Origin of the sequence: Paenibacillus sp. CFBP13512 (genome assembly GCF_005233705.1) — a bacterium.
GTDB classification, from domain to species: domain Bacteria; phylum Bacillota; class Bacilli; order Paenibacillales; family Paenibacillaceae; genus Saccharibacillus; species Saccharibacillus nuruki.
In genome coordinates this window covers 1-57,671 of the sequence record NZ_QGAD01000003.1, presented here as the reverse complement: position 1 = coordinate 57,671, position 57,671 = coordinate 1, and the positions used below count along the sequence as shown (strand labels likewise).

Sequence of the window (57,671 nt, the reverse complement as noted above, 5' to 3'; positions counted from 1 at the left end):
TGGATTACGTACTTCGATACGTGTGCTTAGACCGCGTGAAGCCGGGATACGGATCATCGGGCTACGGTTACTTGCTGACCAAGCTACATAGCAAGGTGCTTCATAACCAGGCACAAGACGTTTGTAAGAGTTAACTGTAGGATTCGTGATCGCTGCCATAGAACGAGCATGCTTCAGAATACCTGCCATGTAATAACGTGCAGTTTGGCTTAAGCCCAACTCATCACTTTCTTCATAAAAGGCATTAACATCACCTTGGAACAAGGATTGGTGACAGTGCATACCTGATCCATTCATACCAAACAAAGGCTTAGGCATAAATGTAGCATGTAGTCCATGTTGACGAGCGATCGTTTTAACAACTAATTTGAACGTTTGAATTTGATCTGCTGCTTGAAGAGCATTGGTATATTTGAAATCAATCTCATGTTGTCCTGGAGCCACTTCATGATGAGATGCTTCAACTTCAAATCCCATTTCTTCAAGAGTAATAACGATCTCACGACGGCAGTTTTCTCCTAGATCCATTGGAGCCAAGTCAAAATATCCACCTTGGTCATTCAATTCGTCTGTAGGATTACCATTCGCATCGGTACGGAACAAGAAAAATTCAGGTTCTGGTCCAACGTTCATTGCTGTAAAACCAAGTGCATCTGCTTCTTTTAGATTGCGTTTCAAAATACCACGCGGATCTCCTGCGAATGGTGTACCATCTGGCATGTATACATCACAAATCAGACGAGCTACACGATTTTCAGTCACCCAAGGGAAAATAACCCAAGTGTCTAGATCAGGATACAGATACATATCTGATTCTTCAATACGTACATAACCTTCGATTGAAGAACCATCAAACATCATTTTGTTATCCAATGCTTTTTCCAATTGACTCACTGGAATTTCCACGTTTTTGATTGTGCCCATCAAATCGGTGAATTGCAGACGGATAAATCGTACATTTTCCTCTTTCGCTATGCGCGAAATGTCTTCTCTTGTATAACTTTTGTAACTCACGCTACCCTCTCCTCTTTACGCTATTTATTTTTTGTTAAAGAATCGGGATAATTCCCCTTGGATAAGCGATACTTGTCCCGGGCGTTTGCCTGTGACAAGCTGCTGCTTAAGCATACGATGAAGTTGGGAATCTGACAATTCCCTACGACGTTCTTCTGTATCGGCTGTGATCACAGTTGCTTCTTCCGATTCTTTCGATACCGGATTCATCACTTGCTTGATCCCAGCGATATTCACGCCTTTTTCAATTAAAGCTTTAATTTCAAGTAACCGTTCTACATCGTTAAAAGAAAATAAACGCTGATTACCCGAAGTACGTGCAGGTACGATCAAATTATGCTGTTCATAATAGCGAATCTGTCTTGCCGACAAATCCGTCAATTTCATAACAATCCCTATAGGGAACAGCGCCATATTTCTCCGAATTTCATCACCCATATATTCATCAACCTTCCACTAATCTATTCACTATTCTGTTACCTATTGTACATATCCTGATATAAAGCGTCAATAACATGTTAACTTAACTTACAATAATTTTATAAAACACTAACATCTCCATGATAATAGCACTTTGCAGACACTATATTTTACAAACTTCTTGAATAACATGTCTCTTTTTTACACGGTATCAATATAAGTTATTTTATAATAATCCACGCTCATGCATTGTCTGTAACGCCATAAGTACCCCTAGCTTCACATGAGAAAAGGTCAGTCCACCTTGCATATATCCGATATAAGGAGCACGAATTGGAGCATCTGCTGACAATTCTAAGCTACCCCCTTGAATAAAGGTTCCTGCCGCCATAATAACGGGATGATCATATCCTGGCATATCCCACGGTTCAGGCACGACATGACTATCTACAGCTGCTGCACGTTGAATCCCTTGTACAAAAGCAATCAATTGATGTTTGTCTTTAAAAGAAACGGCTTGAATAAGATCGGTACGTTTCTCTTGCCATGCAGGTTTGCTATTAAAGCCAGCCAATTCAAACATCGCTGCGGCATAGATACTCCCTTTAACGGCTTGTCCTACAATCGTAGGCGCCATATACAATCCCTGATATATACTGCGAGTCGTACCCAGCATTGCGCCTACTTCGCCGCCAATACCGGGTGCAGTCAGACGATAAGCTGCCAGATCAACATACTTTTGCTTGCCACAGATATAACCACCTGTTTCAGCTAAGCCACCACCTGGATTTTTGATCAACGAACCTGCCATGAGATCGACTCCAACATCAGTCGGTTCACGAGTCTCTGTAAATTCACCATAACAGTTATCTACAAAAATAACGGCTTGCGGACAAATCTTACGAATCTGAACAACCATATCTGCAATCTCTTCTATAGTAAAAGAAGCACGCCAATCGTAGCCACGTGAGCGCTGAATCCCAATCATTTTGGTTTTATTATGCACCAGTGATTGAACGGTGTTCCAATCCACTTGTCCTGATTCATCCAATGCTGCTTCTTGATAAGTAATTCCAAAATCAGCTAAAGACCCTGTACCATCTCCCGGCTTGCCAATGACTTTATGTAACGTATCATAAGGTCTACCTGTAATGTAAAGTAGTTCATCGCCCGGACGTAAAATACCGAACATTGCTGTAGCTATCGTATGCGTTCCAGAAGCAAAATGAGGTCTAACTAAAGCAGCTTCACTACCAAATACTTCAGCATACACACTTTCTAGAACTTCCCTACCTCTATCATTGTACGCATAGCCTGTCGAACCTGCAAAGTGATAATCACTAACCCGATATTTTTGAAAAGCTTCTATAACTTTCCATTGGTTGGCATCTACGATATGATCCACCGCTTGGATCGCCGATCCAATCATTTGTTGTGCTTGTTCTGACCACGCTTGAATCTGTGTATCAAAAACTGCCATACGTTGTCTCTCCCCATAGTGATAGCCCGCCGTATTAAGCGCTGGCGGGCTTCCACAAATTCATATCTAATTATTCATAATGATATCAAAGCTCACTTTATATTCAATATCAACAATATTAGTGTTTAAAATATAAACTTTCGCGCTTCATATTTTACACGTAACGGTAGGATGAAGGGAAGTCTATTATACAATTGTCGTAATTTTGTCACTTTATTTCATATTCTTGTAAGCGATAACCGTACTTTTCATAATCAGCAGCATTGATTTCTACTTTGATGATGGCTTCATTTTCTTCATACTCTTGTTCCAATACACTACTGAATTGGTAGAGCTGTGAAATAAGATCACCACGATCTGCCGGAATACGATACGTTTTGATACCACCAGCTAATTGATCTTGGATGATATTCAAAATACGCTCCAAATCACTTTCTTTATAAGCACTAATCCGCATATGGGTTTCATCGTCTGGTAACATTTCTAACTGTTCCGGTGTACACAGATCCGTTTTATTATATAAAACAACTTGCTGCTTATCACTTGAACCTAATTCTTGTAGCAGATCATCGACTACTTTCATCTGCTCATCTCGCATATCAGAAGAAGCATCAACCACATGTAAGATGAGGTCTGCTTCATTCACCTCTTCTAACGTTGCTCGGAAAGCTGCTATAAGATTATGAGGCAAGTTTTGAATAAAACCGACGGTGTCTGTTAACACTACTGTTTTACCGCCTGGAAGATCTAGATTGCGTGATGTTGGATCGAGTGTAGCAAATAACTGATCTTGAACATATATATCTGCACCGGTTAACTGCTTGAGTAGTGTAGACTTCCCTGTATTGGTATAACCTACTAATGCAACTTGTACAGCACCCGCTTTTTTACGACGTTCACGATACAATGTACGATGACGTGTTACTTCTTCAAGTTGATGCTTCAAGTCGGTAATGCGTGTACGAATATGACGCCGATCTGTCTCTAGTTTGGTCTCACCTGGACCTCTTGCCCCGATACCCCCACCTAGACGGGATAAGTTACTACCCTGTCCAGACAAACGAGGTAATAAGTAACTATGCTGGGCAAGTTCCACTTGAATAATTCCTTCACGTGTTTTGGCACGTTGCGCAAAAATATCCAAAATCAGTTGCGTACGATCAATAATTTTGGCATCAAGTGCGGCTTCTAAATTACGTACTTGAGCACCTGATAATTCCTGATCAAAAATAACACTATTTCCGCCTAAAGAATCCATCAAAATACGAATTTCTTCTACTTTACCTTTACCGATAAACCATCTAAAATCAGGTTTCTCTTTATTCTGAATCACTTGTTCTAGCACTTCGACTCCTGCTGTCTTAGCAAGGCTAACTAGCTCTTGCATAGAACCATCTGCATTAACACCTGCACGCTTATCATTCTGTGTCACTAAGCTTACGAGAACAGCTCTCGGTTGAATCTCTATTTCTACACCATGGGTTTCATTTTTCATTTGTATATCCCGCTCCTTGTAATCTTACCTACTTCTTGCTTGTATCGTGAAGTCTTATACTTGTCATGTTAACATACTTCTCACACTTTTTGATATTGAATCATGAATTACTATCTTTACCAAATAAACTTTGGCGGTGTTTAATCGATAATGTGAATAATGGAAAAGCATGAGCATCAATTTGTACCAGTAACTTTTGCGCGGTATGCTGTGCTAATTCATAATCTTGGTCTGTAATGATCTGTCTACGCAGAGCATCATCTAACTCATCTTCATCGAGCAAAAAGACTTGTCCATCTTTCATAACGACGATATCTAGATAAAGATCATCAAACCATGGTACGCCTTGATCGGTTAATCCTTGTGTTTTACAAATATCAATATACCACTCTATAATTTCACGTTTATCATCAAACATTGCAGTGACTACATAGTTCGCATGTTCTGGATAATACTGCATCCACGAATAACCTGCTGCTGCAATACAGAACCGCCGTCCTCCATATATTTTATATAAAGGTTCACGTAAACGATTCATACGGTAGAGAGTGACATACCCTGTAAATAAACTATTGTTTACATAGCGTCTTGAATAATTACGTTGAATTACTCTACGCCAGTTCGCTCGATCCGCAAATTTACGTTTCATGGAAGTATCCCTTTCCCAACAAAGTAACTTCAGAATAGCATATTTGCGCCATGCACTCAAAAAAAAGCCTCCAATGAATCACTGGAGGCTTTTTTGAGCGCCTATTTACGGTGTAGTAGGTGGTGTTGTTGTCTGTGGTGCAGTTGTTGTACCTTCGGTTGTTCCTGCTGCTGGATCTGTTGTTGTTCCCGGTGTTGTTGGTTCAGGAGTGGTTGGCGTTGTTGCTCCATTTTGTCCACTATTTGTACCACTATCTGGTGGTGTTGTTCCCGTATCAGGTGGAACGGTGCCTTGATCTGTATTCGGATCTGTAAGTGTTGTTCCTGTTCCTTGGTCAGTTCCTGTATCGGTACCCGGTACTTCTTCCCCTGTTGGTGGAGTTGTCGGTTCACCTTCTGGTGGAACCACACCATCCTCAGGATTTTCTTCCGGCTCTACAGGAGTCTCTGTAGCTTCATCGACTGTAATCTGAACCGTATCTGAAGCATCAGATTGCGATCCATCTTTCATCGTTGCTGTTACATAATACTCGTAAGTCTGTCCAGGTGCTGCTGCGCTATCTTGTGCAGAAGTGTCGCTTAATCCACTAGATATCGCAGTAAATTGACCATCTGTACTGCCTTTACGATAAACCGTATATGAACTTGCATTTGCTAAAGCTTTCCAGGATAAAGCGACCACTTGATTGTCTTTATCGTAAGAAGCAGACATGCCTGTTACCGCAGATACTTCCGGTTCCGGTTCTTCCTCTACCGGCTGTTCTACAGAAGCACTTGGTGTAGGAGCTTCAAACTGTTGTACAGGATATCCTTCAAGCGAAGGTCCCATTACAGCTGCAAACATAGCTGCTGCCATACCACTACTTTGATTCAACAAATGCGTACGGTCTGGCTTGTCATAACCCATCCATACCGCAGCTGTCCATTCTTTGGTGTATCCTACAAACCAAGCATCGCGGTTCGCACTGCTTCTGAACCCATCAATACCATGCTGAGTTGTACCGGTTTTACCTGCTACAGGACGGTTAATTTGAGCACGTTTACCTGTACCGTCATTAACAACATCTTGCAACATTTGAGTCATTTCATTCGCTGTCTGCTTGCTCATCACTTGAGAAGAATCAGCTTTGTTTTTATAAATTTCATCGCCGCCACTATCGACTATACTTTTCACAGCGTACGCAGGAGTGTATGTTCCTCCGTCTGCAAATGTACGATAAGCTTGAGCCATTTCTAACGTATTCGTTCCTGTACTTAGTCCACCTAATGCCAGTGCTAAGTTACGATCCTGATCGGTCAACGAGAATCCAACCGATTTGGCAAAAGAGAGCCCTTTATCGATACCGATCTGATTCAGTGTCCATACCGCAGGGATATTAATCGAATCTTGAATCGCTTCATCCATCGTTACTGTAGATGTGTATCCATGTAAGTTGGTTGGGCAATAATTTCCAAAACACTGCTTTTCATTACTAAGCAATGAATTCGGTGTAAATGTACCCGATTCTAGCGCAGGAGCATACGAAATAATCGGTTTGAATGCCGAACCCGGCTGTCTACGGCTAGTAACACGACTGAAGTTACCTGTATTGTAGTTACGTCCACCTAATAAAGCGACAATACCTGCGGTATCGTTATTGACGATAACCATCGATCCTTGTACAGGTACATCATCTGCACTTTTTTCGAAGAGCTCGTTATTTTTGAAAGAGGTCTCCAAATTCTGTTGAGCTTTAGCATCCATCGTTGTGTAGATTTTATATCCACCACGGTTCAGATCATCCGATGTTAAGCCTGTTACATCTTCTGCTTCTTGCATCGCATATTCAATAAATGCTTCATAGTTTTTGTCTTTATCTTTGTTTTGAGAATTGTACGCATAATCTACTGCTGCGGCTTCTTTGGCTTCAGCTTGCGTAATATACCCTTGATCTGCCATCAATTGAAGTACCACTCCACGACGTTCCTTGGATAGATCAGGATTCGATTGTGGGTTGTAACGTGATGGAGCTTTAGGTAAACCTGCCAGCGTAGCAATCTGCCACACTTTTAATTTATTCAGATCGGTCACACCAAAATAAGTCTCTGATGCTTCTTTGATCCCATATGCACCTTTACCAAAGAATATACGATTAAGATACGTTGTAATAATTTCTTCTTTAGTCATTTTGCGCTCAATCGCTAAAGCAATCGATAATTCAGTTGCTTTACGGAAAAACGTTTTGTCATCATTCAAAAATACGTTTTTAGCTAATTGCTGTGTAATCGTACTTCCGCCTTCTACAGCAGAGCGTGCCACGATATCACGAACAGCTGCACGACCAATTGACCAGATGTCTACACCCTGATGTTCAAAAAAGCGACGATCTTCTGTTGCTACAAAAGCATCCACAAGCAACTTCGGAATTTCATCGTATTTTACAGGGTCACCTGTCCTTACAGAGCGTTCTTGAATCAATGTGCCGTTACGATCAAAGATTTGTGTAGGGCCGTTTATAGCCAATTTATTGATGTTTTGTTGATAGATTTTTTCGCCACTCACCATAATAAACATATAACCGGCTAGTGCACAAAATACGCCTAAAGCAGCGACAATAAACAATGTCCAAAAGACACGTTTACCTGTTATTTTCTTCTTTTTCTTTTTGGGTGTTGGCTTGGACTGTCCCGGTCTTGTTCTTGTTTCCGGCTTACTTTTGTCACTGCGGGATAGCTGCTGTCTTGGCATTTTTCGTTCTGACTCCCTTTCAGTAAAACAATTTGCATCATTTATCAATCAAATGATTTGAAATACAGATAGCTTGCTGTGGTGTCTAACCTTAGAAAGAAAAGAACAACCTATAGAACAGGTTGTCCGATTCTTTGTCCTATAGTTAGACGATGTTTGAGCATAAAAAGTTTCATTTAAATGTTAGTTATCGCTTTGATTATCCGGCATTAGGGATACGTTACGTGATGGTGTAAATGTAGATACAGCATGTTTATAAATCATTTGCTGACGTCCATCGCTATCCACCATAATGGTAAAGTTATCAAAAGCTTTGATCGTACCACGAATTTGAAAACCATTGACCAGATAAACAGTCACTGGAATATTTTCCTTACGCAATTGATTTAGAAACGTATCTTGAATATTAATAGACTTATTCATTAGCCGTACCCCCAAGTGATTATTAATTCAGCATTGATAAATGCTCAATTCATGTAAGAATGTAATCTCAGTGTAATCAATGATATTAGGTTGTTGATGTATATTCCATATCCGCAGGGAATGTTCCTGCTATGATATTCTGAACTTCACGGGTGTGTTCGTCGCTTCTGTCCACATCGCTAACATCAACCCAATGAATATTATTCATATGACGGAACCAGGAAAGCTGTCTTTTTGCAAAACGGCGTGTATCCCGTTTGAGCAGTACCACTGCTTCTTGAAGCGATACATGACCTGCAAGATGAGCAGCAATCTCTTTGTATCCTAGCCCCTGCATTGCGACCATTCCGGGGGTATACCCTTGATTCAAAAGGTTTCTTACCTCTTCAACCAGCCCTTCTTCTAGCATCTGGTCTATACGGGCTTCAATACGTTTATATAGCATTTCCCTATCCATTGTCAAACCTACAAAGCATAACTCATAAGGAGATTGCTTATTTTGTCCCGATAATTGATCGGAAAGTTTGACTCCTGTCATATGATACACTTCCAGAGCGCGAATAACACGTCTTTGGTCGTTGGGATGCAATCGTTTGGCAGAGGGAGGATCAATCTCTGCTAGACGGTCATGGAGCGCTTGAGCACCATGTTCTTCAGCATACGCCGCTTGTTCTTGACGGAATGCTTCATCTGCGCCATTTTCACTAAATTCAAATTCAAAACACACAGACTCGATATACAATCCTGTTCCGCCCACGATAAAAGGAAGATTTCCGCGGGCTGTAATTTCTGGAATCAATTTTCGGCAACGTTGCTGAAATTCTGCTACTGAAAATGATTCTTGTGGATCATGAATATTAATTAAATGGTGAGGAATACCTTGCATTTCTTCCGGTTTGATTTTGGCTGTCCCAATATCCATACCACGGTAGACCTGCATGGAATCACCTGAAATAATTTCACAGCCAAATAATTTGGCAATTTCTATACTGATTCCAGTTTTGCCAACAGCTGTTGGACCCATTAGGACCAGTAACCTTGGCTTTTTAACCGCTTGGGTCATGGATAAATCACTCCGTATTCAATTTTTGATGTTTTGCGTTGTATTCGTTTAAATCCAAGTCGTTCATATTCCGGACTATCCCATTTTTCTTTAAGCAAAACCGATTTACGAGCAACACGAATCGCTTGTTGAACGGCTTCTTCACTCAGCGCATTATTGTTGGAAAATCCTCTTAAAGGTGCAATCGCAGCTGACTGCTGAACTGCTTCACGAAACATAGGATCAAAATAGATCACATCTACACTTTTGTCAGGTTGCTCTCTCAGATACGTTAGATGCTCTTGCGGAATCACTTCGATTCTACGCATGGCTTCATTCACAGGTTCTAACGCTGTGACATGACTACGCAATCCTTCGGTTAACAATGCTGCAAGAGGTAACGAGCTTTCTAATGATACTACTTTGCCTTTCTCACCTGCATACATGGAAAAGACAAGTGAATCGGAACCCAATCCAGCCGTACAATCGATCACCTGATCTCCAGGCTCAATCAGCGAGTGAGTGATCATAGGATCTGCTTCCCCTTTAAGCAATCGTTTGGCTCTGACATAAGCCATACTGGGGTGAAACTGCATAATAGGTTCCCCTGGACGCATAATTCTCACTTCTTGCTCGACCAGTACAATAAATTCAGTCTCCTTGTACTTAGCCGCAAGCTTGGGAATAGAATGTCCAGCTCGTTCAATATAAGGAACAGCGAATTCTGCTGCCAGCTGTTTGGCACGCTGGATCGTATAGTTTGCAGCATCATCGCCAGTTGTAATCATCATTCGGTTATTCTCCATTCTATTGCTTCCCTGTAAAGCGCGACTTCTTCTAGATAAATAGAAGAATGATTTTGCCAAGCAAAATATCTTACACTAACATACATACTCTATCTATTATTTGGATAAAGGTATTTCTAGTTATTGTATGCCATAATACCATAACTCTGTGTTACATCACACGTTTGAACATTTTTTCCAGGTCATACGATGAAAAAGAAACAACGATAGGACGCCCGTGTGGACAGGTATACGGCTGACGACATGTAGCCAGACGATCCAATAACGATTGTGCTTCTGCTTCCGTTAATTTTTGATTGGCTTTGATCGAAGCTTTGCATGAACAGAGGGTAGAAGCTTGCTCTCGTAACTTCGCTAGATCAATCGCTCGTTCACTAAGCACCCATTCTGCCATTTCTTCAATCACTTGTTGCTCTTCGCCTTTTGGTAACCAATAAGGATACGCAGTTACACGAAAAGTCTGACCCCCAAAATGCTCTAAATAGACACCTACCCGTTCAAACCAGTGCAACCGATCTTTAAGCTTGTTCGCTTCTGCTAACGTAAATTCAAGTGTAATCGGTAATAGTAATTCTTGCGATACTTCTTCAGGACGACCGAATTTCTCATAATAAAATTCATAATTAATCCGTTCATGTGCCGCATGCTGATCAATTAGAAATAATCCTTCATCATTTTGTGCAACCAGATAAGTACCATGATGCTGACCAATCAAGTTCATATCTGGAAATTGAGGAATCTCTGGTTCTTCAGCAGTGCCATACAGCATTTCAGCATTAAATGGACGTTGGTTAGTATTGTTATAGTTGCTTCGTTGCTGTGGCGATCTTGCAGACGAACCAGAAGTATTTTTAGATGGTGCCGCAGTACTTTTAGCATATTGAGCAGTCTGAATTTGTTCCTGAATTTGTGGAGCCGATTCAGCATGTACCGGAGCTGTATAAGCAGGTAATGGATGAGACGGCTGAACAGGATCAGACTGAACATCTTTAGGCTGCGTTGTAGAGTCATTAGGACTCGCTGGTACTTTTTGCGCTTCTGTTACAGGTGATGTGATAGGTTGTTCCTTTTTCTTATACGTTATCTGTTGTTCATTTGAAACAGCAGGTAAATGAGTTGTCGATTCTGGTGGCAAATCTGCATCTGTAAATGGCGGAATATACGGTGCATCCAGATCGCCTAATTCACTTGAAAGTTGATTGGTTTTTTCCGGTTCAAGATATTCTACAGGTGCTTTGCTGAAATTAAATTGCTCTTGAATAATCGATTCACTATTACCACGCTTAATCGTCTGCTTGGTCGCATGTGGAATCAATATTTCTTTACGCAACGTCTGCCGAATCGCTTCTTCGACAAACAACATTAATTCCGCTTCTTTACTAAAACGCACTTCCATTTTGGAAGGATGCACATTCACATCTACTAATGAAGGATGCATCGTCAATTGTAACACTGCTAACGGATAACGATTGATAGGTAGCAATGTATGATAAGCACGCAAAATAGCTTGATTGACAGCATAATTACGAATATAACGACCATTTACTACAATCGACATTGCATTACGACTTGATTTAGCAATTTCAGGTCGCCCAATATATCCGCCAATCTGATAATCTAGATTTTCACCTTCTAATGGCAAAACCATTTTGGCGGCTGAAGTCCCATAGACTGCCGCAATCACCTGAAGCATATCGCCTGTTCCGGGCGTCTGAAGCAACAGATTGCCATTGTGCCGAAACGTAAACGCAATCTCTGGATGAGCTAAAGACATCCGGTACATTACATCTGAGATATGTCCAAGTTCCGTCTGAACAGTTTTCATATATTTTAATCGTGCTGGCGTATTATAAAATAACGAATTCACACGAAAATCAGTTCCACGTGGCGCAGCTTCGTCTTCGTTGACTTTAAGTGTCCCACCTTCAATCAATAGACGTCTGCCTGCACCATCATCTGTAGCGCTTGATAACAATTCGACTTTGGATACAGCAGCAATACTCGGTAAAGCTTCACCACGGAAGCCTAGACTTGTGATTTGATAGAGATCACGATCATCAACAAGTTTACTTGTAGCATGGCGGTAAAAAGCCGTCTCACAGTCGTCTGCGGCGATCCCTTGCCCGTTATCTTGTACACGAATATATTCAAGTCCACCTTCACCAATATGCACATCGATCCGACTAGACTGAGCATCTATTGCATTTTCAACCAACTCTTTAACCACTGAAGCTGGACGTTCGACCACTTCACCTGCGGCAATCTGGTTAGCGATATGTTCATCCAATACACGAATTTGACCCATGTTTATTTCCTCCTTCCATATTCCATTTCTTATCCATTATCGTTACTCCATTACATTAATAGGTTGCTTTCACTTTGAGATCATTTAGCAATTGCATCGCTTGTAAAGGAGTCATATTCATAATGTCTGTATTTTGAATCAACTCAACGATTTGTTTGGCTACAGGGTCTTCTTTGATTATCGTCTGAGTCGTTTCTTCTTCATCTCCAAAAATAGACATCTGTACAACATCTTGTGCTTTATTTTTAGAGGTAGGCTTAGTATATTGATCTTCCATTTGTTGCGTATCTATTGCAGTAAATGAAGTATCTGGCGAAAGCGCAGCACTCTTTTCAGCAATAGGAGAAGATGACTCTTTATAGTTAGACGAGTAATGAGACGTCGTCTGATGCTGTTCCGTATGTGCAGGTCTAGTTGCTGATGATATAGTCGATTGATCGGCTACAACTGTGCTACTTGCTTGTTCCATCCGACTCAGTATGCCATTGGCGCGATCAATAATACTTTCTGGCAAACCTGCTAATTGCGCACAATAAATACCATAACTGGTACTTGCTGCACCTGGAACAAGTTTACGTAGAAAATGAACTTTATCTCCGCTTTCTTTCACTGCCATCGAGAAGTTTTGTAAATGTTCTAACGTTTCTTCCAGATGCGCTAATTCATGAAAATGAGTAGATACCAGCGCTTTACATCCAATCTCATGATGTACATATTCAATCACCGCTTGTGCAATCGACATGCCTTCACTGGTCGATGTTCCTCGACCTAATTCATCAATAATAATCAGACTTCGTGGTGTTGCTCGTTCTGTCATCACTTGAATATCAGCCATTTCGACCATAAATGTACTTTGTCCACCGATCAGGTCATCTGCGGCTCCAATACGGGTGAAAATACGATCGATCATCGGAATCTCAGCATGTTGCGCCGGTACAAAACATCCAATTTGTGCCATAATCGATACCAAAGCCACTTGACGCATATAAGTACTTTTGCCCGCCATATTAGGACCTGTTATCAGTAAAATGTTCGCTTTGTCTTCGGTAATTTCGGTGCTATTTGATATAAAAGAAGTATTGTTCATCACTGCTTCTACAACAGGATGGCGACCTTCTTTCACAATCAGATCATATCGATCTGTTAATACAGGTTTGACAAAAGCACGTTCTGCACTTATCGCTGCAAACGACTGATAAACGTCGATTTCTGCTACTTTTTCAGCTAACTGTTTTAACCGTGGAATCTCGTTAGCTACTTGAGTTCGCAGATCCGCAAATAATTCATATTCAATATCAACCATTTTTTCTTGAGCTTCCAGAATCAATGCTTCTTTGGCTTTTAATTCAGGGGTAACATAACGTTCTGCATTGGCTAATGTCTGTTTGCGCTCGTATCTGCCTTCTGGTAAAGCATTTAAGTTAGAGCGTGTCACTTCTATATAATAGCCGAAAATTTTGTTATACCCGATTTTGAGCGATTTGATACCTGTTGCTAATCGTTCTGCTGCTTCAAGCTCAGCGATCCAACGCTTGCCATTTACACTAGCTTCGCGCAATTCATCCAGATGAGCATGATACCCTTCTCGAATCAAGCCTCCATCTTTAACTGATACAGGAGGATCATCTACGATCGCTGTACTGATTGCATCTGTTAAGTCTGTACATTCATCCATCAATTGCGAGATTTGTTGAAGCGTCGAAGAAGAAGAATCGGTACATTGACGACGCAATTCAGGAATTTGAGCCAGTGAATCACGTAACGCTAACATATCGCGTCCATTGGCTGTTCCAAAAGCGATTCGTCCTACTAACCGTTCCAAATCATAAATACCTTTAAGCTGAGATCGCAAGTCTTCACGCAAAATTAATCCATGATGAAGCTTCTCTACTGCTTCTAAGCGCTCTTCGACTAATTTCCGGGATAACAGTGGCTTATCGATCCAACGACGAAGCAGTCGCCCACCCATCGGTGTCTCTGTACGATCAAGTAACCAGAGCAAAGAACCTTTACGAGAACGCTCACGAACCGTCTCGATCAACTCTAAATTACGACGTGTAAATGGATCAAGAATCATATAATGTTCAGGTTCATAGGCACTGATATGTGTTAGCTGTCCTAATGAACGTTTTTGCGTTTCACTCAAGTACCCAATCAGAATCGAAATACATAATTGGCGCTCTTCATCCAACCTTGCCCATGCTGCTTCTCCAAATTGACGACGTGCTAATTCCTCACGTGCTTTGTCCCAAGGCGTATAGAGTACTTTACGTCCTAACTGAAGTGCTTGGCGATATGGCTCATCTATAAGATCAATTTGTCCAATAATTTCAGATGGTTCATACAGACCTAATTCATCACGTAGCCATTGCTGCGAGGACAATGCTGAAGTCACATGCAGTTCGCCTGTAGACAAATCGCAAGCCGCTAACGCCATTTTGCCTTCGCGCTCTGTCAGACAGATCATATAGTTGTTCGCTTTATCGGTTAATCCTTTACTTTCCATCATCGTACCCGGTGTCACGACACGAATAATTTCACGTTTCACAATGCCTTTGCTTGCTCCTGCTTCTTCTACTTGTTCACAGATCGCGACTTTGTATCCTTTTTCGATTAAGCGATGAATATAATTTTCTGCGGAATGATAAGGAACACCGCACATGGGAATGCGTTCAGGTGCACCTGCGACTTTGCCAGTAAGTGTAATTTCTAATTCTTTAGATGCTAAAATTGCATCATCAAAAAACAGTTCGTAAAAATCCCCCAATCGGAAAAATAAAAAAGCATCTTGTGCTTGTTCTTTTATTTTGAGATACTGCATCATCATCGGTGTATACGTAGTCATGTTTCCCCTCCAAAAAAGCATTCCAGAATATCGTTAAGCATAGATGTAACATGCTTGTTTTTTATCGAAATATTATCGTACTCATACTTGTTGTCATATGCAATCCCTTTTCGAAATGCAAATACGTGTTCGTCTCTTTATTATAACGAAAGAGCTTAAAAAGTGCTATGGATCAAAAAAGAAGTGCGAACCCCATATTAACGGTTCGCACTTCTTTTATTCTACTTTACAGTCATTTCTTATTGTTGTACTTCAGGTTTATCCGAAGTCAATTCAATTTCAGCTAGTGAATCATAGCTACCACCATAAGAAATATCATAATTTTTGATACGTTTGTTTACAGCTTGAACTTCATAACGGTAAAGACTTGGAATGACAGGTGCTTGGTCGATCATCAACTGCTGCCATTGATTGTAAATATCTTTACGATACGCCATATCAAATGATTTAGCAGATGCACCTTCTGTTAATAACTTGTCATTCTCTGCACTTACGAAGCGAGAGTAGTTAAATGAAGCTTTACTACCATACAATCCAGCAGGGTTAATATCTGTACCTGTTCCCCATGCTGCGCCATACACATCGATGTCTGGATCATCTTTTTCAATACGATCGTAGAAAGAGTTAAATTCTTGTAGACGGCCATCTAGCAATTGAACATTCAGACCTACATCTTTCCAATTTTGCAAATAGAACTGAGCACGAGCTTCTGAGATAGTGTCTCCACTCATAGCTGCATAGTTAATTGTTAATTTATTTCCTTTAGGATCTTCACGCAATCCGTCGCCATCTTTATCTACATAACCTGCTTGATCCAGCAATTGTTTTGCTTTTTCAGGATCATAGTTATATCCTTTGATGCTATCATCATGATATTGCGCAAATGCAGGAATAATCAATGAAGTAGCAGGTGTACGAAGTCCGTGATACAACTGTGTACCTACTTGTTCATTATTCAAAGCATAACCCATCGCTTGACGCAATTCTTTATTCGCCATCTTAGCATCTGGATTCATAATGCTTTCGCCTTTAGCTTTATCAAATTTACCTAGTTTGAAACCAATATAATCATAAGACAATTCTTGTCTACCTAAGAACTCAACATTCGTCGGAACATTTTTACCATCGTACAGACTGTTCGGGAATGAAGCTAAATCAATATCGCCTTTTTTCAACGATTCAATCACTACATTAGGGTTCACTACTTTTAGATTAACACCGGCTAATTTAGGTGCACCGTGGAAGTAATCTTTATTTGCTTCAAATTGTACAGACTCACCTGTAACCATCGCTTTGATTTTGTACGGGCCATAACCGATAGGGTTTTTACGTACAGGATCAGAAGAAGACATATCTGCTACAGGAATATCTCCAAATACTTTTTTCTCTAAAGGATAAGACCATAAACCTGATTTTACAGAAGGATCTGCTTCTTTAAAGTCAATTTGTACTTCTTTATCATTTACGATTTTGATACCTGAGATTGTTTTTGCTTTACCTGCATGGTAATCTTCCATACCAACAATATTCATAAAGCTTGTATCATAACGTACACCATCATAGTCTTTGTTACCAATCACTTCAAAAGCAAAAGCATAATCTTCTGCTGTTACAGGATTGCCATCAGACCAGTTTAATTTGTCATCAATTTTGACATTAACTGTTTTGTTGTCGTTAGAGAAGCTAATGTTAGCAGCTCCGCCATCTTTTACATCAAAGTTCTCATCAGTAGCAAAGAAAGACGGATAGAAGAATTGAATAACTTCAAAATCCGGGTTACCACTGTAGAAAATAGGATTCAAAATACCTTCAAACGGAGTATCGGAAATCAAACCATAATTCATTGTTCCACCTTCAATTGCAGCAGCTGTGTTCGTTGCTGCTTTTGGAAACTTACCAGACTCTTTAACACTTTCATTGGTTGCTGGTGCATCTTGAGCCGTTGGTGTTGACTTTCCACTTGTACAAGCAGATAACACCAATACAAATGCAATGAACAAAATAGATACGATTTTTTTCTTTGTATTTCCCAACATAAATTTTCCTCCTTTTGATGATCGTACTGTAAATTTATTATCCTAATCGCTGTCTAGCATCTGTCGCACGCTTGAGGGCTTGACCGACAAAGTTAATCGCTAGAATAAGAACCAAAATCAGCAGCGATGCTGGTAACCACATCCACCAATAGTTTTGCAAAATATCAGGGTCTGTTGCATTACTTACAATCGTCCCTAGACTTGGTGTACTTTGAGGTAATCCAAATCCGAGGAAAGATAGCCCTGTCTCAATCCCGATATTACCAGCAAGATTCAATGTCATATTTACGATAACGATTGAACTCAGGTTAGGAAGTATACCAAAAGCGATAATCTTCCAGTTTGGCGTACCTAATGTTTTGGAGGCTTGTACATAATCCAATTCTCGTTCAGCAAGTACTTTGGCTCGAATCAAACGAGCTTTACCTACCCAGAGAAAGGCAGTCATAATGAAAATAAATGACCATATATTATATTTAGGTACAATAGTTACAAATACGATAACTAACATTAAAAAAGGAAGAACAAGAATAAAATCGATAAAACGCATAATAATATTATCTACGATTCCACCAAAGAAACCTGCGATTAATCCTATGCTTAGACCAATAACAGCAGCAAAAATGGTAATTGCAAACGCAATCGTAATCGAATTACGTGCTCCGATCATCACTTGACCGAAAATATCACTACCTGCTCGATCTGTCCCTAACCAATGATCTGCACTAGGTGGAGCCTTGATGGAGGTCAAATCAACTTTGGTCACAGCTTCTTGATCAATAAAGAATATAGACCCATAAATAACAATCAAAAATAATGCTAAAAAGACTAAGGAAATCATCGCCATTTTATCTTTGATTAATTCTTTACCTAAAATCGACCAACTTGAAGGTGATTTTTGAATCGTTTCTTCAGGTGCAAATGTTTGAGCTCTCATTCCCATTACAGGCTTCCTCCGTTCTTATGTCTGATGGTACGTGCCAGATTGTATAATGTGCTTCAGCTTAGCCAATCCGAATACGTGGATCAACCCAACTTAAAATGATATCCGACAATAATGTACCGATAAGAGCAAGTAAGCCGGAAAGCATAACCAGTATGGTAACTACAGAATAATCACGTTGTGTAATGGATTGTAAAAATAACTGTCCTAGTCCTGGATATCCAAAAATAGATTCAATAAACAGATTACCTGCCAATACGCCTGTTAAGTCATAACCAAGAAAAGCAGCGATAGGAAGTAAAGAGTTACGCAAAATGTGTTTTGAATATACTTTAGACTCAGGAACCCCTTTAGAACGAGCTGTTTTCACAAAATCTTTCAATCTTGTATCAATCACTTCATTACGAAGGTATTGAATCGTTGCTGTTGTACTTACTAATGCCCCTGCTATTGCGGGCAAGATCAAATGATAAAACTTATTCGCATAGTACGAACCGGAGCCTGGATCTATCCCTACATCTACACTACCACTTGTTGGGAACCATCCTAGTTGGAATCCAAACACAAATAGTATTAATAGTGCAAATATAAATAGCGGTGTAGCAAAACTGAGATACGTATAACCTGTGATCGTTTTGTCTAATAATGAATTCTGATAGCGACCACTCAAAATCCCCAGTGGAATCGAAATCAAATACGTTAAGACCAGAATTGCAACACCAAGGTAAAAGGTATTCGCCAGACGACTGCCGATCAGATCAGCAACGCCAATTTTATGTACATATGACTTTCCCAGATCCCCTTGTACTAAATTTCCTACCCAACGTCCATATTGCTGCCATGCTGGATCATTTAGACCTAATTTTTCCCGTTGTTCTGCTAAGACTTGTGGACTCACATTCGGATTGGCTTGCATAGCACCCGTTAACGCATCGCCCGGCATTGCTTTAGCTAAGAGGAAGATCAGCACGCTCAGTACGAACAATTGGGGAATCATGATCAGAATGCGGCGAAGCGTAAATTTCCACATAATTTAATTTCCCCCCTATGGTAATGCGACTTGATGTGACGAGCTGATCGACTTCAATGCCAATGGCTTGCCCTCTGGGTCTAAGAGATTATTAAGATCTTGTTGATATGAAGATAAAATATGTTGACGTGCCTGTGTACTCGCTTGGCGCTGACCTGGATCAATATTCGGAATCGCTGAAATCAATCGCTTGGTATACACATGTTGTGGATTTTCATAAATATCTTCTGTATTCCCCTGTTCTACCAGACGACCACGATACATAATCCCGATCTCATCACACATATGACGCACAATCCCTAGATCATGACTGATAAATAAGTAGGTTAGATTAAATTCTTTCTGAATTTCTTTCATAAAGTTAAGCACTTGTGCTTGCACCGATACATCCAGAGCAGATACCGGTTCATCTGCAATAATCAGCTTCGGATTCAACGTCAATGCTCTGGCGATACCGATCCGCTGACGCTGTCCACCTGAAAATTCATGCGGATATTTAAAAGCCGCTTCTGGATTCAAACCTACTTTTTCAAGCAAATCTTGCACACGTCTACGTTCTTCTTCTTTGGTTAAATTTTCAAAATTACGTAGTGGTTCTGCAATAATATCCAGTACACGCTTTCTACCATTTAGCGAAGAATACGGATCTTGAAAAATCATTTGAATATCCCGGCGTAAAGAATGCTGATTTTTGTGAGCAATTTTGGTTAAATCTTGCCCTTCAAAGGTTACATTTCCTTCTGTTATTTTATTGAGTCCGATAATTGCGCGTCCTGTTGTTGTTTTGCCACATCCGGATTCACCGACAAGCCCGTAAGTTTTACCTGCTTCGATCTGAATCGATAAGCCATCTACTGCTTTGACATGACTGACAACACGCTGGAAAAAGCCACCACGAATCGGATAATGTACTTTTAGGTTATTGAGTTCCAGCAATGCCATTCAATACAATCTCCTTTCCATCTCCCACTTCATCTTCAAAATGAAAATTCTGATAGCATGTACAACGCACCCAATGTTGCGGAGCCACTTCATTCAGCTCAGGATGCTCTGCATGATGCGTCTGTGGAATCCAAGGAATACGTTCTGAGAAGCGACAGGAACCGCGAGGGATATTCTGTAATGAAGGTACACGACCTTCAATCACATGTAAACTCTCCTGCCCTACATTTGCTCCTGGCATTGAAGCCAATAGTGAGCGGGTATACGGATGTTTGGGATTGTTGAATAACTCGTTTACATCAGCAATTTCTACAATTTCGCCTGCATACATCACAACGACACGGTCTGCCATTTCAGCCACAACACCAAGATCATGCGTGATAAGAACAATACCGGCGTCATTTTCAGCTTGCAATTGCTTCAGTAAGTCCAAAATTTGAGATTGAATCGTTACATCTAGAGCTGTTGTTGGTTCATCAGCGATAATTAATGAAGGGCGACATGCAATGGCAATCGCTATCATAATCCGCTGTCTCATCCCACCAGATAACTCATGTGGATATTGGGCATACACCCTTTTTGGATCAACAATATTTACATTTTCCAATAATTCGATAACACGCTTTGTTTTTTCTTTTCGAGATAGCGACGTATGATAATCGAGATTTTCCTCGATTTGTTTGCCGATCGTCATCAAAGGATTCAACGCTGTTAATGGGTCCTGAAAAATCATTCCAATTTCGGAACCACGAATTTTGTTCATCTGTCCAGGTGACAATGTGTTCAAATCCTGCCCTTTAAAAAGCAGTTCACCTTCAATACGTGTGTTTTTGCTATCATGAAGTCGTGTCAGAGAAAGTGCCAAGGCACTTTTACCGCAACCCGATTCACCTACAATAGCCAAAACTTCGTTTTTGTTGATCGTTAAGTTCAGTTGATCGACAGCAGGGTAATACTCGTCTTTGATACGAAAAGCTACTGTCAGGTCTCTGATTTCCAATACCGATTCTGTGTTCAAATTTGGATTGCCTCCTCGCCTTCAATCTTTAACGCAATGTAAACATTTCTTATTAATTGTTATCATTTTATATTTATAATCTTCCAAAGGTCAATAAAATTTAACTTTTTTCCAAATTGGTGAAAAGAAATTAGCATAAAAGCTATCATAACGTGTGACGATATAGATAGCTTCTATGATTAAACTTATATTCTATTTTACCTTATTATCCATACCTAGCAAGGGGTTACGCAATTTATCACGTTTGGATATTTTTAGGTACTGACCCAATTCTCTGCATAATTGTAAGATAGCGGAACGCATTTCAAATTCTTCGCGTGTTGTCGGTAAATCCATATTTCGAAATTCTTCTTCCAATGCTAAAAGCAAATGTTCGGTTTTTCCAGTATAATATGGCGTTTTGACATCTCTAGATAATTGTTCGAACATTTCAGCAGCGGCATCGGCTTGAGGCATTTTACGATACACTTGAGCTACCAATTGCATCATATTCTGAATCGAATCCAAATGCTGTTTTCGCATATAAAAATAGACTGTCCATGACTCATCGGTATGCAACATCTGATTTTCCAATTCACGCTTCGATTCGGTCAGTCCTTGCTCTACTTTGGTATAGGCTTCGATCACTTCTTTTCCGTCCCAAGCAAAAGAAGGACTACGAAGCGTTTTGGCGATCTGCTCACACATTTGAGACAATAGCTCATTGACTTCGCTACGAATTGCATCTAAACGCTGATGAGGATTAGGCATATAGATCAGATTGACAATAGCCGCTGATCCTAGACCGATCAATAACAGTTCAATTTCTACTAACATCGTATGTGCTGTTAAAGTCGCTCCATTAAAAATATGCACGACTACCACAGAACTGGTAACAATACCTGCACTAAACCCAGCCCGTGTAATCAAAGGAAACGCCACTAAAATATATAAGGCAAATACCCAGTGATGAAATCCAAATAATGAAAATAAAACAAAAGCACAAATCATTCCGATCAACGAAGCAAAAAATCGCGCTGAAATCGTTTTGAGACTTCGTTTACGTGTAACATCGACTCCCAGTATAGCTAATAACGCCGCCGACATAGCACTTGGAACTCCTAAAGTGCTGGCTGCAACTACTGCTAATAATGCCGCAATAGCCGTTTTGATCACGCGAAAACCCATGCGTCTTTCTCTCCCTACTCCACTTCTTTTTCTCTATCTGTATTTTGTAATCTCATTTACTCTTTTGAGTATAGCTTTTATCCTACTTGATTTACCGGTATTCGACAATATCATATTCGTCTGTTATTAGATAAAAGAATAGCAAAACAAAAAGCTTTCATCGGCTTAGACTACTCGCAGATGAAAGCTTCTTGCTACATTAATTTGAAGTTTGTAAATGATAAATCTCGTTATATTTTTCTTCTAAATAGTCTGCAAGATAATCCGGGTTCAAGTCTTCACCTGTAATCTGCTGAATCAATTCGGAAGGAGTACGGCTTTTACCATATTTATAAATTTTATCTGTTAGCCATTCTTTGATCGGCAATAGATTACCTTCAGCAATCCACTTTTCAAAGTCAGGCAGTTCTTTGCGCATCGTATGCGTCATTTGCGCTGCATACATATTACCGAGAGAATAGGAAGCGAAATATCCGAAGTCTCCACCTGACCAGTGTACATCTTGCAATACGCCTAGTGCATCATTAGGTGGCGTAATACCGAGATACTCCTGATATTTACTGTTCCATACTTTAGGCAAATCTTTCACATCTAGACCTTCGTTAAATAACATTTTTTCAATTTCATAACGAATAATGATATGAAGGTTGTATGTTAACTCGTCAGCTTCGATACGAATCAATGTATTTTCTACACGGTTTGCTGCACGATAGAACGTATCAAGTGATACTTCTTTAAGCTGTTCAGGGAACAACTGTTGCAGATCACTATAATAACGATCCCAGAATGAACGACTACGTCCTACTACATTTTCCCAGAAACGGGATTGAGATTCATGAATCCCCATCGATGTTCCTGTTGCTAATGGAGTGCCTGCTAGATCGTGTGAAATGTTTTGCTCGTACAGTGCATGTCCGCCTTCATGAAGAGAACTGAAAATCGCACTCATCACATCTTCAGGCATATAATTTGTTGTAATCCGTACATCTCCTGGATTAAGACCTGTAGCAAAAGGATGCACACTTTCGTCTAAGCGTCCTGCATCAAAATCAAAACCCATTTCTTTAAGCAACAAATGTCCTATCTTTTCTTGTTGACCAATATCATACTGTTGCTTCAAAAAATCATTGTCGGGTTGATGTGCAGATTGCTTGATTTTTTCCAATAAAGGAACAAGACGTGCTTTTAATCGATCAAATACCACATCTAACTTGGCGACTGTCAAATCAGGCTCATACATATCGAGCAATGTATCATAACGTGTTTCTTTCACACCCCAGTAATCAATAAAATCACGTTTCATTGCTACAATCTCACTAAGTAATGGCTCAAAGCCTTTAAAATCATCATTATGTTTGGCTTCTTCCCATACCGTTTGTGCATGAGTCGTTAAGCTAGAATATTTTTGAATTTTTTCAGGTGGAATCTTCTCATTTAGTTCATACTCTTTACGAACATCTTGTACAATGCGTTTGTCATTGTCTTCTAATTGTTCAAATACATCTGGACGTGACAAGATTTCAATATACCCGCCCATTTCTTTCGATACAGACAGTTTGAAATGTTCTGTTGCTAGTACACCAATCGTATCTGCACGTAGCTCTGCACCTTTACGTGGGGCTCCTGTACGCAAGTCCCATCCCATCAATGCGAGCGCTTCACCATAACTGCTAATTTTGCGAACCAATTGCCGGAATTGCGTCAACGTATCTTGTACATATTGTTCCATAATAGGGTTCACCTCTCTGCTTACATACACAACACTTGGGCTATGACATGTAATATTGTTATTTTTGTAAAAAGACACCTCTTGATGATACGTTCTTCTAGACGTATAATCAATGGTACACAATTAAATATTATAGACATCATTCATCAGATTGTGCTATACACTTTGATTTATGAGTCTATAAGAATACATTTAACCATTTTTGCTCATATCATAATACCTGTAACTTCTAAGGAGTGAATCGTAATGGTAAAAGTAAATGTAACCCCTCAAGCAGAACAGTATTTAGCACGCAAAATAGGAGATAACAAAGCTGTTATTCGAATTTTCGTAGATAATGAAGATTGCGGATGTACAGGTGGTATCCCGGCACTTCGTTTAATTGATGAGCCTGGCAAACGAGATACCGTTATCGAAAGCAATGTACTAACACTCACCATGCATCAAAGTGGTGAATCGTATTATGATGATGATGAATTGACATTATCAACCGATGATGCAGGTTCTTCACTCAGACTCAGTAGTGCTTCTCAGTACTATAGTAGAAGTATTCGCGTTCTTGATGGACGCAAAGCATTAGCCTAATTTTTTATTATGAATCCGTAAGATGAGCAGGAGGATAATCAATGAATTCGATTACAACTATTATGCAACACAATCAGGAGTTCGTGACAAGTAAAGAGTATGAAGCGTATCTTTCCAGTCCTTTTCCTGAGAAAAAGTTGGTCATTTTGACGTGCATGGATACCCGTTTGACTGAATTATTGCCTAAAGCAATGAATATTCGTAACGGTGATGCCAAAATTCTAAAAAACGCAGGTGCTATTATTTCACAACCATTTGGTAGTGTAATGCGTAGTATTCTTGTCGCTATTTACGAATTAAAAGCAGAAGAAGTGATCGTAGTTGGTCATCATGGATGTGGTATGGCTTCACTGAACTCAGATCATATGATTGAGAAAATCCATGAACGCGGAATTGCGCCAGAAGTACTGACTACACTCGAAAATTCAGGGATTAAACTTAAAAGATGGCTGCAAGGTTTTGATAACGAAAAAGAAGGCGTTATGCGTAGCGTAGACATTATCAAAAACCATCCTTTACTTCCTGCTAGCGTTCCTGTACACGGCATGATTATTGATCCAGCAACAGGACAATTAGAGCTACTTGTCAATGGTTATGATCAGGTTGAAGTCCCTTCTAACTCTTAATTTTTAACCGATTATTCGCTTCAAAATACAGCATAAAAGGCTGTAGATATATCAGACGTGGAGGTCACTGATCCACGTCTTTTTGCTATTTATTTTTATTGAAATGAGCAAAATATCGCTTCATTTCAAAATTTGAACATTCTTTGTCTATCTTTTTTATATTTCAATAACTTTATATAAAATCGCTATGAGCTTCCTTGCGAAAGCATACAGTTGTAGTGTACACTTTATCTTAAATCGGCCAAATGGCTGTTTTAAAAGATAGGAGAGAATGCCCTATGAACACGCTATCTTATGGTTTACTTGCCTTGCTTGCACGCAATAATTCGTCAGGTTACGACTTGATGCTCAAGATTCAACCGTTTTGGCAAGCAAAACATAGTCAAATTTATCCATTGTTATCACGCATGGAAGAACAACATCTGTTATCCGCAGAATGGATTCAACAAACAGACAAGCCAGACAAAAAGATTTACGCAATTACCCCTCTAGGAGAGCAACGTCTCAAAGAATGGATGCAACTTCCTGCGGGTGAACCTGTTAGTCGTGATGAATTGGTTCTCAAAGCATTTTGCTTATGGACAACCGATCGCGAAAACGCTATCTCTTTGTTTAGTACACGATCTATTTATTACCAAGAACGTATTCATTACTTTGAGCAAGCGATTCACAAAATGCCTGAAGAAGTACGTCAATTCGGTACACGCGATTTTGGATTGTATATTTTGCGTCAAAAAGCATTGGCAACAGCTAAAGCGAATTTGGAATGGACAACATGGGTGATCGACATGCTCAAAAATTCCACAACAACAGAAAGTTCCTCACAACCTCAACACCAATGAACAGTTTATACGAAGCCAATGGTTCAAAATAAAGAGAATCAATATTAAAACATTTTGAAACCTAATAATAAGTGCTTCGTATAATAATTATACTGTCATTGAAGACAACTACTAGGAGGATCATGAACACAATGAAAAAAATGCTGATGGTTTTTGTAGCATTCACATTATTCTTCACCTTATTTAGCGGATTTGCTAATGATGCAGATGCAAGACGTGGTGGTGGATTCAAATCTTCACCGAAGTCTTACACAACAACACCTAAAAAATCAACAGATAGCAATAGCAGTACAATGAACAGCACGAACCGTAGTAAAAATACTACAGCCGGTTCAACAGCTAATCGTGGATTTTTCAGCGGTGGTAGCTTTTTCAAAGGATTAATGATTGGTGGTCTTGCCGGTATGTTATTCGGCGGAATGTTCGGTAATATGGGAATGTTCGGAGACTTGTTAGGATTAGTTATCAACTTATTTGCTATTTATATTCTATTTATAGCGGCTCGTGGTATTTACCGTATGATTCGTCAACGTAAAAAATCCGCTGATCCGTACAACAGACGTTAATGCCTATGCGACTCAGTATGGATGAAATCATTAACGCAGTGTGCTTGAATATCGCTGAACGCAAAGGACTCAAACCTACGGATGTAACGGTTCAACTTTCCTGGGAAGAAGACACGGGTTACACCGCAGAAGTGTGGACAGAAGGACGAAGCCAATATTTAGTCGAAAGTAATCTGAACGAAGCGATCTTACGTTATATGTTCAGTGAGTATAATGCACGTGTATTTAAAGAACAGGTAGAATTAGTTATCAACGATGACGAAGAAGAAATTCAAGCGATTATTCGCGATAACTAATCTCTACTCTATTCATTTAATGAAGAATACTTTCCAAAAGCTTGCGATATAGACTATCATTTAGTCGACGATCGCAAGCTTTTTTTGTATCCAATCATACGCATATCGTCCACTAATCTCATGGCTACCTTCAAATAAATCATATGCAAATTGTTCTTCTGCATGATGCTGTAGATAGATCTGTTGTAACTGTGTTATCGCCTGCTCCACACCTTGTAAAGGAAAAATCGGGTCACCCTTTCCCCCTTCTACAAATAAAGGTCGTGGCGCGATCAGACCGATCCATTGAGGCAAGTCGGCATACACTGCCTGACCGGGAATATAATTACAGATACAGTGATGAATATGCAGAATACTGTCCTGATACGTATTGGTGAATCCTGTAAGTACTGTAGCACGTATCCGTTGATCAAGTACCGCTGTCAAATAAGCAATCAATGCTCCTCCTGAAAATCCCATAATCCCAATCCGCTCTGCATCCACTTCTGGCATTTCACTTAGAACATCTACTACTTTCAATAGTTCATGTACTCTAAATCCAGCCAACGTCTTCCCCATTAATAACATTCGACTCGATAAAGAATCACATGAATTAGCAACCTCTGCATTTCTAGCCATATCTTCAGCCAATCGTCTTTCTCCAAAACCAATCACATCAGGAGCTATAGTGATTAGCCCTCGGTTGACCAGTTGTACAGCATAATGTTGATGAATACCCGGTGTATTGAGATCGGTTTCTCCATTTGGCAATAGGCCTACAATCTCACGGCTACCGTAGCCATGACCATGAATAGCAATCACTGCGGGTGCAGGTGTCGTTAGATTTTTGGGAATTAAGACATAAGCAGCAAATGAACTATAAGGAGAAGCGGACAATTCTATCCGCTTGCGAATATATGTACCACAATCAACGGTTTCCAAAAGCTTTACTTCATCACTATCATTTGATGGAAATGTACCGATAAGCTGTTGCAATAACGTCCTTCCTTGAGATCGATCCTGTCCTTCTTCTGCAAAAGACAATGAATGTTGTGCCGCAGTATCTGTATATAACTGCTTTAACAGTGTATCTCCCTGCCAGTCATCCATATTTCTCCTCCTATGCACACGTTATCATTTTGAGTTATATATGCTCTCTTTTTCCATAATGACCTGATAATGCCTTTATTATATCGCTAGTTTATATAAAAACAAGTTAATGATAGCGATATACATCTATCATTAACCTGCTTCTTCTAACAAAACATCAAACTCTAGCAAAATAGATGTTCCTTTTGAACTGGTATGCACCATAATTCGATCTGCTGAGGTGTACATCAATGCAAAGCCTTTACCTAGTGAACGCTTACTACTATATCCTGAGATCAGTATCATTTTGGGCAACTCATGAATAGGAATACCTGAACCATGATCTGTAATATAAATTTGTAACACATTAGGCTTACTATACACAGACAATTTGCCATGTGCAGCATGTTTAATCAGATTGGTAACTCCTTCAGATACAGCGAGTTTAATATGCATCAGTTTTTTCGGTTGATTGATTTTGAGCTCTTCTGGAATATACTCCATCACCAATGAGCGTCCTGAAGATACGTCGCTTTTAGTCATAATATCCATATTAGCTAGTGGACTACCCAGATGTTCTTCAATCTCTTGTTGTTCTAGACAGATATCAATTTTGCTTTTGGAAAGTGTTTCGATCACATCTTTATACGAGCGCATCGTACTTTGATGCAATTGTTCACGGTATTCTAACGCCGGTGTAATATCTGTTAATACAATAGCAACCCAATTATTTTCTGGATAAAAATGAGCTTCAAATGTTTTTTGATTACTCTGGATCACTTCATAGAAATTTTCAGAGACACGTAATGCATGTTCAGCCAGTGGCCCTAATTGATTTTTCAAATGAATGTCTTCCATCTCTTGCAGACTATGATGGTCTTTATATTTAAGCAATACAGTCCCACCAGTGAATCCACTCATTTCTTTGTGTTCATCTACAGATGGAAGTTCTGAATCAATCAGATCCGAACCTTCAAGTAACGGCTTAGTGATCACAAGCTGGCGCAAAGCGATAATAATCTCTAATGTGATCCGTTGTATCAACTTGGGATCTAATACTTTGCCTGAAAGTCGTTGTAATTGGTGTAAGACGTCTACATTATCGGAATGACTACTTAACAAATGTTCCAAATGATTGCAGAGCGCTATAATACGCGATTCATAAGGAATATCTTGACCTTTCAAGCCAGACGGGAATCCTTTGCCATCATAACGTTCATGATGATGAAGTACCCAGGCTGCCGCTTTCTTATCTCCACTAATCGCATAAATAATATTAGAACTTTCAGTAGCGTGAGACTGATACTCTTTTTCTTCTGTTAAAGATAATGCACCACGCTTCGTCAGAATCTCCATCGGTAATAATGATTTACCAATATCATGTAGTGTAGTGTAATTGACTAAATCTGTTCTTCTTTTTTTGGGATACGCCAGTAGTTCCAACATATACTGACAAAGAATCCCTGTGTTCTTACCATGCCCTTCATTACGTTGAGAAATTCTCAATTCGCTTAATCGAATAAACTCTTCTGAAGATTTCATTCGAATCTGTAATTGACGAATAAATCCATGCGACAAAAAAATAATCAGTAGCAAAAACAATAACACATACACCGTTTCGTATACGATATTGCCTAACGAGATATGTCTTAGAAAATGAGGAACGATAATCGTACATAATAATACAGGTACGATCAACTCTTTTAATTTGAGCACCATATCATTAAGAAAAGGTGTGCCGATAATCGTTGTAGAAGCACCTGCTAGTAATAACATATAGACCAGACTAAATACTAGAGCTCCTAGCCCTGCCTGAATATAGGTAGAAAAAGGATTCAAGGCTTCCATCACTTGATACGATAAAAAAATACTAATTACACTTTTGCCTAATGCAGAGCAGATTCGAAAAAGATTCATTTGCCGAATATCAAAATTCTTTTTGCGTGTGTAAGATATAATCGTACTGATGACTATTCCCAAAATAGCAGGATTATACCCAAAAGCAAGCGCAAGAATAAGAAACCCAACCAGACTTCCGCTGTACTCCTCACCGCTTAGTAATCTGACCGGAAACAGATCCAACAAAACGATAAGAAACAGAATCGGCGCAATCGCAAACAATGCAATTGAATGCCATTCGCGGATCATATATACGATACTTGCTACCCCTACAAGGCTGAGCAATATCGTATAACCGTTCTTTTCTTTCATTATCTAAAGATTTCCTTGCCCAGAATCTCATCCAGTTGAAGCAATTCAAAAACTTCCATAACCTCCGGTTGAGTTTGTTCAATATAGACATTACGCCCTAATTCTTGCAACACTTGTACCAGACGAATAATCAGTCCAATCCCAGAAGAATCTACAAAGAATACCTTTTCCAAATTCAATATAATATTCGTATACGGTGCTACAGCCGGTTCGATCTCGTCCTCCAATACATCCCCAGCATCAATATCAATATCACCTTCAAAATAAATTGTAGCTTGTACTTCATCGGTCACGATTTGATATGCAAACATTATTTTTCACTCTCCTACCATACAAATTGGCGATCCTCATTCAAGCGTGCTTTGACATTCAAGGTATCTTCTTTAAAATGGTGCATTTTGGAGCCGATCTGTAAAATCGTTCCGCCTAGTAACTTGTCCACATGAATCACTGCGCCTTCTTTGACGGTTAATTTCGTAGAATTACTGCCTATCGTGCCAGCTTCTTGAATATGCATCCCTTTGGCGGCATAATAATCTCCACCACGTAGAAATCCTGTCACTTCAAGTAATCCTGCACAGCGCAATTGTGTGTTGTAACATCCTTTTTTCACTTGGACTGGCCCACCTACAAGAATTTGACTATTCTGAATATAATGAAATTGTGCAAAAATATGATCCAATTGAGGTAAAACAACTCGGTCTAACAAATAGGCTGTTCGCTTAACAAAACGATCCAAATCCTGTGCTGTTTTAAAATGACTCATTGTTAGATTTAAAAAACCATTTTTGATTTCTTTGATATATTTTTGCCATTCTTCATTGATTAACGCTTTGTGTTCTTCTATAGTACGCATAAACAAAAGTAATTGCTTATGCAACTCTTTAAACCGTCCACGAAATAAAACGTCAAGCAAAGGAGCGAGACCATGCTGATCAATATCTGTGATTTTAAAAGCTGCTGCGCGATTCAATTGCTCGATCGCTGTCGTCAAAAATTCCGTTTGTTCCAAAATCACTTGCAAAATAGGTTCTGCTTGACCATAAAAAAGGAACAATTGTCCAACCGCCACTTCGCTTCCGATCACATTAGCAGTGACCATTAATGACTGAGTTGCTATAATTTCTGCCATATTCACATTGCCTTTAATATGAATATTACCATCTGCTTCGACTTTCATCGTATCTTGAACTGTGCCACTAATTTCAACATCACCTTGAAAATGAATATTGCCTGTCTGAAGAACAACATCTCCACGATGCTCAAGTTTCGGAATAATCGCAACCTTTACATGTCTTCCCTGTATAATCACTTCAGGCATTCCGGTACGTGTAGCAAGAATTTCCAATCCATCTTGAGATAGCTGTGTACCATGACCGGTTAAGACAATCACACCTGTTACCGGTGGTGCTAGAACAGGTTCTCCAAATACATTGACTCCATTTATGCCAATCACAGGTGGATAGATTAGACCAATCAAATCACCAGCATCGACACAAGGAAATTCTTTAATCTCACGATAATCGATTGTTCCATTTTCGCGCATTTTGGGCTGTACTTTACGAGTCTTGGTATCGACTTTAATCTCAAAGTATCCATTCGTACCTGCGATTGCCTGCTCACCTTCTGCAATCAGAAATGTATCATTTACTTCACTCAGGCAAGCTTTTTTGATCTCATCATGGTACAGACCGTAGACTACTTTTTGTTCGATTAATTTTTTGCGTACGGCTATCGGTTCAATCGGTGTATGTTGCTTCTGTTCTTCTGCTTTGAGAACCAATCGCAATGTTGGTGGAGTATCAACAACCTGCCGAATAATGCGATATCCTGCTTCAATTCGTAATTGTACATTCATTGCTTTATCATCAATATGAATGTCCCAGACCGGTTGTACCACTTTATCTTCTACTTCATATCGGACAATATCGCCAGCAGATAATTTTACTGTTTCCCCTGTGAGAATAGGTACTTCGTCAATCCAAAGAGATACCTGTTCAGTTGCACGAATACTAGGTTGATGGTTTCCTTTGGAATGAAAATAGACTTGCCCTGCTTCAATCCATACTTTACCTTCTGTATCATCTATAGAGGGGGTAGTGACTGGATGTTCGATTCTAGAAGGTGGTATATTCACACTGGCTTCAGCTATAGAGATCGGCGGAGAATACTCTGCCATATCCAGCGATTGATCTAGTATTTCTTCTGTTTTGAGTGTTACTTTGACTACAGCTTGCTTGGAATAAAGCCCAAGCATCCCTTTGGCTTCACTTTCCATCACTTCAATATGAACCTGTTGCTTGGTAGCATCTAGCAAAGTTAGAGCTTGCTCCACGGCATCTTGCACTGTTTTGGCTCTAGCAATCACACTACGCTCCATAGTGGGTACCTCCTCCATACCTTTCTCATGTCAATTCAATCGAAATAATGCAGACATCATCTTTACGATGCTGAATCAAACGTTCTAATTTCACTACGAACGCTTCATTTTCCAAATAATGTAGACTTTGAGCATAGTGTTCTAACTTTTCGATTCCTGCATGGATAGAGACGCCAGGCTTTTCTACTAATCCATCGGTGTATAAGACAATGCGTGCAGGTGTCTCGTATGTCACTGTAGCTGTATCTAATTTCATATCATTTTGAATACCAATTGGGACGGTTGTACCTGTTAATTGAGTAGGAAATTGATCTTTCAAAAATAATAAACCCGGTGGATGCCCTGCATTAAAATACTCAATTTGCTTTAACTCTAAGTCGATAAATAGATAAATCGCTGTAAAGTAAGCAGCACGGCGATTTTTACCAAATAGTGCTCTCATCTTTTTGTTCAATTCCTGACAGACCAGTTGAGGCTCTTTCACTACACCTACAATGCCATCAAGCAGAGAACGAATCGACATACTGATCAGTGCAGCCGATATTCCGTGACCAGATACATCAATGAGCAGTACACCACAATGCTGTGGATCGAACATTTTCCAGTACAACATATCACCGGATACTTCGGTCGATTGTAGATAGCTACTGTGCACTCGAATAGTAGGTTCATTAATTGGTGGACTAAGGACGCTACGTTGTAAATGTTTAGCCAATTGAAGCTCTTTTTGCACTTTTTCTTCTCGAATTTTACGTGAATCCATTTCTTTTTTAAGTCGAATAGCGGATTGAACTCGTGCCAGTAGTTCATAATCAGGTCCACCTTTTTCAATAAAATCCATACCGCCTGCATTAAAAGCTTCTTTGAAATGAATCCGATCTGCGGTGAGGAAAATAATAGGCAAATCCTGATAAACGATACAACTCTTAATAATCCGACAGGCTTCAATTCCGTCGATTCCAGGCATTACAATATCCAATAAAATTAAATCAATCGCCGCTGCTTTACGAGGAGATACTTGGTCGTGAATACTAAGAATATCGAATGCTTCTTGAGCCGAAGAAGCCGTCTGTATATGCTTGTACCCTGCTGTATCGAGTACATTTTGCAAAAAGACAAGATTAAGTCTGGAGTCATCTACAATCAATATACTCATGATACTTCTCCTTCAGAGTAGTTTATATCTTTATTTTCGTCAGTTTCTTCCATTTATGTGATAGTTAACGATTACAATTATATTGAGTAAGCATTTAATTAAGAATTTTGAATAGATTTGAACAAAAAAAGCCTACTTTGCTTGAAGCAAAATAGACTTTCAATAAACCTACAAATGATGATATAAGGCTTACAACTACATATTTTTATCCATATTCAAAGGATATTCGGTCTGTGGTGGTGATTGAAATTGCTGTTCATATAAATAATTATCCAGAGTGCGGTTATTCACAATGTACGTATCTGCAATCATATCATGAATACCTTGCTTATACTTTGTAAATCCAACGATAATATATCCTATGCCTAAAGTGAAATTACATAATATTCTTAAGAAATAACGTGCTACTGCACGTCCGAATCCTATCGGTTGCATAGAACGATTTACTACTTTGATTCTGAGTATCATTTTACCCAAAGTCGCTTGATACTTCGACTTCTCAAATAATCCAAAGTATAACCAGGTTAACAAAACAGATAATAATTGAAAAATAATAGGCAGTAGATCGCCTATAAAGACTTCATTTCTGAATGAATGATCTGTAAGATGGATGATACCCACAATAATGACACTCAAAATAACACTTGAAATTAAATATACAATACTAAGAATAATTGCATCTATACATATAGCTGCAAACCTTTTCCAAAATCCTGCATACAATATAATCGTTTCTCCTCTAGCCCTTTAATTTTTATCTAAATTCGGGTTGATCTTTTTGCAAATAAGAAGACATCTCTGGTTGGTTCCAAGAAGCTGCTTGTTGCTGTTGTTGCATATACATGTATTGTTCCCAATCTTTTTTATTTACAACATAGGTGCTAGCGACCATATCATGTAATGCTTGCTTGTATTGTGTCCAACCTGCCATCATATAACCGATGCATAAGATCATATACGATAAATTTTTAGCCCAAAAGCGTCCTGTTGCTCGACCAAAACGAATCGGTTGGAAATAACGATCTACTACTATGATACCTAGAGCCATTTTACCTGGTGTGGCATGGTATTTCGATTTTTCAAATAAACTAAAATACAACCACGGTACGACTAATTCGGCAATAACATATAAAATGTAAAATACAATCAAAAAAGTAATATCGCCTGTGGTGTATTCATTTTCATTCTTCATCCATGTTCCATTCACAAATCCGATGATCGTAGGAATTCCTAGCAAAATCAATAACACAAATCCGACAATAAATCCATCGATCAACGTCGCTGCTGTTCTTTTCCAAAATCCTGCGTAGCCGTGAGAACTGGTTCCTGCTTCATTCATTTCATCTAACTCCTATTCTGCTATGTATACATTTCTACCAACTTTGTTATTTTATACGATATAGTTGTAAATTACTAGATAATCACATATACAAAAGAAAACCTACTCCACATGTGAATGTAGAAGTAGGTTTTCATATAATTGAAAGTCTTATCTGCTAGATTACAAGTTGTTTAACTATTTTAGATGCACAGGGCGATGAACAGACTCACGCAATGCTTCTACTGTCGTTAATGGCTCATGACAGACAAAATCTTCACAGATATACGCGGTTGCCTGACTTTGTTGCATACCTTTGTCTTGCAAATGAGGAAGCAACTCTCTAATGGCTTCACCTGATGTACCATCTGCATGAATAATTAGAGAAGCAAATGGTAAATAAGCTTTTTGCACTTCAGCGATCATTTCTTGAAAATGGATATCTTCTACTTTCCCTGCAAGTACAATTTCTTGATTCCCCTGCAACAATTGCAATCCCGCAAGTAGTAACATCGAATACCCTGCTGGATATTGCTCAGCCGTGCCTGTAAATGTAGTCACAATTTGTTCGGCATATTGACGCAGTTCTATATCTTGCGTCACCGCAGCTAATTTGGCTAATGTCCATGCCGCAACAGAATTACCCGATGGCATCGCTCCATCATAAATTTCTTTTGTACGAGTAATCAATGCTTCTCCATCTTGACCTGTGAAATAAAATCCACCCTGCTCTTCATCCCAAAATAGAGCAATCAATTGTTCTTTGAGTGTTATCGCTTGTTGTAGATACTTCGCTAATCCAGTCGCTTCATACAATTCTTGTAAGCCCCAGATCAAATAAGCATAATCATCGACATAAGCACTATAAGCGGCTTCCCCATCACGGTAGCGAGCAAGCAGACGACCATCTTCACGACGCATATGTTCCCAAATAAAATCAGCTGCTTTAACTGCTGCTTGTGCATATTCAGGTTTTTGTAAAGTTTGACTTGCTCTAGCGAGAGCCGCAATCATCATGCCGTTCCATGCGGTTAACACTTTATCATCTTTGGAAGGGTGCACGCGTTGCTCACGATAATCAAATAATTTCTGACGGGCTTCTTCTAGATCGGTGCGTAATGCCAGTTCATTGAGATCACGTTGCTCTGCAATTTCTGAGGTAGAAAAAGGAATCAAGTTTGGAATATTTTTACCTTCAAAATTACCTTCAGGCGTTATATCATACACGTTACAATATTTATGCATCTCTTCCAGACCTAATACTTCTTCGATCTCATCGCGAGTAAATACATAAAACTTCCCTTCGACCCCTTCGGAGTCCGCATCTTCAGCACTATAAAAAGCTCCTTCAGGTGAAGTCATATCCCGCAATACATAAGTAAAAATAGATTCTGCGATATGTGCATATTTGGTTTCGCTGGTCAAACGGTATCCATCCAGATAAGCAATCGCTAATAATGAATTATCGTACAACATTTTTTCAAAATGAGGAACTAACCACTTCTCATCGGTCGAATAACGAGAAAAGCCAAATCCGATATGATCATAGATTCCGCCACTATACATATGATCTAATGTTTTGCGCACCATATGTAATGCTTCTGGTTCTTGATACACATGAGAATAGGCACTGAGAAACATCAAATGATGTGGAGTCGGGAACTTGGGTGCTCCGCCAAATCCACCGTATACTTCATCAAATGAACTCTGAAATGTTTTGTATCCACGATGTACAAGTTCTTCACCAAACTGCCCAGACTTCGTAATCTTCGTCTGCTGGCGATTCATACGTTCTACAATATCATCGCCGGATTTAACAATATTTTCACGATCTTCTGTCCATTTATCACGAATCTGAGACAGCATATCCATCATACCGATTCGACCATATTTCGTCTCTTTCGGAAAATACGTGCCCGCATAAAATGGCTTTTGGTCAGGGGTTAGCAATACCGTTAAAGGCCATCCACCTTGCCCGGTTAATGCTTGGCAATACGCCATATATAAATTATCAATATCCGGCCGTTCTTCACGATCGACTTTAATAGAGATATAAGATTCATTAAGCAATTGAGCCACTTCTTCGTTTTCAAAAGATTCTTTTTCCATTACATGGCACCAATGACAGGTAGAATATCCTACACTGAGAAAAATGGGTTTGTTTTCCGATTTAGCTCTGGTAAAAGCTTCTTCTCCCCAAGGGAACCAATTCACAGGGTTATGAGCATGTTGAAGCAAGTAAGGAGATTTTTCGTTTATTAGATTGTTAGATTGAATATTCAATTTTGTGTCCTCCTAAATCAAACTTTTATAATGAATTAACCTGTATAGATGCTATATTAACCAAGGTGATACAATCTTCTTTTTTTGATATTAATTATTACAATAATTCTTGAATGAAAATATGATACTTCTTTTTTACAAACTTTACTTTTAATACTATTAATTATAAAATGTAAATGTATTCCAATTTTGATATTGAGAGGGGAAAAATTATGAAAATCGCAAAATTAATTGCTCTTTCTGCTCTAACTGTTTCACTTTCATTTGTTTCTACTTCTGCTTTTGCATCTACAGTAACCGAATCAAATTCTATTGCATCTTCTGTATCATCATCTCCTAGTTTAGTACCTACTAAACAAGGTGTAAAATATGTTACGAATAATGTAAATGTTTTTAATAATAGTGATTTTTATTATGAAGCAGTTTCAGGTGGAGCATATGCAGGTACAGTTTATTTCCATCATTCTTATCAAAGTGGCTCTTCATGGATCGGAGTCTATTATGGAACAGTAAGCTTAAACTATCAGAATTAATCTTATAAAAAAGGATGTAAAGCTAAATGCTTTACATCCTTTTTTATTCGAATCATATATTAGTCACTTAAATTTAATAATTATTATCTTCTCAAATAATCTTAGCTACTTTTTGCGCTTGAATATCCAGCACCTGAGCGGATGAAGCAATATCTGTAAAAGCTTTCATTGCTGTATTGACTTGCTCTTGCCCTTGTTGCACACTTTGTCGTACATCGTCTGTGCCATTAGAAATCTTCTGCACTTCTAGACTCATTGAATCTACACTTTTTTTCACTTCTATAATGGAGTCTTGTACCATTGAAGACAGTTTACGTACTTCTCTGGCAACCACATTGAATCCTCGTCCAAATTCACCTGCATGTGTAGCCTCTATCGCTGCGTTCAAAGCCAACATATGAGTTTGAGAGGCTATTTTACGGATCGTCTGTACAATCCCTTGAATTTCTAATGCTTGTTCTTGCAAATTAATAAGTGTGGTTGTATTCGTCGTCGATGATTCTACAATGGTGTTCATACTTTTTAGTAGTTCTTGACTGTGCTCAATCCCTGCGGATGAACGAATATTAAGTGCTTGTGCTGTTTTTTGGAGATCATCCACGACACAAGAAAGATCGCTTTGACGCTCGGTAATATCTGTAGCCACTTTGGTAACACCAATAACTTCATTTCTATTTTTATTCCATACCGGCATATAAGTTGCTTCTAGCCAGATTGCATTCCCTTTTGCATCTTTGCGTTCTATTTTATCGTGAAATGTTTCTCCAGATAATAGACTATCCCAGAATTTCTCATACTCTATACTATTCGCAAATTCAGGAAAACATAAATTTTTATGATGCATGCCAATCATTTGATTTGGCGAATATTTAACGACTTCTGCAAAAATAGGATTAACATAAGCAATTTTACGATTCGTCCCAAAACGGATAATAGCCAAATTATCCTGTAGAGTGCGTATAACTAGTTCGTCTGTCACCATTTCAAGCTGACTCATTTCGTTCATGATTTCCCTCCAATGTATGTGTACAAGCGTGATACTTATTATTGTATAAAGTTTTTATTTTATTTCATAGTAAATATTAATCTAATGTGCAAAATTAACCAATTAAGTATTACTTATGTATATCGGATAAAAGTCAAAAATAATAAATTTTGAGAACAAACTAAAGAAGCAACAGAGTTTAACATTGATCTCACTCTTGTTGCTTCTTTAATATGATTTATATTTTCATGTTTATAGAGACTCTTATCCAAGAAGTCCGTATTTCTGAAAACTTAGAAACAGACCATCTTCTTCTACAGTCGCTGTAATATCATCTGCTAACGCTTGAAGCGCAGGCTTGGCATTTCCCATCGCTATCCCGATTGCACAGTACTCTAGCATCTCAGCGTCATTCATTCCATCTCCAATAGCAATCGTGTCTTCACGCGACATACTCAGATGTTCGAGTAAATCTGCTATCGCTAATGCTTTATGTATCCCAGGGATAACTAACTCTCCACTGCCTTCGCCAAATATCGGAACAGTACATTGCATCACTTGGAACTTCCCTTCAAATTCTTGCTTAATCTGTTCAAAAGGAATCGTAGCACTTTCTAGAAAACAGACCTTATTGACATCATCTTTGTACAGATTGGCTTCACCATACGTTAAGCCAGTGATAAAAGGATGAGGTTGAGATTCTTTTTTGGCTCGTGCTACCAGATCATTCTCAATATCGCCATAGATCCGTCGTTCTAAATGGGGCTGAAGATTAGCGCTTGCATACAATGCTGAATTGGATTCCAGATAAAAGTCGATCTGATGAGTATTGAAAAAATCGACCATATGTCGTACATCTTCTGCTGTCACCTTTTTGTGGTACAAAACATCTTCTCCAAACTCCACATAACCTCCACCTGCTCCAATCAGTCCATCAAATCCGATATCCCAGATACTATCGTAAATCTCAGCTTTAGATCGTCCTGTACATAAATAAAGCAAATGTCCGTTGTTACGTGCTTGTTGACAAGCTTGCTGTGCAGAAAGAGGAATATGACCATCATCGTCTACCAGTGTGCCGTCTATATCGATAAAGACTATTTTTTGGCGAGTATTTTCTGTCATGATTTAACCTCCATAATGTATAAAAAAATGTATTGAAAAGTATATTACGAACAAAGTTAATATGCCTTGTAATTCTAGTATTGCTTCTATTTTTCATGTTTTTTCTAAAAACTTTACTTTAAGCTTATTTAGCATATCGGATATTTTGCCTACGTTATAGTGATTTTCCGATCTTTTCGGTAGTATTTGTTGTTTTGGACGTAGTACCTCACCTTGTTAGTATTCTGAATCTAACCTATTTAACATCAATCACAAGCAACAAAAGATGAATTTCTAGCGCATCATAACGTTTAATATAAAAAAGACCGCTCTTTCGATGCAAAGAGTGGTCTTTCTTATTGATATTTTCATATTTTCACAGTATACCTCTAGCATTTCAAAGATAGATTCTAAACTCAGCTAATAACATTCTTCATGTTCTAAAATGAGTTCGGCTTGCTGATCAACTGCATATGACAATCTCTAAGGGTTGAGTAGCATTCTGAAGCCCGTCATTCTTTTGGAATTGAAAAAGTAGCATCGTGTTCTCCTCTTACTTTTTAGCGTCTATAACCTCTTTTATCAATGCCGGCAACTGCTTACCGATCACTTTACGAATCTCTTTGAGATCGAATGAAGCAATCTGCTCGCTTTCTTCTTGAAGAATATCTTCTACAATGCGTGAAGACAGTTGCTTCAAGATTAGTGCCATATCTTGCATACCAAAGTTAGCTTGAAGTGAAACTTCATCGATTAATTTATAGATCAATCTGGTCTATATAATCTACTCATTTTCATAAGATATTGTTCGTATTACTGAAATGCTTTTGCTATACTGAGTACAATCCATGCATTCTATATTTATACACGAAAGGAAAAGATGATGCTACCTCAAGTTGGAGATATCTATTGTGTTTTTTCTCAAAAGCTACAGCAATATGTAGCCTGTCAGGTCACTCATCTTAAAGAAGGATCATCTCCAAAAGAATCTCCACTAGCCGCTATTCTAGAATTAGACTGGACAGGAGATACACTGCCTGATGAAGATACTTTACATACCATGAAGCCGTTAGTGTGCAACTTTTATTTTTGGAGTGATCGATTTGATCATAACTATGTGAGTGCCAATGTGCCTCCGGAATACTCATTTGTAGGGAATATTCCTCCTCTAGTGGATCAAGAAGTAACGAGCTACGCTGGAGGTTGGTATATCGGCAATAGCATCCATAACCAACGTCGCTGGGAACGTATTGATGTGACGAAAAGAAACCTATTCAAATCGGCTTCTCCAGATATCGAAGTAGTCGTAGGGGGTCAGACACTACCTCAAAATACGACAAGAATTAACGATATGATCTTGCAAAAGATAGAAGACTTCTCTGAATTGGACAAGCTTCCTTGTCTGATATCGATTGAGACTGAACAAGGTACACTAGAATTGGCACACTATATCAACCAGAATCCTCTTATTCATGAATTACAATGGAAATCTTCGATAGTGACTGAACTTGATTTGAGGCACAGCCATTTAAATCGTTTGATGCTAGAACCAGATCATCTTATTACTATTTATCTTAATGATGATCTTATACATTTTATGCTCAATAGTGAACCTTCTCCTGATCTGCATATTCATAGTGTGTCTGATGGACGATTTATTGATTTACAATGTTGGAACCATTTTTTCCAGTTTCATGGTCTAGATCATTTAGCCGGACTATCTCTAGTTCGTATACAAGAGATAGATATCAACACTATAGTGGAGCGCTTTCCTTATTTGACCGAACTGCGAGTATCAGGCAAGCCAGGTGTTGTACATCATATACAAAATCTAGCAAAACTACCTCATTTGCAAATTTTGAACACAGATGATCTATTCGGATTCGAAGCAGATGAGTTCCCATCTCCTGAGCAGTTACCCAAGTTATCGGCGTTATGGATGAGCAGTATTCCAGCCAATGTAGCCAAATCGGTCAAAACGAAATACAAAAAAGCTGCTACTCTCGGGCTGGATCTCTGGATCACCAAACCTCGTAAACCAGAATGGCTAGCTGAAAATTTACTTAATCCTTTCCGTGATTGGGATGGACGTGAACATATTTCGGCTGCCAATGCTAAGAAAGCTGCTCAATCTTATAAAAAAATGCTTACTACTACACGTATGATCGATGCATCGATTCAGGCAGATACAGTATATTCGTTATTAGAAAAGATGGTCACTGAATATACAGAAACGTTTAACAAAATGGATCGGCGTAATCACATTATTGAAACAATAGAGCGTGAAGAAATCTACGCTGTGTTAGAAGAACTGTTAACAGAACTGCAACAACAACTAGGTGAGCAAGGTAAATTACTTGTAGATAAAGATGGTTTATACGAACTGTTTGATAAGTTACGGGATTTTTAATCAACCTTTGATTATGATTGCTTATACGTTTTGACATAACCTAATTTGATCCCTTTGGTTACTGCTTCTAATGCTGAACTGACATGCAATTTATCAAAAATATGTTGAATATGATTAGATACCGTACGTTTACTAATAAACAGTGTATCGGCTACTTCTTCTCTTTTGTACCCATCGCTTAACATTTGCAAAATTTTGGTCTCTTGCTCAGTCAGTTGCTCGATCTCTTCTTCTTCATCGGGAAAATATGTACAGCCTGCATGAATATGAAGTAGGATATGTAACAACTGATCAGGAGATACATTTTTGTTGATAAATCCACGTGCTCCTGCTTTTTTCGCTTCATAACGATAGACTGGCAGGTCAAATCCTGTCAAAATCACAATATTCAAATCAGGATACTTTTTCGATACCGATTCAGCTACAATCAATCCATCTTGCTCACTAATATTGCTTAGATTAATATCTACTAATAAAATGTCCGGTTGCTTATCTTCAATCATCGTCATGACATCTGCTACTTCTTGTACCGATCGAAATGTACTCACTTCTGGATAATCTTCAAAAGCGATTTCCAAACTTTTGGCAAATAATATATGGTCATCGATTAATAAAATATTCATACGAATGTTCTCCCTTCATTTGCAAGATAATCTGAATCTTTAATCCATGCGGCTTGCGCATACTAAAATTCATTTCACCTTCTAGCAAGGCAATCTGTTCTTGAATCGAATGCAATCCCCGATGCCCTTGATTATGCTTATACTCAGTAGGATCTAGCCCTACCCCATCATCTTCCACCGTTAACTCAATCTGCTCCAGATGCTGTGTTAATTGGATCCAAATCTGACTTCCATGTGAATGTTTGAACGCATTAGTTGTTAATTCTTTGATCAGACGGTAAAAAATAAAGTGATACGGTTCAACTAAAAACAGATCATCTTTGCAGGTAAACGAAACATTGATCTGTTGATGAGCATACGTTTTTTTTATAATTTGCAGTAGATTCTCGTAGTTTTGCTTGAGTGTTAATGAGCTGAGTAAGGTTGGATGATACTCTTGCATCTGATTGCGAATCGATTTGTTTAGTTCAGTTAACGTTTCTGTGATCATCTGCTGTACTTCTGCTTTATTAGACTTATTCATCATATTTTTGACTGCCAATAAATCTTGTAATATCTCATCATGTAGATAATTAGAAAATTCTTTTTTAAGTTGTTCTTCTTTGGCCACCTGCGCTACTCGACTCACATAAGAATCGTATTGCTTCTGCTCTGTTGCTTGTGTGACTTCTAAAGACTGCTTAATTTGTTTGTACAACAATAGATAGTAAAAAATCAATAACCAGATTAGCGAATGAAAAACGATCATATAAAACAAAGGCCCTGCCCCGAACACTTGACCGATCAAGCCAACACCTATAACAGATACCACAATCATCAGCCATTTGTTCCATGTACTAAGCTGTGTAAGTTGTATAAATCCTTTAACATTATTTTGTACAATACTGTATACCGCATATAAAGGAAAAATAAAAATAAAGTAGAATACGAGATTGGTGAACACATTTTTTGCTTTATCCATAAATAAAATATATGTTCCAAAAGGAATAGCCGTCATCATTAGCGCATACGTTAGACTTTTCGATTGTTTGTTCAGAAAAAATTGTATTCGTTTTTTATTTTTAAATACCGTGACTGCAATTAGAATTCCACTAATCACCCATTGCCAGAAAAACATGATGGAATAGAGTTGCTTATCATAAATCGAAATTAACGTGAATAATGAGATTACTTTTAATATCCAATCGACTTGCCTTTTATGCATATAAGCAGAATTTTGAAAAATAAATCGTAACAAAAAACGTAATAATGTATAGGACACAATTACATTTAAAAAGATCACTATATAATAAAAGAGTGGATCTTTTCCAAACATCAAAAGAATTTGCCAAGAATATAATAATAATAAATTAGCAAATTGATTTAAAATCATACTCCCATTCAAATTTGTCATTTTAATATAAGATAATACATAGATAGCAATTGATATTACAACTAGCGACATCATATTTGAGATACTATTATTCAGATGCTGAATATATTGATAATATAAAAAAATAATGACTACTGTCTGATTAAAAAGGATAAATAATTGTTGTTTTATGTATTTGTCATGCATATAGAATACCTCTCTACACTTTGTCGTTAGCAATTTTATCCCACTTGTATAATATACCATTTATTTGTAAAAAAAAGTAAAGCCGATATCATAAGATATCGGCTCTGTATTCTTTATTATTATTTGGTCACTTAACAACAAACAATAATAGAGTTAGGACAATCATCTGTCAAAGTTGTAATCCATCCATCGCCTGGAGCTACTGCTGCTTGTAATTCTGCTTCTGTGATATCCTCAACAGCCGACAAATCTACAAATAATTCTTTCATATTTAAACACTCCTTAGGATTGTATTGGTGAATCACTTTGAACCATATTGATCTCAAGTGTGTAAGTATGCAGTAAACTGCTATATTCCTTTAAGTTCCTCGCCTGACAACATAAAATTAACAACATACAATAATGGAGTTCGGGCAATCGTCTGTCAAAGTTGTAATCCATCCATCGTCTGGAGCTACTGCTGCTTGTAACTCAGCTTCTGTAATATCTTCCACTGCTGACAAATCTACAAATAATTCTTTCATATAGCACGCCTCCTCCCTGCATCATTTATAGTTATCAATAATTACATACTAAAAATAACAATAATTACATATTTTAGAATGAGTAAAAAGCGCAATCTTATTATTTATTTAAAATAATTTGGTCAGTTTAGATGATTTGCATCAATATAACAAAAAAAGAAACACACAAGTACTGTGTGTTTCTTCTTTAGATCTAATCACTAATTAATATAATTTGTAAAATTATAAGGAAACTATTTGTAACTACGTGCACGGCGCTTTCCATACGATGAAACATATTCTTTAGAATCAGGAGGTTGCGTTATCGTACGTGGTTTAACTGCACGACCCCAGATGACTTTATATGAAGAATACTGAGTGATTAGATAATACACTCCATAGATTACTGTAAATATACCGATTGCTACAATCTCTGGTAACCAGAATGCACTGGCATCTCCAATCAAGTTAGGCATTAATGTCTTGAAGCATTCTAGAGCAAAAATACTATGAAGACTACCCAGAATATATGGAATAATCAGCGTGATAAAAATTTGGTAATTGACGATTTTTTTAATTTTCGATTTACGATAGCCTAACTTTTCTAAGATTCTAAAATCATTAATTTTGGAATACGTATTCGAAATATTAGTAAAGTACAAAATGCTACCTGTCGAAATTAAAAAGATCGTACTCGCAAAAATACTAATTAATAAAGATGAACTGTTCGCTTGTAAAAAGACCGTTCGTTTTCCAATCGCACTTTGAAAATAAACATTGTCTGCAAAAAGTGGACTCAACTGTGCATGAACAACAGCGTCACTACGTAATCCATCACCGTAAATACTCATAATCTGACGTGAAGGTACGCCTGTGGCTTGAATCTGCTGATACAAAGCATCCGGTAATACTAATGTACCTACACTATTTGCGAAAGAGATTGTATTTTCAAGTGTGGTGTACTTAACATCCACATCAATCGGCTTGCTTTGTGGAGGGGTTAATGTATAGACTTTGCCACGTTCATCTACATTATTTTGATTGTATTTGATAAAAATTGCTTGATTGCCGGTTAGATCATTCATATTGGGAGTGTCACCTTGTAATACCAAAGAACGTTGATAATCCGATGCGGAGATCAGATCAAAACCTGCTTTTTCTTTAGCACTATACTCAAACGGCAAATTCTTTGAAGATGATTGCACTTCCAATACGGTAGTCTGCTTGGATTGAATATGATCTGCGTCTGCTTGTTGCTTCACAATAGCCAAAGCCTTTTGCGTCAATACCGCATCTTGCATTGGAAATTCAAAAGCAGCTGGGTTGGTCCGTTCAATCGCTTTAACAGGATAATAAAACGTAATAACCCCAGCTCCCAATAATCCTAATGCTGTAGCAGAGATTAACGTAGAGACAATAAGTGTTCTCGAATTGCTAGTAATCCGCTGTACAAATTGAGGAATCGTAATAATCATGGTATCTCGATAAAAAGAATGTTTAGCGGCTTTTAATTTATTTAACGTATATGGCAAAAAAGAATGGATAGACAGAATCGTTCCGACAACAACCAGTATAAACGTCAACATGGATAACGGTGCAAATCCAATCGTCACCCATAACGAATCGGCTCCTCTTTTGATATCAAGTGCCAGTATATATCCAGCGACAAGAGCAACAAAACCGACAATCGCTTTCCACAATTTAAGTTGAATCGGTTTCTCACGTGTACCTTCCACTTTGACCAGATCCAATAGTGTATGCTGACGAATAAATCGATAATTAGAAAATAACAAAACGATTAGTGCCAGTACAACAAAAGAACTGGTCATCAGTACTGCATCACTGTTAAACCATACAATATTAGACTGATCCAAAGAAACACCAAGCCACTGAATAACGATCTGAATCAATACGATATACACAATACCACCCACTATAATACCAATACCGAGTGCCAGCAAACAAATAAAAATATTTTCTAAAAATAGAATCCAAATGACTTTACGTTTATTAAAACCAAGCAATGCATAAATACTTAATTCTTTCATTCTTCGCTTCATAAAAAAAGTATTCGAATAAGACATATAAAACAACACAAAAGCCATAAGTAGAGGTAATACCACTTTAATCATCGCTTGTAACTTATTATCCCCCATTAAGCGAGACAGAATCAGATCATTACTTCCAAAAGAAATAGAAAAGTAAAAAATCATCAGTACAAAAGCAACTGAACCTAAATATAAAGAGTAAAATGATAGATTTTTTTTCAAATTCTTTTGTACAATACGGAGCAAACTCACTTATAGACCTCCTTTAATCATCTTTTATCCTAATCTTATATACTGGAAAGTGTTCGATTGGATAGAGCAGCAATTTCTTCTAATATCTCTTCAAAAAAAGTTTGACGGCTTTTTTGAGCTTTGTGTAATTGCTTGATCGTCTGACCATCTTTTAAAATAATAATTCGATTAGCATAACTTGCTGAATACGCATCATGAGTGACCATTAAGATCGTGGTGTGTAACTCTTCGTTAATTTCTTTAAGCTTTTCTAATAGTTCTTGAGCAGAGTTAGAATCAAGCGCACCTGTCGGTTCGTCTGCAAATAAAATACTTGGATTTTTGATCATGGCTCTGGCTGCCGCGGCTCTTTGGCGTTGTCCACCTGACAATTCGTTCGGATATTTGTGTAACTGATTTTCAATACCAAAACGTGTGGCTAATGCTTGAATCGACGCTTCAATTTCAGCTGGTTTCTTTTTGAGTAATGTTAAAGGAACTGCTATATTTTCCTGAATCGTTAAACTATCTAATAATAAATATTCTTGAAAAATAAACCCTAAATAATCTTTGCGAAAATCACTTGTCTGATTATCATTCAATCGACTGATCTCTGTCCCATCAATAAAAATTTCTCCATCTGAAATATGATCAATCGTAGACAATACATTTAATAATGTTGTTTTGCCTGAGCCTGAGGAACCCATAATGCCTACAAATTCTCCTTTTTGGACTTCAAGCGATATCTGATTTAGTGCTTTAACATGATCGTAAGATTTGACAATATTTTTGGCGATGAGTACAGCATTATTAGTCATCATCTATTCTCCTTTATGGTTGAAATGAATATCTTTAACTATTTATACTTGGGATTGATGAGGTAATTCCAGTGTCAGTACTGATGGAATATGATAAGGGTCTATAGTACGCAATAGTTGATATCCAATACCTGCTAAGCCAATCATTAGAGTCGGCACTTGAGCAGTCTGCGGAATACCACTATACCATTGATCTGCTTGAGCATTCTTCACCAGATCACCGACAATACGTTGAGCGATATCCAGATGTTCCGATTGACCTAGATGTTGAGCAGATAACAATAGCAGGTCTATATTCCCCATCGATCCATGGCATAGACAATCGCTACCTCCGAATCCTTCTTGAAGTGTTTTCTGAATCGCTCGCTTAATCTCAATACCTGTTTGTTGTTCAGCAATAATATTAAATATTTTGACTCTTGCCATACCAATTCCTGGCGCACCATGACACCAATTCACAGGCTCTGGAAAGTTTTTTTGAATACGATGTTGACGATTGCGTAGATCAAACCAATTATTTTCCTCTATAGAATACAGTCCTCGTTCATAAGCGATGGCTTGATTGGAATAATTTCGGAATGTCTCGATCCGGGTTTCTTCATATAACTCTGCTAATGCCCATGCTATTCCTGCATTGCCATGTGACATACCTGTGAGTACACTTCCATCACCAATCGCATTTTGCCAGCCTATACTATAGTCGTTGACTTGAGTGGCATGCTTGATCAGATGTTCTCCACATTGAATCGCTATCGACAACACTTCATCTTTCAAACAATCCTGATATATTTGCAGTGCTACAAGAAGTGTTCCTGCACAACCTGCCATCAGATCATATTGATCATCTTCCGCTATTTTTGTCCCACAATGTAAAATATGCTGTATCCCTTGATCTTTAAGCTCTTGACGCTCTAACAACATCCCCAGATAGTAATAGCTATACGCATAGCTCGCTTCCCCGGTAAAAGCAGATAACGATTGTGGTTTGTTGTACAACATCGTATCTAGATTGACAGCTACAAGAATTTTTTCTACTACATCCAGATAACGTGCTTGTTCGGTCACTTGATACATCATAGCGAAAAAGATGGCATTTCCAAGTAATCCTTCATATAAAGAATTATCTAACGGATTGATAATCCACTGTTCATCATTGCCGATCGTTACATTTTGCCAGCTAATATCGTCAAAATCGGTGGTAGTGGTACTAAGAGCAATCAGTTCATCTGCAATTCGGGTTGCTTCTTTAATAAAATAATACGCTGGTTTCCGTTCCAAATGATCTGTCTCACGATAATCTTTTTTGTATTGTTTGAGATCCCACTTTTTGATCGGCGTTGCTAATGCAGTCTTGATCATCTGTACTTGAAATGATTGATCTGCATGCTGTTCATCCATATTTTCTATACGTAGTATGACTCGATCTAACAATGTTTCTTGATGGAAATATTCGTATTCCAGATCACGACTATCATAGATCGATGTATGATCAACATAGGAGTAAAAGTACGGAATATCCATATGCAGCAAATCATAAATTTCAGCAGGAATAATAGGTAATAAACGGTGATTCCGACTAGAAATCGCCCACATCCGATCAAATAAACGATTGCGATATAAAGCATCTATCAAATAATTAGGATTGGTAGATGCATTTAATAATGTACTGTAATCACTGGTATTACGAACAATCGTACGGACTTTATCTTTGGCAAAGTTTCGGATGAGTCCATGCTGTCCTATAAAATCAAGCTTATTCTGACAGATGATCTGATAGGCTTGTTCAAATCCTTTCACAATTGAAGTCACGTATTGTCTTGGATCTACTCTTACTCCATGGAGCAAAGGAATATTCTTTTTGTGCGTAGTGGTATAACGGGTACGAACCAACTTGATCTGATCCGTATAATTATGTTCAAATGCAAATTTTCCTTTAGCAATCGTTTTTTCACCTGTACCGGTAAGACCGCTAATATCCAGATTCGACTGTTTATCCAACTTGGCTGGAAATAAGCAAGTACGAATAACTGAATCTTTAATAGCATAGAGCACTTTTTTGTAAGCAGTCTCTTCCTGTAAATCTTGACTATCATATCCTTGAAATAAAGATTCCAAATCTACAAAATATGGATTATTGCCTGACATAATTACATTTTCTGCATGCATATCACTTCCCATAAGCACATGTAATAAACAGAGATAAGCACCTACTTTGTAATATAATTCTTCAATCTCCGCTTCTGATGTACTACTCACTTGTTCGATATAAGCTTGCCATCCATAATCTTCATAAGCGATTACAGGCAATGGCTTGATTGGATACTCTAGTCCATGATTATTCATATACTCAATGATCTGATTCACATGGTTATTCACTTGTAATGGCTTTGGTTTATAGACCACTTTGCCATGTTCAAATGCACAGATCAACACTGTTTTCTTGCCACAATGACTGTCTCCTTTATTCATTTCTATGCCTGTTAAAGCGCCCAATAATCCAAACTCGGCTTGAATCTGATTAAAATCAGACATTAAATGATCTACAGCTTCAAGTAAGAAATTCTTCTGCTGCATACTTTCTTCTATAATCATGCGAAACATAGTCGGATACTCATATACCAGCTGTGTAAAGTACTGACGTTGTTGTAATTGCGTACAAAAATCTTGATATCTTGCTTCAGGAGTATCCCCCTTTAGTAATGAATGCTTGCTCAGCTTATTAATTTCTACAGTTAAGACTTTTACTGATAATTTAAGTACTGTCTGTAAGGTGGCTTCCAAAATAACCGATTGAATCGCTTGTTGATCTACTTTGGGTGTCTGGGGCAGATCCATATCAATCATCTGTTGCATCCAGTATAAAAAAGGATATGTAAAACATAAGTAAGGATGTTCGGTAGGAATATGTCCTTTGACCGCATATAATATACTCTCATTTGCATTAAAATCACTCATTAATTGCTGTAGATCATCGATCCACTCCTGTTGATCTTCTAATACAATGTCTGGAGCTAACGGATGGGTTAACGAATTGAATTCTTGTTCGGATTTGCTATAGCTTTCCAAAAACGCATGTCTATACTGGACAGGTAACTGAATATACTCTGTCCATTGTTCTAAGGCTTCATTGGTTATAGATGCGGTAGATACAGGTTCAGTGATCATTCGCTCTTGCAGATAAGTGGCTGTTTTTAATTTGCAGATATCTAATAAGGTCATTGGTACTCGTCCCCTTTATGTTAGATGATAACTATTTCTTTCTGAAGTTATTATAATCATGATCAGGTAACTTGGATTGAGTATTGCACGCACACTTGCGAATCCTACACTGCATCTTCAAAAAGAACGCACAAAAAAGACTTTCCATCAACATCAGGAAAGTCTCTACATCGTTATCATTCGTTTCATCTCATACTGAAATGCCAAGATTAGCAAACTCTGCTCGCAATTCTCGCTTTAACTTCGCTTTTTCACTTTCTTCTAGAAAAGCAGCATGCGCTCCATTCATAGCGATCTTACCTAATTCGGAAGCTGTAAATCCAAAGCGTTCAGCTAGAATACTGTATTCTTTGGTCATACTTGTACCGGATACACCAGGGTTATCTGTATTCACCGTAATCATCAATCCACGTTCAAAATAATCACGAATCGGGTAACTTTCCCAGTTAGAGACGGCTTTGGTCTGAATATTACTCACCGGGCACATTTCAAGCGGAATCTGACGATCAATCATCATATCCATAATTGCCGGTGCTTCTTGTAGACGTACTCCATGACCGATTCGAGTCGCTCCCAGATTGGATACCGCTTCATAAATATTAGCTGCTCCAGCGGCTTCCCCTGCATGAATCGTAACCGGAATATCTCTACGATGAGAAGCGGCAAAAATATCACGGAATAATTCAGGTGGATATGAAGCTTCATCACCAGCCAAATCGACAGCAACGAGACCTTTGCCTATATATTTGGAAGCAGCATGAATCACTTCAATATTTTGTTGATAACTGTGATTACGCATGCAGATCGCGATCCCCCGTGCTCTTACACCGAACTGTTGTTCACCACGCTTAAGACCTGCAAGTACATAATGGATCACTTCTTCAGTATATAGTCCACGTTCACGATGCAATTGAGGAGCAAACCGAATCTCGATATATTTACAACGATGTCCCATCGCTTTCTCAACAATTTCAAAAGCGACTCGCTCTAACGCTATAGCTGTTTGCAAAAATTGAGTTGTAAAATGAAATTTGCTCAAGTAATCTTGCAGACTACTACAATGTTCATTGACCTGCATATGAGAAAGTAACGCATGCTTATCTGTTGTTGGCAGTTCAACACCATGACTTTCTGCCAGATCCAGTACAGTCTGCGGACGCAAGCTTCCATCCAGATGAACATGTAAATCTATTTTGGGTAGAGAAGACACATCAAGACCGTTGAGATGATTGCTCATTATTATATCCTCCTCTATATGTTTAAATAATTAAAAATACGTCATTTAAATGTTCATTAATATAACATATAAATGAAATAAAGTATACTTTTAATTATTTAATGTTATATTAAATGACATATAAGAAGAGGTATAACTTTATATTTCATTTGCGATGGGAAAAAGATGACTTAATCTAAATCATCATCTTCGTCTATGTATTCATCTTCTTCAGGTTCGCCCAGTTCTAGACCTTCATTCACCCAACGAATAAAATGATCGGTGACATGCATACCATCATCAGGGCTCATACTCCCACCATCCACAATCCATACATCTTTGGCTCCTGCTTCAGCAAGCATAATTAATACTTTACCTCCACTATCGTCGCCTACAGCTACATACCCTTCTGCATACAGTTCTGTCTCCCATGTCTGATTACGTTCAGCAATTTGTTCTGCTCCATAGATCAGTACACCTTCATCGGTATATAAACCATCACTTTTTTTCCATAGTTGTTTTAACGCTTTGGGAAATGTAGTGTTCATCCATTTCTCTGCATCACGGATCGTACTATTTTCAGCCGGTGGATAAAATTCACAAGATCCTAATTGAGACAATTCTAATTCCATAGTCAACACTCCTTATTTGGATAACGGATATAAGCGATATCTTCTATTATAGTATAACTATACAGACCCTTGCATCTAATCATCAGCATAAGTCATGATCTACATACCGTATTTGCTATATTTATAAGTACAATGGTATCTAATACAAGATGATTAGCTTCATTAATTACTTCAGAAACTATAGGTAAAAATACTATACCTGCCACTGGTGTCATGTTATGGTTCTAACCCTTTGTTATACAGTAATATATCTGTTCTAGTAACGACCTGCGAGGTTAAAGCAATGTCTGTTATACTGTTTGCATTAGGAAATCTATTGCATACTATTTCCGATATAATAATGAAACATTGAATAAAGAGAGGGTTACACTTATGTCCAAAAAAATACTAATCGCAGATGATGAAGAAAGTATCCGTAACTCGATTGCTTATGCTTTGAAAAGAGAACATTTTATCGTAGAAACAGCTATAGATGGTGAAGATGCACTTGTCAAAACAAACATTTTCAAGCCTGATGTTATTGTACTTGATGTAATGATGCCTAAGCTTGATGGATATGGCGTCTGTCGTGAGCTGAATAATCGTAAAGGTATTGGTATTCTCTTACTTACTGCCAAGTCCGATATTATTGACAAAATATTAGGTCTAGAAATGGGTGCAGATGATTATCTTTCTAAGCCTTTCGATATTCGTGAATTAATTGCCCGAATCAAAGCATTAGCACGACGTATGGAACGAGAAAGCACACCTTCGGCTAACGATGCCCCTTCAATATTAGGAGCAGTTGAAGTGTACACCAGTAGTCGTAAAGTGTTAGTTGATCAGCAGCCAATAGAACTTACACCGAAAGAGTTCGACTTGCTTGCTCTACTTATTGCGCATCCCAATCGTGTCTATACACGCGAAGAACTGCTAGAACTGGTATGGGGAATGGATTACTTGGGAGAAACACGAACAATCGATATTCATATTCAGCGATTACGTAAAAAAATAGAGCCACACCAAGCCTTACTGCAAACCGTCTATGGTATAGGCTACAAAGCGGAACATTTATCGTGAAGCGCTCTGCATCTAAAAATGCTCAACCAACTACACGTTCACATCTATTTCAATCACGCGGATGGAGTTTACGTTGGAAATTTCCATTACTTTTAGCGGTTTTGCTTTTATTTACGGTAGGTGTATTAAGTACGCTAATACTGATCGGGATTCAATCGAATCAGAAGAACCAAATTGAAAACACACTCAAACGTCAAAGTGAAATTGTAGGGCTTACAATACGGCAAGAATATCTAGCTAGCAATCCTTCCGATCCCAAGTTATTTATGAAATTACGAGCGACAGAACTTGCAGGTCATCTGGGAATATCAAGTAATATGCGGATTGTGTTATACGATGCTAAAGGACAATTAGTCGGTGATTCCTTACCTCTTGCTCCTCAAGCCCCTGTAGAGCAGGCACTTACGTATGCTTTAAAAGGTCAAATCGCTTATATTACAGCAGGTTCTTCAGTGATTTACTTGTCTCCCATTCAAGGGCCGAACGGTTTACTTGGAGTGGCACAACTTCACCTTTCAATCGCAGAACAGCAAGCCTTTTATAAAGATATTGTACATTTATTGCTCTGGATAGGATTGTCTGTGTTGATGATCAGCTTTATCGTCGGATGGTTGTATATTCGCAAGCAGACTACAGATATTGAGCGACTGACTCAGGAGACTATTTCGATAGCTCAAGGTCAATATCCTGTTGCTCAGACAACTCTTTTTACTCGTGAAGACGAATTAGGGCAACTTGGCGAAGGTATTGTACAGATGGGACATATGATTGCTCAAAGTATGAACGATTTGGAAAATGAAAAACAACAGCTGGAACAAGCTGTTACCAAATTAACAGCACTGGAACAATTGCAAAAAGCGTTTATCGGGAATATCAGTCATGAATTGAAAACACCTGTCACCTCTATTCAAGCGTATGCCGATTTGTTGCATATGTATGGGGATGATCCTTCATTAGTGCAAGAAGCGAGCGAAAGTATTGCCAAAGAAACCAAACGTCTGATTGAATTGATTGAAGATTCGATACGTTTATCGTTGCTTGAGAAATATGATTTTGAATTGCAATTGCATACGGTACAGTTAGATGAACTACTTCAAGATGTAGCAGAACGTACACGTGGTAAAGCATCCACTTCAGGTATTGATCTACAAGTGCAGACGGTGTCGGTGAACATGATTACCGATCCCAAGCATCTTATGCATATTTTATTGAATTTGTTAGATAATGCGGTGAAATATAATGATCGGAAGCATGGTTGGATTCAGCTATCAAATACGCTAGATGATCACAAAACGATCATTCGTATTGCCAACTCAGGAGCTATCATTCCCGAAGATCAATGGGACAATGTATTCGAACCGTATGCTACATTAAGCAGTGACCGTGCACGTACAGGTAGTGGAACAGGTCTAGGTCTTCCTCTTGCCCGCCGCCTAGCAGAACGTTTGCAAGGTCAATTGTATATTAAGCAATCGAATCCATCAGGAACTGTATTTATATTGGAACTTCCTTTGTAATGCACGATTACAAGCTATTATTTACAACTTGGATACAATTCGATATATTTACGAAACGTCTGCACCTTATAGTAAAGACATCGATCATATAAGGGAGATGTTCTTTTGTGAAAAAAATAAAGATATTCTATCGTCGAGATTCTATGTACTTGCTGATTAGTAGTATCCTATTCATGATGTTACTTAGTGCATGTAGTCCGTTAACCCATACAGGCGGACTTCGCTCATCAGAACCACAACTTACCGTGTTACCGCTGGATACATCTACGCAAAAAAAAGCCGACGAAGTGCTTCTTTCCACAGTAGATCCATTGAAAAATCGGTATGCACGTACATGGTTATCCGATACCGAACTGATTATTAACAAAAAAGATCGGCTGTATATTTATAATATAACAACAGCTAAAGAGAAATTATTTACACCTGATCGCACATCACCTCAATATCTTGCACTAACTTCTCAAGATGGTCAGCATGTATTTTTCACAGAAGGTGTAGATGGTGATCCGTATGAGATTCAAGGCTATATTTGGGAAGTATCTACAGGCAAAGTCACATCTATCGGTAGACTGGATATTACCAACACCGTCAGCTGGGCAGACAATGAACACTTAATTACAGATCAAATCGGTGGCGGTATACGCTTAATCGATCTAAACGGTCACTCTTCCGATGTTGTTCTACCCTATTCTATGCAACCACAGGATAGAATCGACAATGTAAAGAAGGTCGGTAAAGTGATTTACTTTTTAGGTTCAGATACTCATGTCTATCGGCTGGTACAATACGCTAATCAATCAGAACCTACTATGACTGCGATTGCTAGCAATGTGAGAACCTTTACTGTATCTCCAGATGGCAAACGTATAGCAATCGAACAACGCCTATGGAATACAACTGAACCTGCTAAGCTGATCATTATTGATCCGCAAGGTGATGTGAAAGGGACATTAGCGCAAGGAAGCTTAATCAGTCATAGTGTATGGTCCGCAGATAGCCGTATGCTTGCTTTTGCAATCAATCAGGTGAATCAACAAGGGATGAACGGGTTGTATATTTTCGATCAAGTTACTGGTAAAACAACCCCTGTTTTCTCTAAAATCCAAGATTCCAACGCTTCGATCCAATGGAACCCATCAGGTAAAAGTTTGTCTATGTATGATGAGAGCAACGGAATCATGACGTATATTATAGGAATAGAAAAATAAGCTAAAGCCAACATGATCGTGATCGATGTGTGGCTTTAGCTTATTTTTATGATTTATTGTATATGATTTGATTCACAATATGAGATATACATGCCTCAGAGTTTACTTTATCTTCTCAAATGAGTTCTTGTACCCGTCAGAATATCCACTTGTGAACTATTACCCTTTTACTCCACTGTCATCTGGACAAAATAATTGATACTCTCCATTCAATTGCTTAATTAACAAATTATGATCTGATGTCTCGAATACTTTTGTACCTTTATCTACAGCGTTAGACATCAGGTGTGCTGATGGATAAACCTCTGCATCGACTCGTTGTACAATTTCACCGACTGACTGAATATTTGTATACTGCTTGATATCTACAGATTGTCCACCTAAATATTGTTGATTATTATAATTAATAATAGCTGCATAAGAATTGGTTTGATCTAAATGAGCACTACATCCTATTAAAAACAATGAATACACTAGTATGCAACAAGTTATGATGAATAGTCTCATGCTTCACCTCTTTTGTTCTGAATAGATAACATTTTCTAATAAATATTTATTTTATTCCCAGCAATTTTTTGTGTTTATATTTATATATTAAATAGATA

At 38.3% G+C, this 57,671-nt stretch carries 49 protein-coding genes (1 of these 49 running past the window's edge); 10 read left to right on the top strand and 39 right to left on the bottom strand.

Annotation, left to right across the window (positions count from 1 at the left end; genetic code table 11):
* From glnA to PaeCFBP13512_RS04625, 18 genes are all read right to left on the bottom strand, one after another.
* A protein-coding gene (glnA, locus tag PaeCFBP13512_RS04710; protein WP_069326003.1) for a type I glutamate--ammonia ligase crosses the window boundary here: on the bottom strand, nt 1-1,014 show its 5' portion. It extends 324 nt beyond the left edge of the window; 1,014 of the gene's 1,338 nt are visible here — the first part of the coding sequence; the start codon lies at nt 1,012-1,014; the stop codon falls past the left edge of the window.
* Between the two features lie 24 nt (nt 1,015-1,038).
* Nucleotides 1,039-1,452 (bottom strand): MerR family transcriptional regulator, encoded by a 414-nt coding sequence (locus tag PaeCFBP13512_RS04705; protein WP_017812459.1) that lies wholly within the window; start codon nt 1,450-1,452, stop codon nt 1,039-1,041.
* Between the two features lie 208 nt (nt 1,453-1,660).
* Entirely contained in the window at nt 1,661-2,914 is a 1,254-nt protein-coding gene (locus PaeCFBP13512_RS04700) for a methionine gamma-lyase family protein (protein ID WP_137221522.1), read from the bottom strand.
* Between the two features lie 208 nt (nt 2,915-3,122).
* Nucleotides 3,123-4,409: a GTPase HflX gene (hflX, locus tag PaeCFBP13512_RS04695; protein WP_137221520.1), complete on the bottom strand. Its 1,287-nt coding sequence runs from the start codon at nt 4,407-4,409 to the stop codon at nt 3,123-3,125.
* 100 nt (nt 4,410-4,509) lie between these two features.
* The gene (locus tag PaeCFBP13512_RS04690; protein ID WP_069326045.1) at nt 4,510-5,058 is read right to left on the bottom strand and encodes a DUF402 domain-containing protein; all 549 of its coding nucleotides are present in this window, start codon (nt 5,056-5,058) and stop codon (nt 4,510-4,512) included.
* Between the two features lie 105 nt (nt 5,059-5,163).
* Complete coding sequence (locus tag PaeCFBP13512_RS04685; protein WP_137221518.1) at nt 5,164-7,785, bottom strand: PBP1A family penicillin-binding protein; 2,622 nt, start codon at nt 7,783-7,785, stop codon at nt 5,164-5,166.
* A gap of 183 nt (nt 7,786-7,968) precedes the next feature.
* Nucleotides 7,969-8,208: an RNA chaperone Hfq gene (gene hfq, locus PaeCFBP13512_RS04680; RefSeq protein ID WP_069326007.1), complete on the bottom strand. Its 240-nt coding sequence runs from the start codon at nt 8,206-8,208 to the stop codon at nt 7,969-7,971.
* Nucleotides 8,209-8,293: 85 nt separating this feature from the next.
* Entirely contained in the window at nt 8,294-9,271 is a 978-nt protein-coding gene (miaA, locus tag PaeCFBP13512_RS04675) for a tRNA (adenosine(37)-N6)-dimethylallyltransferase MiaA (protein WP_069326008.1), read from the bottom strand.
* Nucleotides 9,268-10,056 carry a class I SAM-dependent methyltransferase gene (locus tag PaeCFBP13512_RS04670; protein WP_241669283.1) on the bottom strand — a complete coding sequence of 263 codons (789 nt, stop codon included), beginning with the start codon at nt 10,054-10,056 and terminating at the stop codon, nt 9,268-9,270. Before PaeCFBP13512_RS04670 ends, miaA begins: the two co-directional genes overlap by 4 nt.
* A gap of 151 nt (nt 10,057-10,207) precedes the next feature.
* Nucleotides 10,208-12,361 carry a DNA mismatch repair endonuclease MutL gene (gene mutL / locus PaeCFBP13512_RS04665; RefSeq protein ID WP_137221515.1) on the bottom strand — a complete coding sequence of 718 codons (2,154 nt, stop codon included), beginning with the start codon at nt 12,359-12,361 and terminating at the stop codon, nt 10,208-10,210.
* Between the two features lie 55 nt (nt 12,362-12,416).
* Nucleotides 12,417-15,206, bottom strand: coding sequence for a DNA mismatch repair protein MutS (mutS, locus tag PaeCFBP13512_RS04660; protein WP_137221513.1), 2,790 nt, complete (start codon nt 15,204-15,206; stop codon nt 12,417-12,419).
* A gap of 239 nt (nt 15,207-15,445) precedes the next feature.
* Nucleotides 15,446-17,242 (bottom strand): oligopeptide ABC transporter substrate-binding protein, encoded by a 1,797-nt coding sequence (gene opp4A / locus PaeCFBP13512_RS04655; protein WP_069326012.1) that lies wholly within the window; start codon nt 17,240-17,242, stop codon nt 15,446-15,448.
* A 37-nt stretch (nt 17,243-17,279) separates the two neighbouring features.
* The gene (locus tag PaeCFBP13512_RS04650) at nt 17,280-18,185 is read right to left on the bottom strand and encodes an ABC transporter permease (protein ID WP_137221511.1); all 906 of its coding nucleotides are present in this window, start codon (nt 18,183-18,185) and stop codon (nt 17,280-17,282) included.
* Between the two features lie 61 nt (nt 18,186-18,246).
* Nucleotides 18,247-19,215, bottom strand: a complete 969-nt coding sequence (opp4B, locus tag PaeCFBP13512_RS04645; RefSeq protein ID WP_069326013.1) for an oligopeptide ABC transporter permease — start codon at nt 19,213-19,215, stop codon at nt 18,247-18,249.
* 15 nt (nt 19,216-19,230) lie between these two features.
* Nucleotides 19,231-20,157 carry an ABC transporter ATP-binding protein gene (locus PaeCFBP13512_RS04640; protein WP_069326014.1) on the bottom strand — a complete coding sequence of 309 codons (927 nt, stop codon included), beginning with the start codon at nt 20,155-20,157 and terminating at the stop codon, nt 19,231-19,233.
* The gene (locus PaeCFBP13512_RS04635) at nt 20,135-21,175 is read right to left on the bottom strand and encodes an ABC transporter ATP-binding protein (protein WP_069326015.1); all 1,041 of its coding nucleotides are present in this window, start codon (nt 21,173-21,175) and stop codon (nt 20,135-20,137) included. Before PaeCFBP13512_RS04635 ends, PaeCFBP13512_RS04640 begins: the two co-directional genes overlap by 23 nt.
* 192 nt (nt 21,176-21,367) lie before the next feature.
* A complete protein-coding gene (locus PaeCFBP13512_RS04630) occupies nt 21,368-22,342 on the bottom strand; it encodes an aromatic acid exporter family protein (RefSeq protein WP_069326016.1) in 975 nt (324 codons plus the stop codon).
* A 199-nt stretch (nt 22,343-22,541) separates the two neighbouring features.
* A complete protein-coding gene (locus PaeCFBP13512_RS04625; protein ID WP_069326017.1) occupies nt 22,542-24,071 on the bottom strand; it encodes a carboxypeptidase M32 in 1,530 nt (509 codons plus the stop codon).
* 246 nt (nt 24,072-24,317) lie between these two features.
* On the opposite strand from PaeCFBP13512_RS04625, the gene PaeCFBP13512_RS04620 reads away from it, so the two are divergent.
* From PaeCFBP13512_RS04620 to PaeCFBP13512_RS04600, 5 genes are all read left to right on the top strand, one after another.
* The gene (locus PaeCFBP13512_RS04620; RefSeq protein ID WP_137221509.1) at nt 24,318-24,656 is read left to right on the top strand and encodes an iron-sulfur cluster biosynthesis family protein; all 339 of its coding nucleotides are present in this window, start codon (nt 24,318-24,320) and stop codon (nt 24,654-24,656) included.
* A 41-nt stretch (nt 24,657-24,697) separates the two neighbouring features.
* Nucleotides 24,698-25,282 (top strand): beta-class carbonic anhydrase, encoded by a 585-nt coding sequence (locus tag PaeCFBP13512_RS04615; RefSeq protein WP_069326019.1) that lies wholly within the window; start codon nt 24,698-24,700, stop codon nt 25,280-25,282.
* A gap of 278 nt (nt 25,283-25,560) precedes the next feature.
* On the top strand, nt 25,561-26,124 hold the full coding sequence (locus PaeCFBP13512_RS04610) for a PadR family transcriptional regulator (protein WP_069326020.1): 564 nt from the start codon (nt 25,561-25,563) through the stop codon (nt 26,122-26,124).
* A 131-nt stretch (nt 26,125-26,255) separates the two neighbouring features.
* The gene (locus PaeCFBP13512_RS04605; protein WP_069326021.1) at nt 26,256-26,690 is read left to right on the top strand and encodes a hypothetical protein; all 435 of its coding nucleotides are present in this window, start codon (nt 26,256-26,258) and stop codon (nt 26,688-26,690) included.
* Between the two features lie 5 nt (nt 26,691-26,695).
* On the top strand, nt 26,696-26,986 hold the full coding sequence (locus PaeCFBP13512_RS04600; RefSeq protein WP_069326047.1) for a YxcD family protein: 291 nt from the start codon (nt 26,696-26,698) through the stop codon (nt 26,984-26,986).
* Nucleotides 26,987-27,046: 60 nt separating this feature from the next.
* Here PaeCFBP13512_RS04600 and PaeCFBP13512_RS04595 read toward each other — a convergent pair whose 3' ends face one another.
* From PaeCFBP13512_RS04595 to PaeCFBP13512_RS04560, 8 genes are all read right to left on the bottom strand, one after another.
* Entirely contained in the window at nt 27,047-28,075 is a 1,029-nt protein-coding gene (locus PaeCFBP13512_RS04595; RefSeq protein ID WP_137221507.1) for a dienelactone hydrolase family protein, read from the bottom strand.
* A gap of 132 nt (nt 28,076-28,207) precedes the next feature.
* On the bottom strand, nt 28,208-30,265 hold the full coding sequence (locus PaeCFBP13512_RS04590) for an HD domain-containing phosphohydrolase (protein ID WP_137221505.1): 2,058 nt from the start codon (nt 30,263-30,265) through the stop codon (nt 28,208-28,210).
* A complete protein-coding gene (locus PaeCFBP13512_RS04585) occupies nt 30,265-30,576 on the bottom strand; it encodes an STAS domain-containing protein (protein ID WP_069326024.1) in 312 nt (103 codons plus the stop codon). Before PaeCFBP13512_RS04585 ends, PaeCFBP13512_RS04590 begins: the two co-directional genes overlap by 1 nt.
* 14 nt (nt 30,577-30,590) lie before the next feature.
* On the bottom strand, nt 30,591-32,645 hold the full coding sequence (locus tag PaeCFBP13512_RS04580) for a FapA family protein (RefSeq protein ID WP_161594210.1): 2,055 nt from the start codon (nt 32,643-32,645) through the stop codon (nt 30,591-30,593).
* 25 nt (nt 32,646-32,670) lie between these two features.
* Nucleotides 32,671-33,801 carry a PP2C family protein-serine/threonine phosphatase gene (locus PaeCFBP13512_RS04575; protein WP_069326026.1) on the bottom strand — a complete coding sequence of 377 codons (1,131 nt, stop codon included), beginning with the start codon at nt 33,799-33,801 and terminating at the stop codon, nt 32,671-32,673.
* A 195-nt stretch (nt 33,802-33,996) separates the two neighbouring features.
* Nucleotides 33,997-34,524 (bottom strand): RDD family protein, encoded by a 528-nt coding sequence (locus PaeCFBP13512_RS04570; RefSeq protein WP_161594209.1) that lies wholly within the window; start codon nt 34,522-34,524, stop codon nt 33,997-33,999.
* 31 nt (nt 34,525-34,555) lie between these two features.
* The gene (locus PaeCFBP13512_RS04565; protein ID WP_137221497.1) at nt 34,556-35,140 is read right to left on the bottom strand and encodes an RDD family protein; all 585 of its coding nucleotides are present in this window, start codon (nt 35,138-35,140) and stop codon (nt 34,556-34,558) included.
* A 177-nt stretch (nt 35,141-35,317) separates the two neighbouring features.
* Nucleotides 35,318-37,402, bottom strand: coding sequence for a thioredoxin domain-containing protein (locus tag PaeCFBP13512_RS04560; protein WP_137221495.1), 2,085 nt, complete (start codon nt 37,400-37,402; stop codon nt 35,318-35,320).
* Between the two features lie 212 nt (nt 37,403-37,614).
* Here PaeCFBP13512_RS04560 and PaeCFBP13512_RS04555 point away from each other — a divergent pair, with 212 nt between their 5' ends.
* The gene (locus PaeCFBP13512_RS04555; RefSeq protein ID WP_137221493.1) at nt 37,615-37,935 is read left to right on the top strand and encodes a hypothetical protein; all 321 of its coding nucleotides are present in this window, start codon (nt 37,615-37,617) and stop codon (nt 37,933-37,935) included.
* A 91-nt stretch (nt 37,936-38,026) separates the two neighbouring features.
* On the opposite strand, the gene PaeCFBP13512_RS04550 is transcribed toward PaeCFBP13512_RS04555, so the two are convergent.
* From PaeCFBP13512_RS04550 to PaeCFBP13512_RS04540, 3 genes are all read right to left on the bottom strand, one after another.
* Entirely contained in the window at nt 38,027-38,941 is a 915-nt protein-coding gene (locus PaeCFBP13512_RS04550) for a methyl-accepting chemotaxis protein (protein ID WP_083243495.1), read from the bottom strand.
* Between the two features lie 243 nt (nt 38,942-39,184).
* Nucleotides 39,185-40,045, bottom strand: coding sequence for a Cof-type HAD-IIB family hydrolase (locus PaeCFBP13512_RS04545; protein ID WP_069327808.1), 861 nt, complete (start codon nt 40,043-40,045; stop codon nt 39,185-39,187).
* A 532-nt stretch (nt 40,046-40,577) separates the two neighbouring features.
* Nucleotides 40,578-40,793 carry a hypothetical protein gene (locus tag PaeCFBP13512_RS04540; RefSeq protein WP_137221491.1) on the bottom strand — a complete coding sequence of 72 codons (216 nt, stop codon included), beginning with the start codon at nt 40,791-40,793 and terminating at the stop codon, nt 40,578-40,580.
* Nucleotides 40,794-40,907: 114 nt separating this feature from the next.
* Between PaeCFBP13512_RS04540 and PaeCFBP13512_RS04535 the strand changes: the two genes are divergently transcribed.
* The gene (locus PaeCFBP13512_RS04535) at nt 40,908-42,434 is read left to right on the top strand and encodes a hypothetical protein (protein ID WP_137221489.1); all 1,527 of its coding nucleotides are present in this window, start codon (nt 40,908-40,910) and stop codon (nt 42,432-42,434) included.
* An 11-nt stretch (nt 42,435-42,445) separates the two neighbouring features.
* Here the strand turns inward: PaeCFBP13512_RS04535 and PaeCFBP13512_RS04530 are convergent, their stop codons facing one another.
* From PaeCFBP13512_RS04530 to PaeCFBP13512_RS04490, 9 genes are all read right to left on the bottom strand, one after another.
* Nucleotides 42,446-43,057: a response regulator transcription factor gene (locus PaeCFBP13512_RS04530; protein ID WP_137221487.1), complete on the bottom strand. Its 612-nt coding sequence runs from the start codon at nt 43,055-43,057 to the stop codon at nt 42,446-42,448.
* Nucleotides 43,035-44,261, bottom strand: coding sequence for a sensor histidine kinase (locus tag PaeCFBP13512_RS04525; RefSeq protein ID WP_161594208.1), 1,227 nt, complete (start codon nt 44,259-44,261; stop codon nt 43,035-43,037). The genes PaeCFBP13512_RS04530 and PaeCFBP13512_RS04525 overlap by 23 nt, the downstream gene beginning before the upstream one ends.
* A 485-nt stretch (nt 44,262-44,746) precedes the next feature.
* Nucleotides 44,747-44,884: a type A2 lanthipeptide gene (locus PaeCFBP13512_RS04520; RefSeq protein WP_083243493.1), complete on the bottom strand. Its 138-nt coding sequence runs from the start codon at nt 44,882-44,884 to the stop codon at nt 44,747-44,749.
* A 117-nt stretch (nt 44,885-45,001) separates the two neighbouring features.
* Nucleotides 45,002-45,139 carry a type A2 lanthipeptide gene (locus tag PaeCFBP13512_RS04515; RefSeq protein WP_137221483.1) on the bottom strand — a complete coding sequence of 46 codons (138 nt, stop codon included), beginning with the start codon at nt 45,137-45,139 and terminating at the stop codon, nt 45,002-45,004.
* Nucleotides 45,140-45,372: 233 nt separating this feature from the next.
* Entirely contained in the window at nt 45,373-47,418 is a 2,046-nt protein-coding gene (locus PaeCFBP13512_RS04510) for an FtsX-like permease family protein (protein WP_137221482.1), read from the bottom strand.
* A gap of 35 nt (nt 47,419-47,453) precedes the next feature.
* Nucleotides 47,454-48,215: an ABC transporter ATP-binding protein gene (locus PaeCFBP13512_RS04505; RefSeq protein ID WP_241669282.1), complete on the bottom strand. Its 762-nt coding sequence runs from the start codon at nt 48,213-48,215 to the stop codon at nt 47,454-47,456.
* Nucleotides 48,216-48,257: 42 nt separating this feature from the next.
* Complete coding sequence (locus PaeCFBP13512_RS04500; RefSeq protein WP_137221480.1) at nt 48,258-51,434, bottom strand: type 2 lanthipeptide synthetase LanM family protein; 3,177 nt, start codon at nt 51,432-51,434, stop codon at nt 48,258-48,260.
* Nucleotides 51,435-51,624: 190 nt separating this feature from the next.
* The gene (gene add / locus PaeCFBP13512_RS04495) at nt 51,625-52,671 is read right to left on the bottom strand and encodes an adenosine deaminase (protein ID WP_069327800.1); all 1,047 of its coding nucleotides are present in this window, start codon (nt 52,669-52,671) and stop codon (nt 51,625-51,627) included.
* Nucleotides 52,672-52,841: 170 nt separating this feature from the next.
* On the bottom strand, nt 52,842-53,282 hold the full coding sequence (locus PaeCFBP13512_RS04490; protein ID WP_069327799.1) for an SMI1/KNR4 family protein: 441 nt from the start codon (nt 53,280-53,282) through the stop codon (nt 52,842-52,844).
* Between the two features lie 372 nt (nt 53,283-53,654).
* Here PaeCFBP13512_RS04490 and PaeCFBP13512_RS04485 point away from each other — a divergent pair, with 372 nt between their 5' ends.
* The 3 genes from PaeCFBP13512_RS04485 to PaeCFBP13512_RS04475 all read left to right on the top strand — a co-directional run bounded on the left by PaeCFBP13512_RS04485 (nt 53,655) and on the right by PaeCFBP13512_RS04475 (nt 57,066).
* A complete protein-coding gene (locus PaeCFBP13512_RS04485) occupies nt 53,655-54,341 on the top strand; it encodes a response regulator transcription factor (RefSeq protein ID WP_137221478.1) in 687 nt (228 codons plus the stop codon).
* A complete protein-coding gene (locus PaeCFBP13512_RS04480) occupies nt 54,338-55,858 on the top strand; it encodes a sensor histidine kinase (protein ID WP_241669281.1) in 1,521 nt (506 codons plus the stop codon). The genes PaeCFBP13512_RS04485 and PaeCFBP13512_RS04480 overlap by 4 nt, the downstream gene beginning before the upstream one ends.
* Nucleotides 55,859-56,034: 176 nt before the next feature.
* The gene (locus tag PaeCFBP13512_RS04475) at nt 56,035-57,066 is read left to right on the top strand and encodes a PD40 domain-containing protein (protein ID WP_161594207.1); all 1,032 of its coding nucleotides are present in this window, start codon (nt 56,035-56,037) and stop codon (nt 57,064-57,066) included.
* Nucleotides 57,067-57,225: 159 nt separating this feature from the next.
* Here the strand turns inward: PaeCFBP13512_RS04475 and PaeCFBP13512_RS04470 are convergent, their stop codons facing one another.
* Entirely contained in the window at nt 57,226-57,540 is a 315-nt protein-coding gene (locus PaeCFBP13512_RS04470; protein WP_137221471.1) for a hypothetical protein, read from the bottom strand.
* Between the last annotated feature and the right edge of the window lie 131 nt (nt 57,541-57,671).

What these genes read in the sequence shown, in the direction of transcription:
- PaeCFBP13512_RS04640 (WP_069326014.1), bottom strand. Translation starts at nt 20,157, where the DNA reads ATGGCATTGCTGGAACTCAATAACCTAAAAGTACATTATCCGATTCGT.
- PaeCFBP13512_RS04705 (WP_017812459.1), bottom strand. Translation starts at nt 1,452, where the DNA reads ATGGGTGATGAAATTCGGAGAAATATGGCGCTGTTCCCTATAGGGATT.
- miaA (WP_069326008.1), bottom strand. Translation starts at nt 9,271, where the DNA reads ATGACCCAAGCGGTTAAAAAGCCAAGGTTACTGGTCCTAATGGGTCCA.
- PaeCFBP13512_RS04620 (WP_137221509.1), top strand. Translation starts at nt 24,318, where the DNA reads ATGGTAAAAGTAAATGTAACCCCTCAAGCAGAACAGTATTTAGCACGC.
- PaeCFBP13512_RS04530 (WP_137221487.1), bottom strand. Translation starts at nt 43,057, where the DNA reads ATGAATATTTTATTAATCGATGACCATATATTATTTGCCAAAAGTTTG.
- PaeCFBP13512_RS04575 (WP_069326026.1), bottom strand. Translation starts at nt 33,801, where the DNA reads ATGAGTATATTGATTGTAGATGACTCCAGACTTAATCTTGTCTTTTTG.
- PaeCFBP13512_RS04590 (WP_137221505.1), bottom strand. Translation starts at nt 30,265, where the DNA reads ATGAAAGAAAAGAACGGTTATACGATATTGCTCAGCCTTGTAGGGGTA.
- PaeCFBP13512_RS04550 (WP_083243495.1), bottom strand. Translation starts at nt 38,941, where the DNA reads ATGAACGAAATGAGTCAGCTTGAAATGGTGACAGACGAACTAGTTATA.
- PaeCFBP13512_RS04610 (WP_069326020.1), top strand. Translation starts at nt 25,561, where the DNA reads ATGAACACGCTATCTTATGGTTTACTTGCCTTGCTTGCACGCAATAAT.
- mutL (WP_137221515.1), bottom strand. Translation starts at nt 12,361, where the DNA reads ATGGGTCAAATTCGTGTATTGGATGAACATATCGCTAACCAGATTGCC.
- PaeCFBP13512_RS04625 (WP_069326017.1), bottom strand. Translation starts at nt 24,071, where the DNA reads ATGGAACAATATGTACAAGATACGTTGACGCAATTCCGGCAATTGGTT.
- PaeCFBP13512_RS04585 (WP_069326024.1), bottom strand. Translation starts at nt 30,576, where the DNA reads ATGTTTGCATATCAAATCGTGACCGATGAAGTACAAGCTACAATTTAT.
- add (WP_069327800.1), bottom strand. Translation starts at nt 52,671, where the DNA reads ATGAGCAATCATCTCAACGGTCTTGATGTGTCTTCTCTACCCAAAATA.
- PaeCFBP13512_RS04650 (WP_137221511.1), bottom strand. Translation starts at nt 18,185, where the DNA reads ATGGGAATGAGAGCTCAAACATTTGCACCTGAAGAAACGATTCAAAAA.
- mutS (WP_137221513.1), bottom strand. Translation starts at nt 15,206, where the DNA reads ATGACTACGTATACACCGATGATGATGCAGTATCTCAAAATAAAAGAA.
- PaeCFBP13512_RS04525 (WP_161594208.1), bottom strand. Translation starts at nt 44,261, where the DNA reads ATGCATAAAAGGCAAGTCGATTGGATATTAAAAGTAATCTCATTATTC.
- PaeCFBP13512_RS04595 (WP_137221507.1), bottom strand. Translation starts at nt 28,075, where the DNA reads ATGGATGACTGGCAGGGAGATACACTGTTAAAGCAGTTATATACAGAT.
- hflX (WP_137221520.1), bottom strand. Translation starts at nt 4,409, where the DNA reads ATGAAAAATGAAACCCATGGTGTAGAAATAGAGATTCAACCGAGAGCT.
- PaeCFBP13512_RS04580 (WP_161594210.1), bottom strand. Translation starts at nt 32,645, where the DNA reads ATGGAGCGTAGTGTGATTGCTAGAGCCAAAACAGTGCAAGATGCCGTG.
- PaeCFBP13512_RS04490 (WP_069327799.1), bottom strand. Translation starts at nt 53,282, where the DNA reads ATGGAATTAGAATTGTCTCAATTAGGATCTTGTGAATTTTATCCACCG.
- PaeCFBP13512_RS04500 (WP_137221480.1), bottom strand. Translation starts at nt 51,434, where the DNA reads ATGACCTTATTAGATATCTGCAAATTAAAAACAGCCACTTATCTGCAA.
- PaeCFBP13512_RS04505 (WP_241669282.1), bottom strand. Translation starts at nt 48,215, where the DNA reads ATGACTAATAATGCTGTACTCATCGCCAAAAATATTGTCAAATCTTAC.
- opp4B (WP_069326013.1), bottom strand. Translation starts at nt 19,215, where the DNA reads ATGTGGAAATTTACGCTTCGCCGCATTCTGATCATGATTCCCCAATTG.
- PaeCFBP13512_RS04615 (WP_069326019.1), top strand. Translation starts at nt 24,698, where the DNA reads ATGAATTCGATTACAACTATTATGCAACACAATCAGGAGTTCGTGACA.
- PaeCFBP13512_RS04700 (WP_137221522.1), bottom strand. Translation starts at nt 2,914, where the DNA reads ATGGCAGTTTTTGATACACAGATTCAAGCGTGGTCAGAACAAGCACAA.
- PaeCFBP13512_RS04545 (WP_069327808.1), bottom strand. Translation starts at nt 40,045, where the DNA reads ATGACAGAAAATACTCGCCAAAAAATAGTCTTTATCGATATAGACGGC.
- PaeCFBP13512_RS04670 (WP_241669283.1), bottom strand. Translation starts at nt 10,056, where the DNA reads ATGGAGAATAACCGAATGATGATTACAACTGGCGATGATGCTGCAAAC.
- PaeCFBP13512_RS04685 (WP_137221518.1), bottom strand. Translation starts at nt 7,785, where the DNA reads ATGCCAAGACAGCAGCTATCCCGCAGTGACAAAAGTAAGCCGGAAACA.
- PaeCFBP13512_RS04535 (WP_137221489.1), top strand. Translation starts at nt 40,908, where the DNA reads ATGCTACCTCAAGTTGGAGATATCTATTGTGTTTTTTCTCAAAAGCTA.
- PaeCFBP13512_RS04520 (WP_083243493.1), bottom strand. Translation starts at nt 44,884, where the DNA reads ATGAAAGAATTATTTGTAGATTTGTCGGCTGTTGAGGATATCACAGAA.
- PaeCFBP13512_RS04600 (WP_069326047.1), top strand. Translation starts at nt 26,696, where the DNA reads ATGCGACTCAGTATGGATGAAATCATTAACGCAGTGTGCTTGAATATC.
- PaeCFBP13512_RS04565 (WP_137221497.1), bottom strand. Translation starts at nt 35,140, where the DNA reads ATGAATGAAGCAGGAACCAGTTCTCACGGCTACGCAGGATTTTGGAAA.
- PaeCFBP13512_RS04605 (WP_069326021.1), top strand. Translation starts at nt 26,256, where the DNA reads ATGAAAAAAATGCTGATGGTTTTTGTAGCATTCACATTATTCTTCACC.
- PaeCFBP13512_RS04555 (WP_137221493.1), top strand. Translation starts at nt 37,615, where the DNA reads ATGAAAATCGCAAAATTAATTGCTCTTTCTGCTCTAACTGTTTCACTT.
- hfq (WP_069326007.1), bottom strand. Translation starts at nt 8,208, where the DNA reads ATGAATAAGTCTATTAATATTCAAGATACGTTTCTAAATCAATTGCGT.
- PaeCFBP13512_RS04475 (WP_161594207.1), top strand. Translation starts at nt 56,035, where the DNA reads ATGTTACTTAGTGCATGTAGTCCGTTAACCCATACAGGCGGACTTCGC.
- PaeCFBP13512_RS04515 (WP_137221483.1), bottom strand. Translation starts at nt 45,139, where the DNA reads ATGAAAGAATTATTTGTAGATTTGTCAGCAGTGGAAGATATTACAGAA.
- PaeCFBP13512_RS04485 (WP_137221478.1), top strand. Translation starts at nt 53,655, where the DNA reads ATGTCCAAAAAAATACTAATCGCAGATGATGAAGAAAGTATCCGTAAC.
- opp4A (WP_069326012.1), bottom strand. Translation starts at nt 17,242, where the DNA reads ATGTTGGGAAATACAAAGAAAAAAATCGTATCTATTTTGTTCATTGCA.
- PaeCFBP13512_RS04630 (WP_069326016.1), bottom strand. Translation starts at nt 22,342, where the DNA reads ATGGGTTTTCGCGTGATCAAAACGGCTATTGCGGCATTATTAGCAGTA.
- PaeCFBP13512_RS04690 (WP_069326045.1), bottom strand. Translation starts at nt 5,058, where the DNA reads ATGAAACGTAAATTTGCGGATCGAGCGAACTGGCGTAGAGTAATTCAA.